53 protein-coding genes and 1 pseudogene (1 of these 54 running past the window's edge) are annotated in these 56733 nt (G+C 66.6%); 12 read left to right on the forward strand and 42 right to left on the reverse strand.

The window, feature by feature from the left end:
* Positions 1-91 precede the first annotated feature (91 nt).
* Entirely contained in the window at positions 92-442 is a 351-nt protein-coding gene (locus tag AMYBE_RS0116160; RefSeq protein ID WP_020660431.1) for a hypothetical protein, read from the forward strand.
* Positions 436-834, forward strand: a complete 399-nt coding sequence (locus tag AMYBE_RS0116165; RefSeq protein ID WP_020660432.1) for a hypothetical protein — start codon at positions 436-438, stop codon at positions 832-834. Before AMYBE_RS0116160 ends, AMYBE_RS0116165 begins: the two co-directional genes overlap by 7 nt.
* A gap of 199 nt (positions 835-1033) precedes the next feature.
* Here AMYBE_RS0116165 and AMYBE_RS0116170 read toward each other — a convergent pair whose 3' ends face one another.
* Entirely contained in the window at positions 1034-2932 is a 1899-nt protein-coding gene (locus tag AMYBE_RS0116170; protein ID WP_020660433.1) for a helix-turn-helix domain-containing protein, read from the reverse strand.
* Positions 2933-3015: 83 nt separating this feature from the next.
* Positions 3016-3672 carry a thiolase C-terminal domain-containing protein gene (locus AMYBE_RS43380; protein WP_084470027.1) on the reverse strand — a complete coding sequence of 219 codons (657 nt, stop codon included), beginning with the start codon at positions 3670-3672 and terminating at the stop codon, positions 3016-3018.
* A 136-nt stretch (positions 3673-3808) separates the two neighbouring features.
* On the opposite strand from AMYBE_RS43380, the gene AMYBE_RS41780 reads away from it, so the two are divergent.
* On the forward strand, positions 3809-4390 hold the full coding sequence (locus tag AMYBE_RS41780; protein ID WP_245573204.1) for a cysteine dioxygenase family protein: 582 nt from the start codon (positions 3809-3811) through the stop codon (positions 4388-4390).
* Here the strand turns inward: AMYBE_RS41780 and AMYBE_RS0116185 are convergent.
* The 16 genes from AMYBE_RS0116185 to AMYBE_RS41790 form a co-directional block, all read right to left on the reverse strand.
* A complete protein-coding gene (locus AMYBE_RS0116185) occupies positions 4387-5160 on the reverse strand; it encodes an SDR family NAD(P)-dependent oxidoreductase (protein WP_020660436.1) in 774 nt (257 codons plus the stop codon). The genes AMYBE_RS41780 and AMYBE_RS0116185 overlap by 4 nt on opposite strands.
* Complete coding sequence (locus tag AMYBE_RS0116190) at positions 5157-5864, reverse strand: ABC transporter ATP-binding protein (protein WP_020660437.1); 708 nt, start codon at positions 5862-5864, stop codon at positions 5157-5159. The genes AMYBE_RS0116185 and AMYBE_RS0116190 overlap by 4 nt, the downstream gene beginning before the upstream one ends.
* Before the next feature lie 26 nt (positions 5865-5890).
* Complete coding sequence (locus tag AMYBE_RS45780; RefSeq protein ID WP_245573205.1) at positions 5891-6679, reverse strand: ABC transporter permease; 789 nt, start codon at positions 6677-6679, stop codon at positions 5891-5893.
* 77 nt (positions 6680-6756) lie between these two features.
* Positions 6757-7764 (reverse strand): PhnD/SsuA/transferrin family substrate-binding protein, encoded by a 1008-nt coding sequence (locus AMYBE_RS0116200; RefSeq protein WP_020660439.1) that lies wholly within the window; start codon positions 7762-7764, stop codon positions 6757-6759.
* Positions 7761-8735 carry an alpha-ketoacid dehydrogenase subunit beta gene (locus AMYBE_RS0116205; protein WP_020660440.1) on the reverse strand — a complete coding sequence of 325 codons (975 nt, stop codon included), beginning with the start codon at positions 8733-8735 and terminating at the stop codon, positions 7761-7763. Before AMYBE_RS0116205 ends, AMYBE_RS0116200 begins: the two co-directional genes overlap by 4 nt.
* Complete coding sequence (locus AMYBE_RS0116210; protein WP_020660441.1) at positions 8723-9742, reverse strand: thiamine pyrophosphate-dependent dehydrogenase E1 component subunit alpha; 1020 nt, start codon at positions 9740-9742, stop codon at positions 8723-8725. The genes AMYBE_RS0116205 and AMYBE_RS0116210 overlap by 13 nt, the downstream gene beginning before the upstream one ends.
* Positions 9743-9820: 78 nt before the next feature.
* Positions 9821-10867: a hypothetical protein gene (locus AMYBE_RS0116215; RefSeq protein WP_020660442.1), complete on the reverse strand. Its 1047-nt coding sequence runs from the start codon at positions 10865-10867 to the stop codon at positions 9821-9823.
* A gap of 106 nt (positions 10868-10973) precedes the next feature.
* Positions 10974-12545, reverse strand: a complete 1572-nt coding sequence (locus AMYBE_RS41785; protein WP_154676223.1) for an acyl-CoA synthetase — start codon at positions 12543-12545, stop codon at positions 10974-10976.
* 11 nt (positions 12546-12556) lie between these two features.
* Positions 12557-12796 (reverse strand): biotin/lipoyl-containing protein, encoded by a 240-nt coding sequence (locus AMYBE_RS0116225; protein WP_020660444.1) that lies wholly within the window; start codon positions 12794-12796, stop codon positions 12557-12559.
* Positions 12797-12806: 10 nt separating this feature from the next.
* Positions 12807-14366, reverse strand: coding sequence for an FAD-dependent oxidoreductase (locus AMYBE_RS0116230; protein WP_020660445.1), 1560 nt, complete (start codon positions 14364-14366; stop codon positions 12807-12809).
* Between the two features lie 151 nt (positions 14367-14517).
* Entirely contained in the window at positions 14518-16044 is a 1527-nt protein-coding gene (locus tag AMYBE_RS0116235; RefSeq protein WP_034287042.1) for an argininosuccinate lyase, read from the reverse strand.
* Positions 16041-17021, reverse strand: a complete 981-nt coding sequence (locus AMYBE_RS0116240) for a 1-aminocyclopropane-1-carboxylate deaminase/D-cysteine desulfhydrase (protein WP_020660447.1) — start codon at positions 17019-17021, stop codon at positions 16041-16043. Before AMYBE_RS0116240 ends, AMYBE_RS0116235 begins: the two co-directional genes overlap by 4 nt.
* Positions 17018-18373, reverse strand: coding sequence for a 3-sulfopropionylcysteine synthase XcbD (gene xcbD / locus AMYBE_RS0116245; RefSeq protein ID WP_027927707.1), 1356 nt, complete (start codon positions 18371-18373; stop codon positions 17018-17020). Before xcbD ends, AMYBE_RS0116240 begins: the two co-directional genes overlap by 4 nt.
* Complete coding sequence (locus AMYBE_RS0116250; protein ID WP_020660449.1) at positions 18370-19269, reverse strand: XcbA family protein; 900 nt, start codon at positions 19267-19269, stop codon at positions 18370-18372. The genes xcbD and AMYBE_RS0116250 overlap by 4 nt, the downstream gene beginning before the upstream one ends.
* Positions 19260-20054: a phosphosulfolactate synthase gene (locus tag AMYBE_RS0116255; protein WP_034288674.1), complete on the reverse strand. Its 795-nt coding sequence runs from the start codon at positions 20052-20054 to the stop codon at positions 19260-19262. Before AMYBE_RS0116255 ends, AMYBE_RS0116250 begins: the two co-directional genes overlap by 10 nt.
* Positions 20055-20299: 245 nt before the next feature.
* Positions 20300-20923 (reverse strand): acetate uptake transporter, encoded by a 624-nt coding sequence (locus AMYBE_RS41790; protein ID WP_020660451.1) that lies wholly within the window; start codon positions 20921-20923, stop codon positions 20300-20302.
* A 212-nt stretch (positions 20924-21135) separates the two neighbouring features.
* Between AMYBE_RS41790 and AMYBE_RS0116265 the strand changes: the two genes are divergently transcribed.
* Together AMYBE_RS0116265 and AMYBE_RS41795 are read left to right on the forward strand one after the other, a co-directional pair.
* Positions 21136-22467: a hypothetical protein gene (locus AMYBE_RS0116265; protein ID WP_169515236.1), complete on the forward strand. Its 1332-nt coding sequence runs from the start codon at positions 21136-21138 to the stop codon at positions 22465-22467.
* The gene (locus AMYBE_RS41795; RefSeq protein WP_020660453.1) at positions 22464-23786 is read left to right on the forward strand and encodes an amidase; all 1323 of its coding nucleotides are present in this window, start codon (positions 22464-22466) and stop codon (positions 23784-23786) included. Before AMYBE_RS0116265 ends, AMYBE_RS41795 begins: the two co-directional genes overlap by 4 nt.
* Positions 23787-23865: 79 nt before the next feature.
* On the opposite strand, the gene AMYBE_RS0116275 is transcribed toward AMYBE_RS41795, so the two are convergent.
* From AMYBE_RS0116275 to AMYBE_RS0116320, 12 genes are all read right to left on the reverse strand, one after another.
* Positions 23866-24939, reverse strand: coding sequence for a hypothetical protein (locus AMYBE_RS0116275; protein ID WP_245573206.1), 1074 nt, complete (start codon positions 24937-24939; stop codon positions 23866-23868).
* Between the two features lie 188 nt (positions 24940-25127).
* The gene (locus AMYBE_RS44025; RefSeq protein ID WP_211226823.1) at positions 25128-25949 is read right to left on the reverse strand and encodes an SDR family NAD(P)-dependent oxidoreductase; all 822 of its coding nucleotides are present in this window, start codon (positions 25947-25949) and stop codon (positions 25128-25130) included.
* Positions 25950-26026: 77 nt separating this feature from the next.
* Positions 26027-27091 (reverse strand): 2-oxoacid:ferredoxin oxidoreductase subunit beta, encoded by a 1065-nt coding sequence (locus AMYBE_RS0116280; RefSeq protein ID WP_020660455.1) that lies wholly within the window; start codon positions 27089-27091, stop codon positions 26027-26029.
* Positions 27092-27623: 532 nt separating this feature from the next.
* Positions 27624-28415, reverse strand: coding sequence for an enoyl-CoA hydratase/isomerase family protein (locus tag AMYBE_RS0116285; RefSeq protein ID WP_020660456.1), 792 nt, complete (start codon positions 28413-28415; stop codon positions 27624-27626).
* Between the two features lie 2 nt (positions 28416-28417).
* Positions 28418-28849: an acyl-CoA thioesterase gene (locus AMYBE_RS0116290; RefSeq protein ID WP_027927708.1), complete on the reverse strand. Its 432-nt coding sequence runs from the start codon at positions 28847-28849 to the stop codon at positions 28418-28420.
* A gap of 20 nt (positions 28850-28869) precedes the next feature.
* Complete coding sequence (locus AMYBE_RS0116295; RefSeq protein ID WP_051124716.1) at positions 28870-29889, reverse strand: beta-ketoacyl-ACP synthase III; 1020 nt, start codon at positions 29887-29889, stop codon at positions 28870-28872.
* Positions 29890-30054: 165 nt separating this feature from the next.
* A complete protein-coding gene (locus AMYBE_RS44030; RefSeq protein ID WP_169515237.1) occupies positions 30055-30561 on the reverse strand; it encodes an iron-sulfur cluster assembly protein in 507 nt (168 codons plus the stop codon).
* Positions 30562-30605: 44 nt separating this feature from the next.
* Entirely contained in the window at positions 30606-31649 is a 1044-nt protein-coding gene (locus tag AMYBE_RS0116300) for a hypothetical protein (RefSeq protein ID WP_020660459.1), read from the reverse strand.
* Positions 31649-32551, reverse strand: a complete 903-nt coding sequence (locus AMYBE_RS0116305) for a Phenylacetic acid catabolic protein (RefSeq protein ID WP_169515240.1) — start codon at positions 32549-32551, stop codon at positions 31649-31651. Before AMYBE_RS0116305 ends, AMYBE_RS0116300 begins: the two co-directional genes overlap by 1 nt.
* Before the next feature lie 125 nt (positions 32552-32676).
* On the reverse strand, positions 32677-33129 hold the full coding sequence (locus tag AMYBE_RS44035; RefSeq protein WP_245573207.1) for a lipocalin-like domain-containing protein: 453 nt from the start codon (positions 33127-33129) through the stop codon (positions 32677-32679).
* Entirely contained in the window at positions 33120-33860 is a 741-nt protein-coding gene (locus AMYBE_RS0116315; RefSeq protein WP_020660462.1) for an SDR family NAD(P)-dependent oxidoreductase, read from the reverse strand. The genes AMYBE_RS44035 and AMYBE_RS0116315 overlap by 10 nt, the downstream gene beginning before the upstream one ends.
* A 59-nt stretch (positions 33861-33919) precedes the next feature.
* The gene (locus tag AMYBE_RS0116320) at positions 33920-34903 is read right to left on the reverse strand and encodes a 3-oxoacyl-ACP synthase III family protein (protein ID WP_027927710.1); all 984 of its coding nucleotides are present in this window, start codon (positions 34901-34903) and stop codon (positions 33920-33922) included.
* A gap of 505 nt (positions 34904-35408) precedes the next feature.
* Between AMYBE_RS0116320 and AMYBE_RS0116325 the strand changes: the two genes are divergently transcribed.
* Positions 35409-36773: an NsdA family TPR-like regulatory protein gene (locus AMYBE_RS0116325; protein WP_020660464.1), complete on the forward strand. Its 1365-nt coding sequence runs from the start codon at positions 35409-35411 to the stop codon at positions 36771-36773.
* Positions 36774-37212: 439 nt separating this feature from the next.
* On the opposite strand, the gene AMYBE_RS46640 is transcribed toward AMYBE_RS0116325, so the two are convergent.
* Positions 37213-37335, reverse strand: a complete 123-nt coding sequence (locus AMYBE_RS46640) for a hypothetical protein (RefSeq protein ID WP_020660465.1) — start codon at positions 37333-37335, stop codon at positions 37213-37215.
* 267 nt (positions 37336-37602) lie between these two features.
* Here AMYBE_RS46640 and AMYBE_RS41800 point away from each other — a divergent pair, with 267 nt between their 5' ends.
* A complete protein-coding gene (locus AMYBE_RS41800; protein WP_020660466.1) occupies positions 37603-39018 on the forward strand; it encodes a tryptophanase in 1416 nt (471 codons plus the stop codon).
* Positions 39019-39264: 246 nt separating this feature from the next.
* Here the strand turns inward: AMYBE_RS41800 and AMYBE_RS46160 are convergent.
* Together AMYBE_RS46160 and AMYBE_RS0116340 are read right to left on the reverse strand one after the other, a co-directional pair.
* Positions 39265-39369 (reverse strand): annotated as a pseudogene (locus AMYBE_RS46160) (hypothetical protein); the annotation flags it as partial.
* 115 nt (positions 39370-39484) lie between these two features.
* Positions 39485-40483 (reverse strand): AraC family transcriptional regulator, encoded by a 999-nt coding sequence (locus AMYBE_RS0116340; RefSeq protein WP_020660467.1) that lies wholly within the window; start codon positions 40481-40483, stop codon positions 39485-39487.
* Between the two features lie 382 nt (positions 40484-40865).
* Here AMYBE_RS0116340 and tsrT point away from each other — a divergent pair, with 382 nt between their 5' ends.
* Complete coding sequence (tsrT, locus tag AMYBE_RS0116345; protein WP_020660468.1) at positions 40866-42518, forward strand: tryptophan 2-C-methyltransferase; 1653 nt, start codon at positions 40866-40868, stop codon at positions 42516-42518.
* Positions 42519-42531: 13 nt separating this feature from the next.
* Here tsrT and AMYBE_RS0116350 read toward each other — a convergent pair whose 3' ends face one another.
* Entirely contained in the window at positions 42532-43599 is a 1068-nt protein-coding gene (locus AMYBE_RS0116350) for a protein-L-isoaspartate O-methyltransferase family protein (RefSeq protein WP_154676226.1), read from the reverse strand.
* A gap of 669 nt (positions 43600-44268) precedes the next feature.
* On the opposite strand from AMYBE_RS0116350, the gene AMYBE_RS45785 reads away from it, so the two are divergent.
* The 3 genes from AMYBE_RS45785 (at position 44269) to AMYBE_RS45795 (ending at position 45183) form a co-directional block, all read left to right on the forward strand.
* On the forward strand, positions 44269-44601 hold the full coding sequence (locus AMYBE_RS45785) for a hypothetical protein (RefSeq protein WP_211226824.1): 333 nt from the start codon (positions 44269-44271) through the stop codon (positions 44599-44601).
* Positions 44602-44618: 17 nt separating this feature from the next.
* Positions 44619-44882, forward strand: a complete 264-nt coding sequence (locus tag AMYBE_RS45790; protein WP_027927711.1) for a hypothetical protein — start codon at positions 44619-44621, stop codon at positions 44880-44882.
* Positions 44883-44943: 61 nt separating this feature from the next.
* Complete coding sequence (locus tag AMYBE_RS45795; protein WP_027927712.1) at positions 44944-45183, forward strand: hypothetical protein; 240 nt, start codon at positions 44944-44946, stop codon at positions 45181-45183.
* 104 nt (positions 45184-45287) lie between these two features.
* Here AMYBE_RS45795 and AMYBE_RS0116370 read toward each other — a convergent pair whose 3' ends face one another.
* On the reverse strand, positions 45288-48041 hold the full coding sequence (locus tag AMYBE_RS0116370) for an AfsR/SARP family transcriptional regulator (protein WP_020660470.1): 2754 nt from the start codon (positions 48039-48041) through the stop codon (positions 45288-45290).
* A 144-nt stretch (positions 48042-48185) separates the two neighbouring features.
* On the opposite strand from AMYBE_RS0116370, the gene AMYBE_RS0116375 reads away from it, so the two are divergent.
* The gene (locus AMYBE_RS0116375) at positions 48186-48659 is read left to right on the forward strand and encodes a hypothetical protein (protein ID WP_020660471.1); all 474 of its coding nucleotides are present in this window, start codon (positions 48186-48188) and stop codon (positions 48657-48659) included.
* Here AMYBE_RS0116375 and AMYBE_RS46870 read toward each other — a convergent pair.
* The 7 genes from AMYBE_RS46870 to rhaI all read right to left on the reverse strand — a co-directional run.
* Positions 48653-49297: a WD40 repeat domain-containing protein gene (locus tag AMYBE_RS46870; protein ID WP_425386905.1), complete on the reverse strand. Its 645-nt coding sequence runs from the start codon at positions 49295-49297 to the stop codon at positions 48653-48655. The genes AMYBE_RS0116375 and AMYBE_RS46870 overlap by 7 nt on opposite strands.
* A complete protein-coding gene (locus tag AMYBE_RS0116380) occupies positions 49227-49718 on the reverse strand; it encodes a winged helix-turn-helix transcriptional regulator (RefSeq protein WP_020660472.1) in 492 nt (163 codons plus the stop codon). The genes AMYBE_RS46870 and AMYBE_RS0116380 overlap by 71 nt, the downstream gene beginning before the upstream one ends.
* Positions 49719-50283: 565 nt before the next feature.
* The gene (locus AMYBE_RS43385; RefSeq protein ID WP_027927713.1) at positions 50284-50529 is read right to left on the reverse strand and encodes a hypothetical protein; all 246 of its coding nucleotides are present in this window, start codon (positions 50527-50529) and stop codon (positions 50284-50286) included.
* 207 nt (positions 50530-50736) lie between these two features.
* Entirely contained in the window at positions 50737-52197 is a 1461-nt protein-coding gene (locus tag AMYBE_RS0116390) for a rhamnulokinase (RefSeq protein WP_020660473.1), read from the reverse strand.
* Positions 52194-53645, reverse strand: a complete 1452-nt coding sequence (locus AMYBE_RS0116395; RefSeq protein ID WP_051124718.1) for an L-fucose/L-arabinose isomerase family protein — start codon at positions 53643-53645, stop codon at positions 52194-52196. Before AMYBE_RS0116395 ends, AMYBE_RS0116390 begins: the two co-directional genes overlap by 4 nt.
* A 13-nt stretch (positions 53646-53658) precedes the next feature.
* Entirely contained in the window at positions 53659-55704 is a 2046-nt protein-coding gene (locus AMYBE_RS0116400; protein WP_020660475.1) for a bifunctional rhamnulose-1-phosphate aldolase/short-chain dehydrogenase, read from the reverse strand.
* Positions 55692-56733: the 3' portion of an L-rhamnose isomerase gene (rhaI, locus tag AMYBE_RS0116405; protein ID WP_211226825.1), read on the reverse strand. It continues 149 nt past the right edge of the window; the window shows 1042 of its 1191 coding nt (coding positions 150-1191); the start codon falls outside the window, past its right edge; its stop codon occupies positions 55692-55694. The genes AMYBE_RS0116400 and rhaI overlap by 13 nt, the downstream gene beginning before the upstream one ends.

Consider the following 56733-nt stretch of genomic DNA (forward strand, 5'->3'; position numbering starts at 1 on the left):
TTCGACAGAGGTACAAGTTCGAGGCGCTGGTCAACCCCGTCATCTCGGCCCCTGTCGTGCAGATTCTCCTCGACGAAGAAGAGCCTGGTGCGTGTCGAAGGAGTCGTTTGAGCTGCTCGCGGACTGGTTGCAGGCCCTGTCCTTGTCGGACGAACCAGCAGGAAACGAGCTGCGCATCAGGCTGCGGAGCCGCCTTCTGGCCTACTGGGCGTCGTTCCCTACACCCGACACCAGCGGCGACCGTGTGCCGCTCCGGATATCCCAGCAGCGTCGACGTCGACGCGAGCTGGATTACCAGCTCACCAAGGAAGAGTTCGTCGAAACCTTGGCGCTGCTCGGACCGGACATCGACGAAACCACTGAATCCTGCCTACGGGCGATCGCCGATAAGGCGCCCGCGTTCCTGGCCCCGGCTGCATCATTGCCGCCGCGGTCTTGCTGACCACCGCGGCCTCGCTGGCCGTGACCGCGATGGTGTTCGACGCCCGCCAATGGGGCGTGTTCATCGCAGCAAACCTGCTGCTGGCCGCCACCTACGCCCTGCTCGGCGTCTGCCTCGGCCCGATCTTCGGCCAGGTCGGCGGCGTGTTCATCGCCTTCCTCGTCCCGTTCCTCGACCTCGGCATCGGCCAGAGCCCGATGCTGCGCGCCGAACCCCCGGCCTGGGCACAGGCGCTACCCGGCTACGGCGCCTACCGCGTCCTGCTCGACGGCGGCCTCACCGACCACTTCGACGAAACCGGCCCACTGCTGCTCGGCCTGGCCTGGCTGGTCGTGCTCGGTGTCCTCGCGACCGTGTTGTTCCGCCGCACATCCTCTCGGAGGTCGGCATGAAACATCGACTCGCCCTAGGCGCGGCGCCGGCCGCGCTGCGCTGGCGCTGGTTCCGGAGGTGGCGTGGGCACGACGATTCTTCGCCCGACTCGCCGCGGCGGGTCCGCAGGTCGAGATTTCCGACCCAGCCTCATGATGACAAGACCAACGTCCCCGCGATCACGACGTCTCGGCAGCGCAGCCTCGCGCTACGACTGCGTCACGACTTGGGTTCCGCAGGAATCTCGCCACAGTGCCTGCTATTGGGCGCCATGTCGAGCGTCCACATGATGTGGAGTGCCAGCTGCAGGTCGAAGCAGTCGTGCTGCACCGCGAGATCGCGTTTGGCCAATTCCTGAATGCGATCCAATCGATAACGCACTGTCTTGGCGTGGATGTACAAATGCTCCGCCGTGCGCCCGAGGTTGCGGTCTTCGGCGAAATACGCTTCCAGTGTTTCCAGTAATTGGGTGGAGTGTTCCTGGTCGTAGCGGATCACGGCCCCGAGCATGCGACGGACGAAGTCGGCGAGATCCCCGCGGTCCCCAGGTGCCAGGAGGAATCGCAGGATGCCGAGGTCGTCGAAGAGAGCGATAGGCGCCGACGTCCCCGGCGTGACCGACGCGAGTGCAGTGCGAGCTTGGCCCAACGGGCCGCTCAGGTCGCCGCTGAGATCGTGACACGCGCTGACCCCGATGCTGAAGCGCAGGTCCGGCTCCAACGCGACCAGACCGCGCAGCAGCACGGACGCGAACTTGCGCGCCTCGTCGACGTCTTCCAACCAGGGGACGACCAGCGCCAGCGCCGAGGCGCGTCGTGCCGAGAGCACGCGCGAACTTCCGGTCTCCGCGGCCAGTCGCTCGAACTTGCCGAGCAGAACCGAGCGCCGCTGATCCACCGCGTCGGCGTCGATCCCGTTGGCCTGCGCCCATTCGTCGAGACCGGCGACGCTGATCTGCATCACGCGGAGCTTGCGGGGCAAGGTGTAGCCAAGATAGCGGGCTCGCACATTCGCCTCGGCTACATCGCCGATCTTGCCCTCCAGCAGCTCCCACAGGAAGTCGCTGCGGACTCGCACTCGTGCGTCGAGGATCGCGCGCTGCTTGGTCAGTTCGAGGGCACACGCCACGGCTGCTTGTTCGACGATCAACGGGATCAGCTTGGTGCACGCGGCGACCAGGCCAACGCACAGGTAGCCCATCCGCTGTCCGCCCGACGATACCTCCCGTACCAGCAGGTGCCCTTCGTCCAGGTCGGCGGCGGTCCCGGTTTCGTCAGCGGCCTGGTGCCGCCGCGAGCGGACGCAACCGCGTGCCTGCTCGGCGACCTGGTCGCCGTCGGCAGTGACCGCGAGCAGTTCGAGCTCCGGATCGAGCACAGCGACCTCGCCTGCGGTATAGCGAGCGACCATGTCCACCAGCGCAGACAGCCCCTCGCCCCGCAGCATGAGATCGGTCAGTTCGGCCTGCGCGCTCGCCGCGCCGTTGAGCAGGTCGCACTGCTCCTCCAACCGCCTGTTCACCGCTTCGAGGTTCGCGGCCGCTTCCCGCGTCGTCTCGTACAAGCTCGCGTTCTTGATGGCGATCACCGCCAGGTTGGCCAGCCCTTCCAGCACCTCCTGGTCCTCGTCGTCGAACGCGAACGGTGTTCGGGACCAGGCGAGAACCACCCCGGTGACCTCGCCGTCGGCCAGCATCGGGGCGCCTTGCGAACAGCGGACGCCCTCGTTGTCCGCGTACCGCTTGATCTCTGCGGAGATGGTGGCGGCTTCGTGGAAGTCGTCGATGCGATGCGGGCGTCCGGTCTGCAGGACGATGCCTGCGACGCCTTCGCCCTTCTGCGCATGGAAGCGGACGGCATCGATATTGCGATGGCCAACGCACGACTGCATTTTCAGCACACCGCTCTCTACGGACATGATTCCCACCGCGTCGGCGGCCAGCAAGGCTTGGGCCGCGTTGCTGATGGCGAGCAGAGTCGCGTCCAGGTCCAGGCTGCGCACGATCGTCGTTGTCACCGACTGCAGCGTCCGAAGCCGGTCGCGCGCGGTCGGCCGGGCGTCGCGTCTGTCCACCCCGATGATCGTGTCTTCTCGCAGATCTGCCGACGAACGGTTCATCACCTCGGACCTCCTTTGGCCCGGACCACGGCGCGCGACCGCAGCGGAGCGTACGCAGGGAGTATAAGCACGGAATCGCGCTGCTACCCGGCCTGCGGAATCGTGATCGCGCAGGCAGCGGGGCCATTGCCGAGTTCGCCGCCGGCGTTCTCGGCGAGCGCGATCCGCGCACGGTCCACCTGCCGATGCCCAGCTCGGCCGCGTAATTGGTCAAAAAGCTCGACCAGCTGCGCCACTCCGGTCGCCCCGATGGCATGCCCGCGGGCAAGCCGGCCGCCGGACGGGTTGATCGGGCATTTCCCGTATAGCTTCCCGTATAGCTCCGACACCCCGGTACGGAGCAGCTTTGCCCCATCACGCTCAGCGACCAGACCGAGTTCCTGAGCAACGATCAGTTCGGCCGATGCGGCCGCGTCGTGCAGCTCCACCGCATCGAGGTCCTGCGGCGCAACACCGGCCTGCTCGTAGGCCCGCATTGCCGCGCGCTGGACCAGCTCTTGCCCGGTCAGCAGGTCACCCGCCGCGTTCCCGAACACGACCAGGCCGACATCGTCGCCGGTCAAGCGCGCTTGTTCGAGCGCCTGGTCAGCGACGGCCGGGGCCAGCGCACGCAAACTGGTTTCGATGAACATCCCGAACCGGGTGCTCGTCGCAGCGACGATCGCAGCATCCACAGCACTCATCCCGTTCGTCGTGGCCAGCTCGGACAACAGTAAAGAGGCACAGGCGGGCCGGGCCATCTCTCCTCGGAGGCAAGAACCTCAGCCGGATTGTCTGCGCAGGACAATCACAGAACGGTCCGGCCAACGCGACAATTGATGCGCAAGCTCGCCTGCCCGGCGCGAGGCCGGGCCGACGCACAGGGAGCTGACGACCGTGCCGAGCTACCGCATGCAGCGCCTGGCTAACCAGCTCACCAACGCTGCGGATCATGCCCTCGACGCGGAGGCCCTGCGGATCGAGGCGTGCCGTCTCCTCGAAGCCGCCGTCGGCCTCGAGCGGTTGCTCGGCCCGGCCGAACACGAGCCCGATCCGCACCGATACCGCCAGCACATCCTCCACGTGGACCCGGCGGGCCGGTTCTCCGTCGTCGCCCTGGTGTGGCTGCCTGGCCAGGCCACCCCGATCCACGACCACATCGCCTGGTGCGTGACCGGAGTGCACGCCGGGTGCGAGGTAGAGCAGCGATACGAGCCCCTCTCCCCGTCCGGTAACCGCCCTCGAATGCTGCGCCCCACCGTCGTCGCGCTCAACGCGCCAGGAACCGTCTCCAGCCTTCCGCCTCTCGGCCGCGACATTCACCGCGTCCGCTGCGCGGGCGACGAGCGAGCGATCTCGCTGCACATCTACGGTGCTGACATCACACGCCTGGGTACCAGCATCAACGTCGTCTATGACGAGAACTGCGCCGCCGGAGTCACGGGGAACGACGCTGGTCCAGGCCACGAAAACGGCTAAGCGGTCAGGCCGCCGTCGACGGGCACGACCGTGCCAGTGACGAAGGACGAGTCGTCTCCCGCCAGGAACAGGGCAGCCCGGGCGATCTCGCTGGGGATTCCCAGCCGACGAAGGGGGTATTTGGTCATGGTCGCCTGAATCCCCGCCTGCGGATCACCGCAACCGCGGTCGAGAAGCATCCGCTCCGTCATCGCGGTGGGAACCGTGCCAGGACAGATGACGTTCGCGCGAACACCTTGCGCTCCAAAGTCAACCGCGATCGACCGCGTAAGAGAGACGACGGCACCCTTGGACGCGCTGTACGCCGCGAATCCGGGCATGCCCGCGAGTGCTGCAACCGAGGCGAGGTTGACGATCGCGCCACCACCTATGGCGACCATGTGGGGTATGGCTGCCCGGCAGCACAGAAAGGTTCCCTTGGCGTTGACCGCGAAGCACCGGTCCCAATCATCAACCGATGTGCTCGCTAGGGTCCCGCTCGCGAGTACTCCGGCACTGTTGCACAGCACGTCGATTCGACCGAGGCTCGTGAGCACCTGGTCGATCGCCGCGTCGACTTCCGCGACTGACGAAACGTCGACTCGGATATCCAGCGCGCTCGCTCCGTTCGCGCGGAGCTTCGCCGCCGCCTCGGCGGCAGCCGCGCCGTCCCGGTCCAGGAGAGCGACTTCGGCGCCTTCCTCGGCGAATGTCTCCGCGATGGCTCGCCCAAGGCCGGAAGCCGCTCCGGTCACGACGGCGACTTGTCCGTTCAGCTTCGTGGTAGTCACGATCCATCCCTTTCCACACTTGTCCCACGTCCGGATACCCCCAGGCGCAGCAGCAACTTGGCTCGTACCGCCGCCAACTCCGGGTCGTCGGGCACACGCGGTCGCGACGCGAACACGGAGAACTCGTCCGTAATGGTTCCGTTCGCCATCACAAGAACGCGGTCGGCCAGCGCTGTCGCTTCGACGATGTCGTGGGTCACCAGCAGGACTGCCGGCCGATGCCGTTGCCACAACTCGGCAACGAGCAGCTGCGCTTTCAACCGGGTAAGAGCGTCCAGCGAGGCAAATGGCTCGTCCAGCAGCAGGAGATCCGGCTCCCGGACAAGGGCACGGGCCAGCGAAACGCGCTGGGCCTGGCCGCCGGACAGCGTCATGGGCCACGCATCGGCGTGCTCCCCCAGGCCCACCTCCGCCAACGCGGCCTCCGCCAGGTGCCGGTCCGGCCGACCGACGAGGCCGAGGACCACGTTTCGCCAGACCTTCTTCCACGGCAGCAGCCGCGGCGTTTGGAAGGCGATCGCACGCCGCTCCGCGATCGCGACGTTGCCGTCGATCTCTGCGTCGAGACCTGCCAGAATCCGCAGCAGCGTGCTCTTGCCGCAGCCGCTGGAGCCGAGGAGCGCCACGAACTCGCCCGGCTCAAGGTCGAGGTCTAGTCCGTTGATCACCGTTCTGCCGCCGAACCTCCGGGTCAGCGAACGCACTACGACTGCACGGTCTCCCACCGCCCTCAGCTCCCGGCGAACGCGGGCCGCCAGCGCAGCAGCCACTGTTCCAGCCCCCGCACGAGCAGGTCGGCACTGAGCCCGAGCAATGCGTACACCACGAGGGCGACGACGATCACGTCTGTCCGGTAGACCTCCCGCGCATGCATGAGCAGATACCCGATGCCCGACTGCGCATTCACGGTCTCCCCGAATACGAGCGCGAGCCATGCCGACCCGATCGCCCACCGCAGCCCCACCAGGGCATTCGGCAGCGAACCAGGCAGGATCACATGCGCGACCAGTCCCGCCCGGCCTACCCCGAGTGCGCGAGCCGCGTCCACCAGGCCTTTGTCGACGCTCCGAATGCCTGCGTAAAGGTTCACATAGAGCGGGAAGACCACTGCGAAAGCAACCAGTGCGACCTTCGGTGCTTCGTCGATGCCGAACCAGATGATGAACAGCGGAATCAGCCCGGGCCACGGCACGGTCCGCAACATCTGCATGGGCGCATCGATCAGGTCCTCGCCCAGCCGGAAAAATCCCGACACCAGCGCGAGGATCCCGCCCAGGACCACTCCGATCGCCAGGCCGCTGCCGACCCGCTGCAGCGAAATGACCAGTGCATCGATCAGCGAGCGATCAGCGATGAGTTGCGCGGCCGCCCGGGCCACCGCGGCCGGCGACGGGAGCACGGTTTCCGGCACTGCGCCTGTTGCGGTCACGAGCCACCAGGCCAGCAACACTGCGCAGACCCCTGCCAGTTTGCGCACCGGCCGCGGCACCACGGCCGGACGGGCCGCGGCGGGCACCACGACCTGCAGGCCGTCGGCTGGTTCGAAGGTCCTGCTGTCCAGAGATCCGCCGGAGCAGCGGGCCGCCTTGGCTGCCATCAGCCCGGCCCTTTCGCCAGCTTCGCCCGTTCGTCGGCTACCAGCGCTCCGAAACCAGGAGCAACGGTGTCACGAACCGCGAACGGCAGCTTGATCTGACCGATGCCGTGGAAGTAGTCGACTTCCTGCTGCCAGCCCCCGACCACGTGGTCGTCAATCGGCGCGAGCTGCCATTTGTCCCTGGCCGCTGCCAACCGCGCGGCACCTGGAGAAATTCCGGTCCGCTGCACCATCTGCTGAGCCCACTCGATCTCGTGGCTGTCCACCCAGGCCATCGCGCGAACAACGCGACGCGTCAGATCCCCTAGCGCGGCCTTCTTCGCCGGGTCGCTCAGCGTCGCGGTACCTGCCGCATAGGTCTGGTCCGGATTGGCCACCTGACCGAGTGCCTGCAACGTACGTCCCCCGTGGTCGGTCTCGACAGTCGCTGCGTTCGCGTCCCAAATCGCAAACGCGTCGACCTGGCCGGAGTTGAACGCCGCCAGCCCGTCGGTGGTGCTCAGGTTGACCATCTGCACGTCATTCCAGCCCAACCCGGCCTTCTCGAACGCCTTGACCAGCGGATACTGGGTCACGGTGTAGAACGGCATCGCGACCCTCTTGCCTTTCAGGTCGGCGACCGTGCGCAGGGCGGAGTCCTGCTTGACCAGAATCCGGCTCGCAGCTTCGGGCGGGCCTTGGCTCGCCGCCAGCAGCTTCACCTTCGCGCCGTGAGAAATGCCGAAGAGGGCGGGGACTTCTCCCATCCAGGCAACGTCGACCCGGCCGGCGTTCATCGCCTCGATCAAGGGAGGAGCGGAGTCGAAGTCAGCCCATTCGATGCGGTACGAAGTGTTCTTGTCCTCGCCTGCTGCGGTGAGCATAGTGCGCAGACAGACTTTGCACGGCGAGCCGACGATCAGGGTCGGTTCCTGCGCCCCTGCGTTCCCGCCGCACGCGCCGAGGACGAACAGAAGAACTGACGCCACGGCAATCCGCACGGAGCGGGCGCGTTCGAACCGCGTCATCGACGCACCGACTTGCGCGCAGCGTCAACAACGGCGTCGACCGACACCTGGGCCGCGGACTCGAGCGCTCCGGCATACGGCGTCGGCACATTCGCGCTGCACAATCGACGTACCGGTGCGCGCAAGTGGTCAAATGCCTCGTCCGCCAGGATGGACGCAACAGTCGTCCCCCAGCCCAGTTGTTCGGGCCCTTCCTCCACGATGACCGCACGCCCCGTCGTGGCGACCTCCCCCAGCACCGTCGCCGCATCCAGCGGAACGAGGCAGCGCAGGTCGATGACGGTGGCGGCAATCGCTTCCTCCTCCAGCTTCTCGGCCGCCTCCACGCACGTGCGCACCGTCGAACCGAGCGCAATCAGCGTCACGTCGGCGCCTCGTTGCACCACTGAAGCCTGCCCCAGCGGGATCACGTACTCCCCGTCCGGAACTTCGCCCTTGACCGGATACTGGGCCTTGAGATCAAGCACTATCACCGGGTCCGGGTCCCGGATCGCCGCTGTCATCAGGCCCTTGTATTCGCCGGGACCGGACGGAACGGCGATCTTGATGCCGGGGACGGCCATGACCCAGCTTTCCACCGCGTGACTGTGATGGGAAGCGAATCCGATGCCTGCTCCGGTGGAGCTCTTGATGACGAGCGGGACCGCGAGTTGTCCGCCGGTCGAGTACCGCAGTGCGGGGATCTGATTGGCGATGAAGTCCCAGCACACTCCGAGGAAGTCGCCGAACATGATCTCCGCGACCGGTCGCATGCCGGTCATCGCCGCGCCGACCGCGGCACCGAGGATCGCTTGTTCGGAGATCGGCGTGTTCCGGACCCGTTCGACGCCGAACCGGTCCGCCAAGCCGGCTGTCGTTTTGAACGCGCCGCTGGGCGCGATGTCCTCGCCGAGGACGAATACCCGGTCGTCGCGCGCCATTTCCTCGGCCAAGGTGGCCGCGATGGCGTCACGGTAGGTCATGACCGCCATGCCGCACCTCCATCTGCCCACAAATCCCGCAACAGCTCGTCGGCTGCAACATGAGGATCGGCTTTCGCTTCCTCGACAGCATTGGCCATCTCGTCGCTGACCCGTTGCTCGAGCCGGTCGAGGTCGCCGGGCGATACGCCGCGCGCCTCGAGGCGGGCTCGTTGCGCTTTCAGCGGGTCGCGGGCTTTCCACTCTTCGACTTCGGACTTCGGCCGGTACTTCGCGGGGTCGAACAGGCTGTGCCCGTTGATCCGGTACGTCACGGCCTCCACCAGCGAGGGCCCGCCGCCCGCTCGCGCTTGGGCTGCCAGGTCCGCGGCAAGGCGGTACACCTCTTCGACGTCGTTCCCGTCGACGATTCGGCTCGGCAGCCCGTACGCCGCAGCACGGTCGGCCGCGGGGTTCTTCACCGACGTCAGCACGTCGCCGCGGGTCTGTTCCATGTACTGGTTGTTCTCGCAGATGAACAGGACGGGCAGCTTCCACAGGGCAGCCAGGTTCAGCGCCTCGTGGAAGCCGCCGATGTTGGTGCCACCGTCGCCGAAGAACGCGACCGCGATCTGATCGGACTTCGTCAGCTGGGCGCCCAGCGCGATGCCGTTGGCGATCAGCAGCTGTGCGCCGATGATGCCGGAACAGCCGAAGTGCCCGTGTTCGACGGAGGTCAAGTGCATCGATCCGCCTTTGCCGCCGCACAGACCGGTGGACCGACCCAAGATTTCCGCGAAAGCCGCCTTGAGCGGGGCGCCTTTGGCGATCACCTGGCCATGGCCGCGATGGCTGCTGACCACCGGGTCGTCGGGACGCAATGCGGCAACGACTCCGGCGCTGACCGCCTCTTGCCCGATGCCGTCGTGGAGCGCGCCGCGGAAACCCTCCGCTCCTTGCAGGAAGATCCGTCGGGCGTACTCGTCGAATTGCCGCACGCGCACCATGGACTCGTACAGTTGCAGTGCTGTCGGTCCGTCGATCGGGGCGGTGCCCGTTGAGGTCACAACCGAGGTCACGGCTCGATACTCCGTTCGAGAATTCGTGGAATGACAGTGGGACCGGCGCAGCCGTACGCCGGCCCCACCGCCAAGCTTCTACAATTCGGCGCGAACGATCCGCGCCCCTTCGCCGAGCGCGTTGAGCTTCGCCCTGGAGACCGTCCGAGGGAACAGCGCGAGGCCGCAGTCCGGAGCCACCATCAGGCGATCGGCAGGAATCACCTCGAGCACCCGGCGGATGCCGTCGGCCACCTTCTCCGGGCTCTCGACGATGATGTTGTGGTCGTCGATCACCCCGGCGCACAGGATCCGGTCGGACGGGAAATTCTTGAAGCTCGCGACTTCCGAGTAGTCGCGGTTCGCCAGTTCGTGGGACAGCACGTCGAAGTTGCAGTCGGCGAAGTAGCTGATCACATCGGCGACCCGGTTCTCGGCTACATCCGGCTGGCCCTCCACGCTCCCGTAGCAGACGTGCCAGAACTTGAGCATGTCGTCGAGCCCTTCGAGCGCACGGTTCGTCGCCTCGGTGAGCCACTGGTCGCTCTGGTAGTGCACGGCGACGTCGACGATCTGGACGGCTTCGAGCCCGAAGGTATCGCGGAGGTACTTGATTTCCTCGTTCATGGCGGCGGCGAGGTCCATCGCGACCGCTTTCTGGTCGTTGTAGTGGAGGTCGCGGGTGAGGATGCTCAGCTGGGTGGGGCCGAGGAAACCGATCTTGAACGGTTTGTCCGTCGCGCGCTTCACTGCGTCGACCACGCCCTGGTACGCGGGCCGGACCCATTTGATCGGGCCGGTGCACTCCTGCACGTAGTAGTTGGAGTACTTGTGGTACTCGTTGGGCGCACCCCATCGGGAGTAGCCGCCGAGCATCTCCGTGAACAGGTGCCACAGTGCGTCGTACTGGTAGCCCTCCGCTTCCCAGTCTTCGTACTGCAGCCCGTCGGTGAGCACGTCGAGGCCGGCCTCGATCTGGTCGTAGCAGCACAGCCGGACGGCGTCCTCGTAGGCGACACGCGTCGACATGCTGGTGTAGAGCGGCGTCTCGCGTGAGCCGAAGATCCGTCCCTGAAGCCAGGACGGACGCGGATAGGCGCCCACCATCGTGGCGGCGATTGGGATTTCCTGTCCTCGAATCTGCATCGGATGTACCTCCTTGTACAACTGACCTGGACCAACGCGGCTGTAGGTTTACCGCTTCGGTGAGCGGGCGCGCATCGGCTGACGCCGCGCAACTGCTCCAGCCGAGTTATCCCGCGACGCTAACCGCGGTGCCGGCTTCTCCCGCGAATCTCTCGCGCAGCTGCCGTTTGAGCACCTTGCCGTAGGCGTTCTTGGGCAAGGCAACGCACACGAAGATCCGCTTTGGACACTTGTAGTCCGCCATTGCCTTCCGGCAGTACGCGATCACCTCCTGCGGATCGAGCCCCTCCCCCACAACGGCCGCCGTCACAGCTTCTCCCCACAACCGGTCCGGGACGCCGAAGACCGCGGCTTCGACGATCGCCGGGTGTTCCAGCAAGACGTCCTCCACCTCGCGGGCGTACACATTGGACCCGCCGGAGATGATGAAGTCCTTTTTCCGGTCGAGCACGTAGAGGTAGCCGTGCTCGTCGAGCTTCCCGAGGTCGCCGGTGTGCAGCCAGCCGCCCTTGAGGGCCTCTGCGGTCTCTTCCGGACGCTCCCAATAGCCGGCCATGACAGCAGGCCCGCGCACCAGGATCTCGCCCGCTTCCCCAGCCGACATCTCCTTGCCGTCCGTTCCGGCGATGGCGACCTCCATCCCGGTTCGAACGACGCCTGCGGACGCGAGCACCTCAGTGTCCGACCGTTCGAGCCGATGCTCCTCACGCCTGAGATAGCTGATGGTCATAGGCGATTCGCCCTGGCCGAACAATTGGCAGAACACCGGGCCGATCCGGGTGATCGCCTCCTTCAGATCCTCCACGTACATCGGAGAGCCTCCGTAGACGACGCATTTGAGGCTCGACAAGTCCGCGCCTGCCAGAGCCGGCGAATCCAGCAGCATCCGGATCTGTGTCGGCACCAGCCAGGAGACGGTCACGCCGCGCCGCTGGACGTCGGCGGAGAACACTGCCGGATCCCACTTGCCGTGCACGATGTTCTCGGCGCCCCTGGCGAGACCGACGAGTGCGTGGAAGCCCGCCCCGTGGCTCAGCGGAGCGCAATGCAGCACGACGTCTTCCGGCTGCATCTGGTAGAGATCCGCGCACCAGGACACGACGACGAACGCAAGGTTGCGGTGAGTCAGCACTGCGCCTTTGGGTTTGCCGGTCGTCCCGGAGGTGTAGAAGATCCACGCTGGCGTCTCCTCGGGGAAATCCCGGACCGGTTCGTCTGCGGCGGGGCTGTCGGCGAGTGTTTCGTAGCCGATGTCTTCGTCGCTGCCGATGCCGATCCGGTGTTCGACCTCTATCTCGCGCGCACCCTCCCCGAAGCCTGCGCCGTACACCAACGCGCGCGCGGCGCAGTCCCGGACGTGAAAGTTCACCTCGTCCGGAGTGAGCCGCGCGTTCATCGGCACGACGGCCAAGCCGGTCTTCCAGCAGGCGAACATGGTTTCGAGGAATTCCGGGCAATTGTGAGACCAGATGACGACCCGGTCGCCCACCGCCAGGCCGATTTCGGACAGCCCGCGAGCCAGAGAATCGACCCGTTGGTTGAACTCGCCGTAGGTGATCGTGCGATCGCCGGACCGGATCGCTGTCCGGCCTGGGAACTGGCGGGCGATGCCTGTCAGGAGCCGGCCGACGTTCACCGAATTCGCGGCGGAGGCGACCGGGGCGTCATGCAGTTGCATGGTCTTCTCCGTCACCGTTGTTCGATCTCGGCAAGGAGCGTGCCGACCGGAACTGTTGTCTGCACGGGTACGTGAATCTTCGCGATCACGCCGCTCACCGGTGCCGGGATCTCGTTCTCGATCTTGTCAGTGGCGATCTCGAGGAGGATTTCGTCCATGTCGACCTCGTCGCCTTCTTCTTTGAACCATTGCGTCACCTCGGCTTCCTCGACGGTGTCGCCCAGGTTCGGCATCGTGAGCTCGTATGCCATCGCTGCGCCCTTACAGGTCGACCAGGTTCGGGCTTCCCGCGCGCAGGCGGGAAAGCTGGATGAAGTGCTCCGGGTTGAGGAACAGTTCGTTCATCTCGGCCATGTCGTCGACGGTGAGCCCTTCGGGCCTGCTCATCAGGTAGTCCAGGTACTGGAAGGCGTCCTTGGCGCCGTAGCCGACGTGGTGCACCCCGACGATCCGCCGGGTGTCGCCGTCGATGACCGCCTTCTGGAAGCCGGAGTCCTCCGGACGCAGGAACGCGTACAGCATCGTGCCGTCGGAGGCGGGCAGGCAGATCGTCGACGGGTCGATGCCCTTCGGGGGCATCTGCAGCGTGACCACGTTCGGGTACTTCTCCCGCGCCTCGTCCTCGGTGAGGCCGACCCAGGTCACCTCGAAGGTGGTGTGCAGGAAGTCGGGGTATTCGCTGAAGTCGAACTCGTAGTCCTGGCCCATGATGTTGCGGGCAGCGGTCATGCCGCATTTGCGCGCCTTGAACATCTCCATCGGGCCGCCGATGAGGTCGCCGATCGCGTAGACGTTGTCGACGCTGGTGCGCATCCTGCTGTCGACGACGACCTCGTCCCTCGCGCCGACCTTGACGCCCAGCCACTGGCTGGCCAGGTCGGACAACGGCTTCTCGCCGGTGCCGTTGTAAACGAAGTCGCACGGGATGCGAACCGTGTCGCCTTCGGCGGTCTTGACCACCACCTCTTCCACCTTGCCGTCGCCGTTGATCGCGATCGGAGTGGACCCTTCGAGAATCTGGATGCCGCTGGTGCGCATGTTGTCGACGACGTAGCGGCGGAGGTCCTCGTCCACGTGGTGCAGGCTCTTCGTCGTGAGCAGCGGGGACCGGGTCAGGATCGTAGTCTGCACGCCGGCCGCCTGGAAGAAGCTGCCGTATTCGACTGCGACTTTGCTGCCGCCGATGATGACGCAGCGGGTCGGTTCGTAGTCCAGATCCTCGACCAGAGTGGCGTAGTCGTACACGCCGGGCAGGTCGCCGCCCGGCAGGTGTAGCGGACGCTGGTGCGCGCCCATGCCCAGCACCACGTTGCGGGTGTGGAAGGTGCGCCCGGCGACTTCCACGGTGTACGGGTCGATGACGGTCGCTTTCGCGTTGAGCACGTAGTCCACGCCGAGCTGCGACTTCGTCTGGAAATTCATGACTGCGTGCGCTGAGTTCCGCAAGTTGCGGAACGCCTCGATCAGCTCCAGCATGCTGACCTTCAGCTCGCCGGGCTGGCGGAACCACAGCTTGCCGGCGAGCCGGCGCTCGCGCTCGAGCAGCGCGGCCGCTTCCGAGAACAGGTGGTGCGGCACGCACGCCTGGTGCGGGCAGCTCCCGCCGAGGAACGGCCACGCGTCGATGATCAGGGCCTTGCCGCCCATGGCGGTCAGGTACGAGCCGCCGAACCGTCCTCCGGCGCCACCGCCGACGAAGATCGCGTCGTAGGTGACGCCGTCCTCCTTGATGTTGATGATCGGAATGTCGTTGTGCTCGTATTCCGCGATCAGCTCGACCCATTCGGTCAGCGATACATCCCGCTCGGTGACGTCCAGCACCGTTTCCTCCTCGAGATCTCTTGCCCCAATGCCTTCATCAGTATGGATATCGGCGGCCTGAGTATTCATTGGCGAAACGGGAGAACGCGTGCCCGCTGCTACTCCCGGCGGGAGCATCGCAATAGCCGAGCGAAACCCGGGAGCAAAGCCGTCACGACGGAAGCGGCTGTCCGTTGTTCCGCGAAGCGACAACTCGAGCCGCGGCAAGCAGCCGCTGTTCGGTCTCGCCGATGCGATCGCGCTGCCGTTCCCGCCACTGCTCCGCAGCCTGGGTCCGCTCGCGAAGGCGCCGCGCGTGTTCCCGGACCCGGTCCGGCGCGCTCCCTCCCGGCACGGTGCGCGTGGAGACAATCCGCGACGGGTCGAGCGCATCGCGCACCAGGTCCTCGCCCACCTCCAGCGGCTTGCCCGCGATCTCTTCTGCCGCGCGATTGAGATCGTCGGCCGTGATGGTGGTGCGGCCGACGGCGATGGCGCGAGCGACGGCACGTCCGACCGCGCGGTAGGCGGTGCGGTAGTCGAGGCCGCAGCGGAGGACCAGCTCCTCGGCGAGATCGGCGGCACCGGTGAAGTGCGCGCCGGCCACCCGGGCCATGGCCTGCCGGTCGACCTGCACGGTACGCACGGTTTCCGCGGCCAGCGCGACGAGCTGGCGGGATTGCTCGACGGCCTCGGTCACCTCCCGGTAGGTGTGCAGCCAGTTGTCGGTGCGCGCGGACGGTGTCCGGCCGGTCGCCAGCAACCCAGTCGCACGCCCGATCAAAGTGTTCGCCCCGGACCGGATGACCGCCAATGCGTACGGGTTGCGTTTCTGCGGCATCAGCACCGAAGCCCGGCACAGCGACGGATGCACCGTCACGTAGCCGAAACCGGGGCTGGTGAAGATTTCCAGATCTTCGGCGAGCCGGTCCGCGGTGGTCGCTGCCATGACGGCGGCGAGCACCGCATCGGTGAAGCTGTCGACCGACCACATGATGTCGCGGGTGTGCGCCCCCACCTCGGCGAACCCGAGCAGCTCGGCCAGGTGATCGCGGTCCAGCGGAACACGCGGGCCGCCGACTCCGCCCACGCCCGCGGGAGACCGGTCTGCCAGCGTGAAGGCGGTCTCGACGCGGTCCAAATGCCGGATTGCCTCCTCGCCGAACCCGCCGAGGTAATGGCCGAAGGTCGACGGTTGCGCCGGCTGCAGGTAGGTGTTGTCCGCCCAGACCGTGTTGGCGTGCGCCAACGCCTGGCGGGCGAGCGCGCCGACGAATCGTTCGACCACCTCGTGCAGCCCGAGCAACCGATCGCGCAGCGCGAGGCGGAACGCGATCCGTCCTGCTTCCCGGCGAGTCCGCCCGGTGTGCAGCCAGCCCGCGGTGGGCCCGAGCCGCCGCTCCAGCTCGTGTTCGCGGCTGTTGTACGCATCTCCGTAGACCGGGTCGTACGGGAATTCTGCGGCAGGGATGTCCAGGATCGTCAGCAGCTCGGCGGCGAGCCGGGCCGCTGCCTGCTCGGGTACGACACCGGCTTTGTGCAACGCGATCACGTGCGCGAGGTCGGCCAGGCCGAGCCCGCGGTGCAGCAGCGGAGCGTCGGCGACTTCGCGCGCATATCCGGCCGCGACCATTTCAGGGGCTGGGCCGCTGGTGATCCGGCCCTCGGCGCCCAGGTATCCGTCCGGGGTTGCACTCATAACCGACCTCCGCCGGACGCGGTGAACAAGGTTGGGGCGCCCCCGGTGACCAGGAAGACGACCGGGCCGGCGACCTGTCCGTTGTGGACGGCGTCGAGGAGGCCCGCCATGGCCTTGGCGCCGAAGACCGGATCGAGGAAGATCCCTTCGGTCCGGGCGACCAGCGCAGCCGCCCGGCTGCCGGCGTCGGACGCCGTGCCGTATCCCGGGCCCAGGTATCCCTCGACCACCGCGACATCGCCGGGGCGAGCTGTCGCGTCTGTGCCCAGCAATCGGCTTGCGCCGTTGGCGAGTTCGTCGACCCTCTCGCGACACTCGTCGGCCGTCCGGCTGACAGTGACTCCCACCACCGCGTAGGGGTGGCCGAGCCAGCGGGCCGCCGCGAGCAGACCGGCCTGCGTGCCGCACGACCCCGTGGCCAGCCATACGGCGCGGGGCACCACGCCGGCGGCTGCCAGCTGGTCGCGGAGCTCGATGCTGGCGCGGAAGTAGCCGCAGGCTCCGAGCGCCGTAGCCCCGCCACGAGGCAGCGGGTACGGGTTCCGGCCCTGCGCGCGCAATTTGCTGGTGAGTTCCACGATGGCGGCGTCGACCGACACGCGGCTGGCGTCTCCGGTGAAGCGGATGTCGGCCCCGACGAGTTCGGCCAGCGCGTGGTTGCCCGCTGGCCGGCACAGCTCGCCGTAATAGACCAGGTAGGGATCGAGGCCGTGCCGCCGCGCCGCCAGTGCCGCGAGCATCGCCCAGTTCGACTGCGGGCCCGCACCGGTGACCAGGCTGTCGCACTGTGCGGCAACGGCATCGCCGATCAAGTACTCGAGCATGCGCAGCTTGTTTCCGCCCAGGCCGAGCCCCGTGAGATCCTCCCGCTTGAACCACACCTCGACGCCCAGCACGCTCGTCAGCCGCTCCGCGTACTGCAACGGAGTCGGCTCGGCGGCGAGCAGGACCCGCGGCAGTTCGGCCGGCCGGTTCATCGTCGCGGTCCTGCCTGTGCCAATGCCCGCTCGATGAACGAACGGACGGGGCCGAGCGCGTGCTCCGGATCGAGGCACCGGTCGATCTCCTCCGCGGTCAGCTGGCCGGCGACCCGCTCGTCCGCGAGCAAAGCCTCCCGCAGGTGCTGCCCCCGCCGGCGGCCGTCGACGGAGGCCTCGTAGACCACCTCGTGGGCGGTGTGCTTGCCCAGCTTGGCCGCGAGCACCCGCATCACCGGCTCGGACATCAGGTAGCCGCGGGTCGAGTCCACATTGGCACGCATCCCGTCCACATCCACCTCCAAGCCGCGGACGAGCTCACCGGCCACGGACAGTGCCGTGCCGGCGAGCAGGCACGCCTCGGGCAGCACGACCCACTCGGACTTCCAGGCACGGCCGTCGCGTTCGTGTTCATGCACCATTGCTTCCACCGCGACCGCCGCGTCGGCCCGCACGATCCTCGCAAGCGTGACCAGGTGCTCCGACAGTTCCGGATTGCGTTTGTGCGGCATCGTGATGCTGCCGACCTGGCCGGCAGTGAACGGTTCGCGCACCTCGCCGATCTCGGGACGCTGCAGTTCGTAGATCTCCTGGCCGATCTTGCCGAGCGTCGCGGTCACCATCGCCAGCAAGCCGAGGAACTCGGCGACCCGATCCCGCGCCGTGATCCACGCGATGTCCGGTGCGCCGAGTCCCAGCCGCCGCGCGAAGGCTTCCAACAGGGGCACGGCCTGCTGGCCCCAGAACTCCATCGTGCCCAGCGCGCCGCCGAGCTGGACGACTTCGAGGCGCGGCCGGGCTTCGGCGATGCGGACCCGATGCCGCGACAGTTCCGACAACCACACCGCCGCTTTGAAGCCGAAGGTAATCGGCAGCCCCGGCTGGCCGTGGGTACGGCCGCACATGACCGTGTCGCGGTGCTCGCGCGCCAGGGCGGCGCACGCGTCGACAAGCGTCGCGAGATCGCGTTCCATGACATCGGCGACCTTGCGCATCACGACCGCGGTCCACGTGTCGGACAAGTCCTGCACGGTAGCCCCGTAGTAGACCCACTCCCGAGCGGATTTCGGCAGGATCTCCCGCAGGCACTGGATCAGCCCCAGCGTCGAGTGTCCGGTCGCGCGGGTCCGCTCGCCCACCTTGGCCACATCGAGCCGGTCCACCTGCGCGTACGAGGCAATCTCCTGTGCGACCTGGGCTGGGACCAGCCCCACCTCGGCTTGCGCATCAGCGAGGACGGACAGGATGTCCAGCCACGACTGCAGGCGCGCCTCGTCGTCGAAGATGCCGTGCATCTCCGGTGTGCTCCACAAATGTCCGTAAACGGCCGAATCGGCCAGGTGCGCACTCACGGCGTCGCTCCGACCGGCGGCAGACCGCTCAGCCAGCGCAGCGCCTCGCGCACTTCGTCCAGATTGGCGCCCCAGGGCACGACCGCCGTGTTCCGGTCGTAGTCGACTCCGCGCTCCAGCAGGCAGCATTTGGTCAGGGTCGGCCGGCCCTGGTCGACATCCGCTCGGCGGCGCGGGCAGATGTCCACCCGCGAAGGCTCGTCGCCGTAGAACCGGCGGTGGAACTGGACGGATCGCTCGCAGCCGATCAGCAGCCAGTCACGGCGGTCCTTCGGCCGGGTGTCCAGGAATTCGACCGGCTTCGGCAGTTGCGCGCCGCTGCCCCGGCAGGGCAGCAGGTAGCAGGATGCGGGGTTGTCATTGGCAAGCTCGCCGATGTCGACGGTGTCGGCGACCAGGTCGATCGGCGGCAAGTCCTCGTCGAACGCCACCGCCTGCTGCGCCATGGCCAACAGTTTGGGCGGGTCAGGCGGCACGACCTCGGTCACCCGGACCTGCAGCGGGGTCGGCGTCCAGATGAAGTTGACATGCTCGTAGCGACCCCGGACCACATACGCCCTGGCACTCGGGGTCAGATACGGCGTCACAGCGTGCGCCAGCGCGGTGGCATTGCCGGCATCGGTGTCCGGCGAGTCCACCCAGACCAGCTCGCCAGGTTCGGCCAGGACCAGGACCTCCGTCACCGGCGCAAACAGATCGACCGAGTTCTCCTTGGCCACCTGCACCAGCGCGGCGGCGTCGCCGCGGCGCAGGACGAGGTACTCGGTGCGCCGGTAGACCTCGCGACCGAGCAGGTAAGCCTCGATGTCCCGACTGGTCAGCGGTATGTCGACGTGCTGCACCGACAGACCGCGGTAAGGCCGGGTGATGGTGTTCGGGGCCGGTTCTACGAGCACACCGACACCCCCGTGCGAGCCACCCGAGGCCAGCGGAGCGCCGTGTCCGCCCGCAGCCCGAGCCGCAGGGTCTCCAGCGGAAGCACCTCGTCGGACGCGATGTTGCCGACGTTGACACCGGCCCCCAGCCGGCCGACCAGCCAGGCTTGCTGGGCCTTGCGAGGGGCCTCGAAAATGACCCGCTCGATCGGCAGCCGCGCCGAGATCGCGTCGACCAGATTCGCCCGCGGGGCGCCCGACGCGTCATACAGGCCGACGGTGCCGCTTTCCCGGCCCTCCGTGACCAGCCACGTCGCGCCGGATTCCAGGTCGGATTCGAGCTCGGCAAGCCACTCCGAGACGACGACCGGAACGTCGGCCGACTTCGCGCCGGTCTCCGCCAGCACGGTGAACTCCTGCGACAGCTGCCGGATGAGGCGCGCTTTGCGGGCCGAAGTCAACATGCCCAGGCCGTTGGAGACCTCCACGCAGTCCACGCCGATGTCCGTCGCCCACCGGCGCAGCTCGCTCACCCGCCCCTGGGTCGCGCACACCTCGAGGAGAGTCCCGCCGAGCGAGACCTTCACGCCTGCCTCCTGGCACCGCGCGATCCGGTCCTTGACCGTCGGGTCGACGTAGGCGATGCCCCAGCCGATCTTGACGATGTCGATCAGGTGGCCGCACTGTTCGAGCAATGCCTCGAGACTTGGCATCGTCATGCCCTTGTCGAGCACGTGGGTGAGGCCGCGGGTTCGTGGCTTCACCTCGCGCTCAGGCAGCGTCAGAAAGTCCGGACAGTCCCACATGACCATCACCTCCGGGTTACGCGCCGTTGCGCCCCCCGAGACCCGAAACGAGCCTCACTGATGAAACGTAAGTACGCCGCTGGCGCAAGGTCAACTGCCGCACAGGAAGTCCCGCCGCCGCACACTTATCCACACGGGATAAACGGGCGATGAAACCGCTGGTCAGCGCGCCGGAGCGCGCTGACTGCCCAGGCTTCGACCAGATACGGCCGACGGCGCGCCTGGATCGCCGCCGGCCGCATGCCTCAGAGCGGCAGCACCGTGCGCCCGAGGACCGTGTTCATCAGCACAGCGGCGGAGGCGTACAGGCACAGCGCCGCCGTGGCCAGCCCGATCCACGCACCGGCCGTGAGGGCTGCAGCAGAGCCGGCGAACCCGATCACGAGCAGCACCAGCGTGAACCACACCAAGACGAAGATCGCGCGGAACAAGACCGGATATTTGAAGGTCAACACGAGCAGGTAGGTGATGATCACTGCCCAGCCGGCGGCGAACACCGCGAACGCAGTGCCTTGGCCGCCTGCTTGGACCGCAGTCACCTTCGTGGCGAGGAGGAGCTGAATCGCGGCGAAGGACAGAAAGAAGGCGGCGAATGACGTGTAGGCGAACGCCCCGAACACGTCGCCCTTCTTGAACGCGACGGACCCGGATATGAACAGCCCGATCGTCCCGTAGGCCAGCGCCAGCGGCAGCACGATAATGGCGAGATCGGGCGTCAGGCTGCCGGTGAGGTTGAGGCAGATGACGCCGAACGGGAGACCCACCGCGCCGAAGGCGAGCGGAGTCGGATCCGCCAGCTCGACGGATGGCGCGGACGCAGCCGGTCGCACGGCGGCGTCGAGTTCGGCACTGATCGCTTCAGCGGACATGTCACTCCTGCTTACATCGTTGGGAACAGAAGGCCAAGACACAGCAGAGCCATGGCACGCCGATGGTCCGCGATCGCTCATGCCGGCCGCATTGCACCGCCGAGGCAAGTTCCGCCGTCGCTCTTGTCCGACGGAGACAAGACCATGCAGTGAAACCGCACGATGCGGACCGCACGCGACAACCGGACGCACGATTTTGGCGTGCTGGGCAGATGCGGATCGTGCGCCCGCCGAGTGCGATGGTGCGGGACGGACGCAAGCCATGCGAGAAGGCGATGACATTGTCCACACGCCGCGAAGCACTTAGTCAGAAGCTGCGCCACCTGGCCGGGGTCGTGTACCTCAACCCGCTCATGCGCTGGGTGCCATCACTGCCAGCACGGTTCCGCCGCGCCTACGCCTCACCGCGCACCGCGTGGCCGATAAATCCACCCAAAATACCGGATTCGCTTCGCACCTGCCCCGGCGTGCAACGGGTCCCGGAGCACGAGGAACGCGCATTTCGCGAAGCGCCGCTCAAGGACTTCGCGCAAGCCAACGCTAAAGCCATGCTCTGGCTGCGCGGCACAATGTGGCGGTCCATGCTCCCCGTTGCACCGCGGATGTGGCGGGCTCGTCTCGCCGCACGTTCGCGCAACCGACTCAACTCCCCCGTCGCACCAGCGTCTGCGGGCTCTTCGGCCGAGCTGACCAGCTTGCTGAAGAGCACCGCCGCATCCGTCGGGCTGAGCGCGATCGGCATCGCCCGCTACGACGAACGCTACACATTCGACCAATGGCAGGGCACCGAATGCGGCGACCGGATGGTCGTCTGCATACTCGAGCAGAACTACGACTCCACACAGGCCATCCCCAGCAGCAAATCCGAGCAGACGGCGCTCAGCACCTATGCCGAACTCATGCAACTGGCCTGCCAACTGGCCGACGTCCTGCACGCGCACGGATACCGCGCCGAAGTCCACGACCCGCTCGGCCGCGGCGTCGCGATCCACTACGCCGTCGACGCGGGGCTCGGACAGCTGGGGCTCAACGGCCAGTTGCTGACCCCGGACGCCGGATCGCGCTGCCGCATCATCCTGGTCAACACCAACGCCCCGCTCGACTTCGACCGACCGGCCGACTACGGCATCCCGAAGCTGTGCGACCAGTGCCAGATCTGCGTCCGGCGGTGCCCGCCGGGCGCGATCCCCCTCAACCGGGCAGACCACCGCGGCGTGATCAAATCGAAGATCAACACCAAACGGTGCTTCCCGGTCGTGGCACAAGCACACGGATGCGCCGTGTGCATGAAGGTCTGCCCGATTCAGCGTTACGGGCTTCAGGCCGTGCTGGACGAGTACGAACGCAGCGGCAAGATTCTCGGCAAGGGAACCGATGAGCTCGAAGGCTTCCACTGGCCTGTCGACGGACGCCACTACGGCCCAGGAGAGAAGCCGCGCATCACCCACGAACTCATGTTCCCGACCGGCTTCGAACTCGGCGTCGGCGGCAAGGGAGGCTCGATCGACAGCCCCGACACCGCCAAGGGCCGGACATGGGCATGATTCTCGCCCGCTCAGCGGCCGAACACATCGCCAACGGCACCGTACGAGCGAGGGATTTGACGGCGGCGTGCCTCGCCGCGATCGACGCCGTCGAAGCGTCCGTGTCGGCATTCGCGCACACGGACCGGGAAGGAGCGCTTCGCCAGGCAACGGCATTGGACGGCGAGCTTGCGCGCGGCGGACCCCGGTCAGCCCTCCATGGGATCCCGATCGCGGTCAAGGACAACATCGACGTCGCCGGAATGCCGACCGCAGCGGGCTCTGCCCTCCTCGGCGGCGCGGCACCGAGTTCGACGGACGCCGCCATCGTCCGTGCCTTGCGCGCCGCGGGCGCGGTCATCCTCGGCAAGACCCGGCTGCCGGAGTTCGCGGTCGGCGCGGTCACGCCGTCGACGCGCAACCCCTGGGACACGGACCGGATCGCCGGCGGCTCCAGCGGCGGGTCTGCCGCAGCGGTTGCAGCCGGCGAATGCTACGGCGCACCCGGCACCGACACCGGTGGATCCGTCCGCATCCCAGCCGCTCTGTGCGGAGTCGTCGGTCTCATGCCGCGGCGCCACTCCGTGCCGCGAAGCGGGATCATTCCCGTTTCGCCCCGGCTCGACGCGTGCGGCCCAATCGCCAGAACCGTCGCCGACACAGCGCTGCTGTGGAATCGCATGCTCCCCAGCGACGCTCCGCCGCGCGACAGGCCGTTGTGTGTCGGTCGCGTGGCCAACAACCTGCTCGGCGCAGTCGAACCGGACGTGCTGCGCGCAGTTGCCGCCTCCGTCGACGCCCTTGGCTCAGTCCCCAACGTCCGGATCGTCGACGTACGCCCGCCGCGATTCGACGACTCGCACCCGCATCGTCGCGTTCCGCTGCTCGTCGATGCCGCCGATATGCACCGCGCACGCGGTTGGTTCCCCCAGTACCGAGAGAAGTACAGCGACCGCTTGCGGGCATTCCTCGAACACGGGTCCCGCCTCGCACGCGATCACCTCTATGACGCGCTCGACGAGCTCCGGCCGCTCGTAGGAGCATTCATGCATTGCTTCGACGACTGCGACGTGATCGCACTCCCCACCGTCCCGGTCGTCGCACCGCGTATTGCCGCTCTTGCCGACGACCGGGCGAACCTCGACCAGCCGCCCGTCGACCGAACCCTGACCCGGCTGTGTGCACCGATGAACTTCTGCCCGGTGGCTGCTCTGACAATGCCCTGCGGTATCTCGATCGAAGGGCTTCCGATCGGGCTGCAGCTCGTCGCACCCGAGGAAGCGGCCGTGTTCCAGTGCGCGCACCTGATCGAGCATCCGCCCGGCCCGAGATATCCCTGATTCCAGCGGCCAGGACACGCGACGGCTGCGTCCTCCCCTCGCAGGGGCGCAGCCGCCGCTTTGTGCCGCTCAGAGAGGTTTACAGCTCCGAGCGGACGGTTCGCGCCGCGTCGCACATCACCTGCAGTTTGGCAGCGGCAATGTGCCGGGGGACCCAGCGCAGTCCGCAGTCCTGCGCAAGCATCAGCCGTTCCGGTGGGATGACCTCCAGCAGCTGCCGAATGCCGTGCGCCACCTCGTCGTGCGTCTCGATCTGCATCTCGTGGTCGTTGATCACGCCCGCGCAGAGGATCTTGTCTTCAGGGAACCGTTTGAAGCTTGCGATCTCGGCATAGTCGCGCCCGGCCATCTCGTGCATCAACACGTCGATGTTCGTCTCCGCGAACACTCGCAGGACGTTCGCCACCTTGTTCTCGAACACGGCGACTTGGCCTTCGGTGCGGCCGTAACACACGTGCCACACCTTCAGCACGTCGTCCAGTCCCTCGAACATGCGGCAGTTCGCTTCGCTCTGCCAGGACTGCTTGTCGATGTAATGCGGCGAAATATCGACGATCTGGACCGAATCGAGCCCGTAGATCTGATGCAGCCGCTTCAGCTCATGGTTCAGCGCTGCCGCAAGGTCGAGCGCGACCGCGCGCTGGTCGTTGTAGTGGAGATCCTTCAACATGATCGCGAGCTGAGCCGGCCCCACGATGCTCAGTTTGAACGGGTCGCCGGTCACGCGTTTCATGCCGTCGACGACACCTTGGAAGATCGGACGCTTCCAGGTGATCTTGTCCACGACTTCCGACACGTAGTATGCGGACCATTGCGGCATCGGGTTGGGATCCCCGAAGTTCGAGATTCCCCCGAGCATCTCGGGAATAAGGTGAAAAATCACGTCGATCTGGTAACCGTGTGCCTCGCTGTCCTCGAACTGCATTCCGTCCGAGAGCAGATCGAGGCCTGCCTTCGCCTGATCGTGGACGCACACCTTGAGCGCGTCTTCGTAGGCGACCCGCTGCTCCATACTGGTGTACTGCGGCCCGTCTCCCCAGCCGAACACTCTCCCGTGCAGCCAGTGTGGTCGCGGGTACCCGCCGACCATCGTGGTCGCCAAAGGAATCTCGCGCCCGCGAATTTTGACCATACTTGCCTCCGTCTGCAGCATCCTGCCGGTCTGCGCATAATGGTGCCCGTCATTTCCGGGACGCATCGGCGCTGAGGAGAAACCGACATCGCTCCCTTACTCCCCCGCAGACAACGCCGAACGCACGCCGGGAAGCGAGAGAGACACTGGCTGGACGGAGACTGGCCGGCACACGCAACCGGCTCGCCGGTCAAATCGGCTGCGATTGATCACACTGCGACTCGCCCCTTCGACAGCAGGTCGAGGGTCGTCGGACCTCCGGTATAACACGTCAGACCGCCATCGACTACCAGCGAACTGCCGGTGACAAGCCGGGATGCATCGCTTGCCAAGAAGATCGCAGCTCCAACCAAGTCTTCGGGCTTGCCCCACCTCCGCACAGGGACCGCGTGGAGCAATCCGTCAGCTGCGGCCGGGTCCTTGACGAACGAGGCAGTCAGGTCGGTACTCACCCATCCTGGAACGAGAGCGTTCGCCCGCACGCCCGACGCCGCCCATTCCGCCCCTAGCGACCTAGTGAGCGCGATCGTTCCGGCTTTGGCAGCCGAGTACGGGGACGCCATTGGAAACCCTGCTGTCCCCGCGATCGACGCTACATTGACCACCGCTCCCGTACCCCGCGAGACCATATGTGCGCCAACAGCACGACAAAAGTATATCGCCGAATACAGGTTCGCTTGAATAATTCCGGACCAGTCTTCTTCCCGAAGATCCAAGAGAGGCCCCAGATGCGCAAACCCTCCGGCGTTGTGCACCGAGATATCGAGATGGCCAAGGCCGGCCACAGCGTCCGATACTGCCAAATCAACCTGCGAACGATCAGTGACATCACAAGTCAGCACCATGCTCTCACGCCCAACCGAACGTATCTCAGCAGCGACCTCCTCGAGAGCTTCCGTCGTGCGGGCAAGGACCGCGACATTCGCACCGGCCCTCGCGAGCCCCAGCGCCACTGCACGCCCGATCCCGCGCGATGCCCCCGTGACGAGTGCGGTCTTTCCCTCCAGGCTGAATAGACCTTCCAACGACACTTTTACTCCCTGATCTAAGACTTAGTCAGACAGACGATGACGTTCTTCTCACCCTCAACCGTCACGAATCCGTGCCATCACCCGACAGTCCAGGTGTCGGTGCCGCGCAATAGGCCCTGCAGGTCCGGCGTCCGCGCTTCACGGGCCTGTTCGACCTGTGCCCGGGCGGCGTCGTCGTAGGTGGTCCGTTCCACCTGGCGCAGGATGCCGGTGGGCACATGGTTGAGGTTCTGGTCGCCGAGCCTGGTCAGCGCGAACGCATACGACGTGTCCGCGATCGTCGGGTCGTGGACCACCAGGTTCTCCTCGCCGATATCGGCGACCTTGCCGACGTCCAGCCCGCCCCAGTCGCTGCGGCGGACGCCGTACTCGCCTTCCGGGCCGAACCGGATCGGCTCGCCGGCCCGCAGCGGGATGAGCCGGGAGGCGGCCTCGTCCTTGTCCTTGAGCACGTCGAACGCGCCGTCGTTGAAGATCGGGCAGTTCTGGTAGATCTCCACCAGCGCCGAACCGCGGTGGCGGGCCGCCGCTTCCAGCACCTCGGTGAGGCCCTTGCGGTCGGAGTCCAGGGCGCGGCCGACGAACGACGCTTCCGCGCCGATCGCCAGCGACAGCGGGTTGAACGGGGTGTCCAGCGAACCCATCGGCGTGGACTTGGTGACCATGCCCTGCCCGGAGGTGGGCGAGTACTGGCCCTTGGTGAGCCCGTAGATCCGGTTGTTGAACAGCAGGATCTTGATGTTCACGTTGCGCCGCAGCGCGTGGATCAGGTGGTTGCCGCCGATGGAGAGCGCGTCGCCGTCACCGGTGACGACCCACACCGACAGGTCCGGACGGGTGGTGGCCAGCCCGGTCGCGATCGACGGCGCACGGCCGTGGATCGAGTGCATCCCGTAGGTGTTGAGGTAGTACGGGAACCGCGACGAGCAGCCGATGCCGGAGATGAAGACGATGTTCTCGCGCTTGAGGCCGAGCGTCGGCAGGAACGACTGCACGGCGTTGAGCACCACGTAGTCGCCGCAGCCGGGACACCAGCGGACTTCCTGATCGGACTTGTAGTCCTTGGCCTTCTGCGGTTCGTCGGCGGTCGGCACCAGGTCGATGCCGCCCAGCTGCGGCAACCCGAGATCGATGGCGGTCATGTCGCTGGCCCTTTTCGCTCTGTCTCCGCTAGCGCGGGTCGCGAGCGCTGCGAGTTTCGATCGCTGATCGTGCACCAGCGGTGGCGATGCCGCACTCTCACCGATGGGATGAAGGCCAGCGCGGGCAGACCGCAGTGCCCGCACGGCAGGTTGCCCAGGCGGATTTCGCCAGGTCGGAATGCGTTGAACACCAACTCTCCTTCCAATCACGCCGGGGAACACGGTCTGCAGCTCTTCGCCTTGAACCGCAGACCAGCGTCCTTCTTACCGAAGCCGGTGTCGGCGAAGTGCACCTTGAATGACCAACCACCCGGGCACCACCCTGCAATGCCTGCGTCGACGCCGGAAAGGGCGGCATCATGGAGTGGTCTTGCCGAATGCCGCCGCTTCCGACGTGAACCGGCCGCCGCCATCACCTCCGCTCGTAGCGTCCCCGGTGCAGACAGTCCTCACCATGGGCATCCCATCTCCCCGCGAGCCCGCTGGGCGCAGCCTGGACCCGCTGACCTTCCGTCCAACCGCCTTCGTCCGTCTAATCGAACCGGGCCTTGCCCGGGCCGTTCGAACAGAAGCTGCGAAGGCCAACCGATGCGTCATCGGTGGCGAACAATCCCGCGAACAGGGCGCGCTCGATCTCCAAACCAGCACTGAGATTCGTCTCGAGACCGCGATCGATGGCTTCCTTCGCGGCGCGAAGTGCATACCGCGGACCGGCGGCCAGCCGGACGGCCCAGTCCATCGCGGCGCGGAACACCTCGCCTGTATCGGCGACCTTATCGACGAGACCGATCGACAGCGCCTCGTCGGCTTCCACAGCGCGACCGGTCATGATGAGTTCCTTGGCCCTCGATGGTCCCACGAGCCGTGCCAGCCGCTGTGTTCCGCCCGCGCCTGGAATCAGCCCGAGCAGGATCTCGGGCAAGCCGACCTGGCTGTCTCTGGCGCAGATACGGAAGTCGGCGCACAACGCGAGTTCACAGCCACCCCCAAGAGCTGGCCCTTCGACCGCGGCGATGACCGGCTTCGGGATCTCCGCGACCGCATTGAATGCCCGTTGGAGGCGACGTGCGCGCTGGATCATCTCCGGGTGGCCGGACGCCGCCATCTCCTTGATGTCAGCGCCGGCCGAGAACATTCTCTCGCCCCCGTGCAGCACAACGACACGGACGTCGTCATCATGAGCTACCGTCTCGGCGACGGACGACAACTGCCCTTGAAGGGCGAAGCTCATCGCGTTGACGGGCGGACGCGTGAGGCGGATGACAGCTACGCCGCCGGCCAGTGTTAAGCCGAGCAATTCGTTTTCCGGCACAACGCTGGTCATTGTCAATCCTTAGCTTCCGCGAGCCCAGGCTTCTCGAGGTAGAACTCGAAGAATTCACGTTCTTTGGGGGTGATCCGCCGAGGACGGCCGGTCTGCAGATCGTACGGAGTCAGAACCGTTGACCCGTGTGCGTAAACCTCATCGCTATCGCGAATTACGGAGGCGAAGGTGAGTGCCGCCGCCTTGATGTCGACTACCCATGTCTCCACGACGACCGGCGCTTCCCTGTATTCCATCGGTCGCAGGTATCGGATCTCTTGCCGACTGACAACGCTGCCCCGGGAGAGTTCCTGTCCTTCATGTTGTGGTGCGAGCCGAAACACCAGATCGACCCGAGATTCCTCGAGGTAGCGAAAGTAGGCAACGTTGTTGACGTGCCCGAAGGCGTCCATGTCAGACCAGCGCAACGGACATCGGTAAGAATGCTTCAACACCAGGTTGCTCCCTTCTGAGTTTAAGGCAGCCGGGCGACAACGCCAGCGTACGAAAGTCCGGCGCCGAAGCCGATCATCAAGGCGGTAGCACCGCTGGAGACCTGCCCAGAGGACAGCAGCTTCTCCATTGCCAACGGAATCGATGCCGCGCTGGTGTTGCCGGTATCCGAGACGTCTCGGGCGACGACAACACGTTCCGGCAGTTTCAATTCCTTGACCAGGGAATCAGTTATTCGCATGTTTGCTTGATGGGGAATAAATGCGTCCAGCTCGGCGACCGATACGCCGGCCGTGTCAAGTGCCTCGCGCGCAACGTCGGCCATCTGCCATACTGCCCAGCGAAACACCTCTCGCCCCTGCATGCGGAGCGACGGCCATGGCTGCTCGGGCTTCCCTTTTTCGTACGATTCGCGGAGTTCATCCCAGGCTACGGATTGCTGCAGCAGATCCGAGCGACTCCCGTCAGAACCCCAGATCACGGGCCCTATTGCGGGGGCGTCGGAGACGCCTACGACGACCGCACCAGCCCCATCGCCCATGAGGAACGCAGTACCCCGATCCGTTGGATCAGTGACGTCCAACAGTCTCTCTACTCCGATGACGAGCACATTCCGCGCGGAACCGGAAGTGACCGAAGAATGCGCGATATTGAGACCGTAGACGAAACCCGCACAGCCCGCTGAAACGTCGAATGCCGCCGTGGTTCCGGCACCGATCTTAAAGGCGATTTCAGGAGAGACATGCGGTATCTGGCGCATCCGCGTCGCCGTCGCAACGATGATCAGGTCGACGTCGTCCGCCGTGATGCCCGCACTCTTCAGCGCACCCTTGCCCGCCTCCACCGCCATGTAGGCGAGTGTTTCCTGCCGGTCCGCTCGATGCCGTGTCACGACCCCTGACCGTCGTCGAATCCACTCGTCACTGGAATCTAGATGCTTCAATATGTCCGCGTTCGTCAGGGCCGTACGGGGACGATAGGCGCCCACACCGAGAATCCGTGTGTTCCTACGGCCGGCCCAGGCCTTAATGGCTCCCGTCATCCGAGTACTCCTCACTCACGTGTTTCTTCCAAGGCGAAGCAGAAGACCGTCCCGATTCGGCCGGACTCGGCGGAGCCGCGGACTTGCTCGGCGATCGGGTTGCGGCGGTTACCAACTGTGTTAAACCTCAAACCGGATCCCCTTGCCACACAGCAGAACTGCGGACTACCGCGGAGGGGAAGCAATCTGGAGGATGTCTCGCGGCCCCCTGCAGGACACGCATTGATCGGCACCCAGCAGGTCGAATGTTGATCCACACGCACGACAGCTAAAGGGGGTTTTGCATACGCTGCCGCCGAAGTCACCATCCCGTCGCACCTTGACGGACGAACAATAGGGACACGTCAGCGGTCGGGAAACTCCTTCTTCCGCCACGATGTACCCGGCAGATTGAAGAACCTTGCGTCCCCGATCCGAAACACACGACGGATTCCAGATCCCGATCTTCCATTTTATCTCCACGTTCGCGTCGGGCACAGCACGGTGCACCGCCTCGATGACGCGGCGCTTCATTTCGTGCACACCAGGACATGCTGTTCGCGTCGGCGCCATCACTATCGTGATGGACTGTCCGTCGATTTCGATGCTCCTTATGACGCCCAGGTCGAGCAGCGAGATGTCGATCTCCGGGTCGAGGACAGTCGCGAGTTCGGACCACACGATGGCCGTCACGCCTTCCCTGCAACCTTCACTCGAACTGAATGATCTCGCGGTAGTCATATGATGACTCCCTGGGCGTACTCAGCGCGAATGTACCGCAGGTCGCTCAGAACTGACTCAAGCACCTTGCTCTCTGTTCCGACGTTCCGCTGCTGCGGATAGTCTGGCCACATTGAGCACCATTCTTTCCGGAGACCTGCGTGCTCAAAGGCGATCGGAACCAGGCGGTGCCCGCGAATGTCGCCGGCTGAGTCTCCCGGTGTTCCGAAGAGATCTCCGCCGCTTGCGATGACGGCACCTAACGTGTGGAGGAAATCAAGGTTGAGCTCAGGGCTTGCTGTCAGCCGGTGCGCCGCAGCGCTCCAATGGTCGAGGTGCCGCTGTTGCTCGTCGGCAACGACGACGAGCAGTGACCGCCATTCGTCATCAACTTCTCCCAGGCAGGAGGACGCCAGTGTGGAGATCGACGAGGCGATCAGGATGCCTCGCGCGACGATGAAAGGCCAACCGTTGTCGGTACTCCGCCAGAGCTTGCTGGGCCACCAGGATTCGGCTGGACGGTCGAAGAAGTACGCGTCGATGTCAGGCGTTGCAACACCGCACTGTTGGGCTAGGGCCTTGGCGTGGGCGAGGTCCTCCTGAGCTATCGATCCAGAGGCCAGCGACGTCTCGAGCTCGACGAAGTCGTAAAGGCCGGCAGAGAGGAAATGAGCGTGCAGGAAAAGATCATCGGCGAGCACAGCCCACAGTCGCCGGTCCGGCGAGACTCCGTCGCCGACCATCGCTTCAGCCGCTGCGGGAGAACTCGGCACGCGGTCCCGGGTCTCCCGGCGTTCCAGCGCAAAGGCGGCTTGGCGATGCGGCATCCGGGTCTTCGCGGCCAAGACCCGCAGGTCGTCGGGCGTGGAGACCACCATGTCCGCGCGGCTGGCCACCCAGAGTTGACGGAGGTCGTCCCTCCGGCCATAAGCGTCTTTCGCCAGCCGCCAGGCCGTCATGCGGTCGCCGGCAAGGACTGAGCCGACATGCGTTACCTCACCTTCCGCCCCGGACTGGATGAAGGCCTCGAAGATTCCGTCCTCGTTGAGCGCGCGAGGCATCAGGCAGCCGCCTTGCAGGTGCGCCGGTAGTCGGCGTTGCGCTCGAGCACAGTTCGTGCGTGTTCCAGACGGGCCGTCGACGAGGGGCCCTCGTTGCGAATGATCCGCTTGGTCTCGGCCCAGTCGGGTTGCGCGTAGGTCCACTGCCCTGCGGACGTCTCGCAGACCAGGTCCGGATCTGTGTGGATCCCCAGCTTCCGGAACACCGGGATTGTCTTGTTCAGCCACTGCTGCCGTACCTCGTCGTTGCTGTGCGGCTTGAGGCCCGCCTTCCACATGGCGTTCTCATGGATCGTCTCGGCGTCAGGCGGCCCGAGGAAGGCGAGAACCCGGGGCAGCCATGTCTCGAATGCGGCTTGGATCCGACTTCGCTGCCTATCGTTCCCGTATTCCATGACTTCCCAAGTAATGTCGATCGAATGCTGGAAGTGAAACGACTCCTCGCGAGCGACGCGCTTCAAAGCGCGGGCATACGGCAGATACACGCCTTGAAGAAGCGATCGGAACTGGACAATAGCCGCTGAGTTCATCAGCAATCCGCCAGCCCCGAATTCCTCCCATGACTCGAACTCGTAGTGGAATATGTTGTGCAGGAATGCGCGTCCCTCGAGGTAGTCGACCAGGATCTCCTCCCACGGTTTGCCGAGATCGGCAGCGACGCGCGCCGACATGTGGCCATGTCCGATCTCGTCCTGCACTTTCGCGATCATCATCTGCTTGCGGGCGTAGCTGGGTGCACGCGTGATCCACGGCACATAGATCATCGAACCGATCATTTCGTTGAGCGCTTGAATCGCCGCGAACCTGCGGGCGCCGTTGCGAACTACGTCGGGCACGTCGTCGTGCAACTCGTATCGCTGGCGCTGCACTGGCTTTGCGCTTTGTGAATCCTGTACGGACATCGTCATCTCCTCCGACTGTCTGCAACGCCTTCTGATGAGTCATATGGCGTATCGAGAATTCAGCGAGCGCGTCCGGGCGGGCTTCGAGCACGGAGCGATCGCTGGCGGGCGTTGATATGCGGCATCTATGTGGCGGTGGCGGCAAGGAGAGTCTCTCTGACGCGCCGCCAGGTCAGGACGACCTCGTCCCATTCGCGTACCGCCGATGGCGCGCGCAGGATGAGCGTGTCGCCTTTCACCTCGACGGTGCGGGTGACGTCCGCTCTGTCCACTTCGGGCAGGCTGCCAAGGACGGTCCGGTGGATGACTTGGTCACCGTGCTGTTCGTAGATTCCCCCATAGCCGACGTAGAGTGGCCGATCGAGGCTCGTGCCCGGTTCGGCAGGGTCCTTCAGACCCGTGCGACTGCCGACACCGGCTACTTGCGCGGACATGTGCCCGTCCGCCGTGTAGATCAGCAGACCGCGGGGCGCAGCGCCCAGCGGGTGGGCTACGCATTGTTGGCTTGTGTCGGTTGCTATGTAGGAGACTAGCCGCCACGTGCCGACCAAGATCGCTTCTCCGGCGGCTACGCCCACAATAGGCCCCCGTTGACCTCGAGGACGTGGCCGTTGATGTACGTGCTCTCCCCTCCGGCGAGGAAGACCGCCGCATCGGCCAGTTCTGAGGCCTGGCCTGCGCGCCCGAGCGCAAGCCGTCGCCGATAGGTCTGCCACAACTTGTCGTTGCTTGCCACAGCCTGCCCCATGCCCTCGTCGATGAACCCGGGCGACAAGCAGTTAACCAAGATTCCCTTGGGGCCCAGTTCGATTGCGCTGACGCGGGTGAGCATTTCGACGGCAGCCTTCGTGGCGCAGTACCCCGCCGCGCCAACCGCTACCCTGCCGGCCATCAACGAGGAGACGTTGATGATGCGGCCCCCGCCAGATTGGCGCAAGTGTGGCACCGCGGCCCGGGTACACAAGTACACTCCAGTGAGATTGGTGCCGACCATTTCGTTCCAGTGCGCGGGGTCGAGCCGTTCCACCTTGGCGTCGCGGTGCACACCGGCGTTGGCGACGACTATGTCCAGACGTCCGAAGGTGTCGACGGCGAAACGCATCAGTCCGTCTACCGACGCCGGATCCGCGACCTCCACTTCGTGGTAGACGACGCGATCAGGAACCTCGTCGACCAGCTCCTTCACCTCGTGCGGCGAGCGAGAGGCGCACACCACGCTCGCACCCTCCACGAGGTACCGCTCGGCGATCGCACGCCCGAGCCCGCGGGTTCCGCCTGTTATGACGGCGGTCTTTCCTTTCAGACGCATGTCTGGCGTTCCTCTCACGTCCTGACAAGTGCGGCAGATTCTTGGAGCCGTGGTGCGCGTCAGTACCAAGTGACCAGGGCGGCGCCTGCGGTCATGCCGCCGCCGACCGCCGCCAGCACGAGATGCTCTCCGCGCCGGAACGGACGCCGCTGGTGCTCCCAATGCAGGGCCAGCGGAATGGAAGCCGCTGCGGTGTTGCCCACTTCTGGTGCCGTCAGGGGGACCCGGTCCGGATCCAGGCCCATCTGGCGACCGCACTCTTCGACCAAGCGCGTGTTGGCCTGGTGGAAGATGAACCGCCCGACGTCCGCGGCATCCAGGCCGCCGTCAGCAAGAACCTCTTTGATCACCTTGGGGAACGTCGCGAGCGCGTAATCGCGCACAGGGCGGCCCTGCATGTGGAACAGATGACGGCCGGCTTCCCGTGCTGCCGCGTCGATGGGCTGCCGCGTCCCGCCTGCGGGCACCTCTACATAGTCGCGGTACTGCCCATCTGCACTGATCCGGCACGAACGGATGCCGTATCCGTCCGGAACCGGGCCTAACAGTGCCGCACCGGCGCCGTCCCCGAACAGGCTCACGGTTTTCGGATCCGTCCGGTTCATGATGCGCGAATACATCTCCGCACCCACCACCAGGGCCGTTCGCCCGTCATCGCGGTTCGAAAGCATCGCGTTGGCCACCGTGAGGCTGTAGACGAACCCGCTGCACACCGCGTTCACGTCGAACGCCGCGATGCCCGGCAAACCGAGCTTGCCCTGCACGATCGCCGCCGTACTGGGCTGCGGCTGATCCGGCGTCGAGGTGGCCACGATGATCATCTCCAGGTCCCCCGACTCGGCCGGCGCCTGGTTGATCACCTGCTTGGCAGCGAGTACCGCTAGATCGGACGTCGTCGTCCCTTCATCAGCGTAGCGGCGTTGCTGCACTCCTGTCCGGGTGTCGATCCACTCTGTCGACACCCCGGTCCACTCGGCAATGTCGTCATTGGACACGACCTTCGGCGGGACATAGGAGCCAAGACTATGGAAACCGACAGCCATCGCTCACTCCCCTTTCAAAGTAAAATCAGGAAACGTGCGGCGAAGGCGCCGCTCCATAAAACTGGTCACCGTCGACCGACAACACGAGTACTCCGGACCACCTCGGCATTTACGCGGCGGGCACCGCCCGCCCGGCGTCGTGGGGGACCATCCGTGCTGTTGTGGCCGAGCCGCGCACACTCGGTCCGGCCGAAGGAAAAGAGGCACGCCACGGCCACGTACGGCAGGAGGTTCAACGCTGAAAACTCACCACACGTCGTTGTCGTGGCGTGTAATTCCATACAACCGAGTCAGTCCGGAGCGCGCCAGGACTATCCGGGTAGGAAGTTGTTGAACGTTGCGCCCTTCGCTCGAATACGCAACAACAGATCAGCGCCGCAATGCACTTGGCCCCTGCCGTCGCGGCTAACGCCTGCGTTAGAAACGTGCCGACAGGCTTCACGAGCGGGCATGATCCCTGGCTCGCCCCCGACCAGTTGCCAAGTCTGATCAACGAATGAGAGTCATGTCACGCCCTCCCAACGAAGAACTTCGGTCCCTCGTAGCGCAGGCGCAGTGGACCTACGACAATCTGGCGCGCGCGGTGAACGCGGTCGCAGCCGAAGCTGGGGTAGCGCTGACCTACGACCGCTCCGCTGTCGCGCATTGGCTGGCCGGCAGGCGCCCGCGCGGCGAGGTGCCGGCTTACGTCGCGGAGGCCCTGGCACGTCGGCTACATCGACCCGTGAATCCCGCCGACGCCGGATTCACGGACACTCCAGCGAGTAGTGTCGACGGGCCGGCCAGCGGCGACCCTGTGGCCGAGCTGGCCGTCGTCGCGCGCCACGACCTCGATGCCGCACAGGTCCGTGCGCCTCGTCGCCTGGTGTACCGAGTCACGGACCTCGATGTGCCGGCACGGCCGACCACTATCGGACAGAGCGAAGCAGTGCGCCCCGCACACAGCGAAGACCGGCTCAGCCGCCACGTCGCGGCGATCACTTCGATGACCTCGTCGATGGCCGACATAGACGCGAGCTTCGGCGGTGCCCACGCGCGAACCTCGCTGGTCACCTACGTCCTCACCGACGTTGCGATCCCGTCTCGCGCGAGCAGCGGTCGCGGCGTCGCCCCGGCGTGGTTCGCTGCCGCTTCGGCGTGCGTCCAGCTGGTTGGATTCATGTGCTTCGACAGCCATCAGCATGGACTTGCGCTTGCCTACTTTCGGCTGGCTCTTCGGCTGGCCAATGCGGGCGGGCACGCCGAGACCTATGCCGCCGCGCTTCGCGACATGAGCGTTCAGGCGTGGTCGCTCGGCCACCACCAACACGCCGCCCGTCTCGCCTACGCGTCCGCGGATTGCGCAGACTCCGAACAGCTACGAGCCCTGGCATCGGGTCAGGCGGCAGTCGCGGCCGCCGCCGCGGGCGATCAGGAGGCCGCACAGATGATGCTATTGCGGGCGCGTCGCTCACTGGAAGAAGACACAGAGACGAAGCACAGTTCCGGCACCTATCGCGACGGACTTGCCGACATCGAGTTCCACACCGCGCGGGTGCTGGAGTACGCGGGCGATCTCCGGGGTGCGATAGCGGCGCTGGATGCCTCGCTTCGCCACCGGCCGGAAACCAAACGTCGTTCCAGGGCACTCACGACCGCGCACCTTGCGGCTCTGCTGCTGAACACCGGTCAGCTGGGGGCCGCCAGCGGCGCGATCGACCGGTTGCTCGGTGACCACGCACAACTCCATTCGGCTCGGGTCGATGCCGCTCTCAGCCACTTGCATCACCAGCTGATGCGCCATCGCCAGCATCCCGAAGTTGCCCGGGTGCTGCGCAGGACAGCAAGTCGAGCTGCCAACGTCACAGCCTCTGGCCACGGCGTTACGTGACAAATGCTGCCGTCAGAGAAGATCCGTGCCGCGCTCGACTTGATCAAACCTGATTCGCAGACGCACTCCGCCAAGCCCCAACCCATCCGCCGTCTGACCCGGCAGATCCGGTGGGTGCAATTCCGGGCATGCCAGCAACTCGCGTTCCGGCCGCAGGGAAGCCTCAAAGCCCCGCTACGGGCCCTGTCTCATCTCGGTAGTCGAAGAGTTTCATCGCATAGCAAGAGGAAGTCCGTCGATTCCCCGCACGTTCGCGATCAGCAGGAAACCTACCGGCATTCAAGGATGCGAAACCTATGTCGCTGTTCTCTTTTGGCTGCATCGCCGACATCATGCTCACCGACGACGATCGAGCCCGGCTCGTACGACTGTCCAAAGCAGTTGAGGAACCGGCGCGCCTTCTCTCTTGCGAGCTCGAACCCGGGCACCGCGGCGACCACTACGCTCGTGGTTCCGCCGCCGCGTCCCCGCCGATGTGGGTTCGCTGGGCCTCCGCCGGCAGCGTCGTGATCGTGCCGCGCCCGTTGTGCGGCACGCCGCGGCCCGGCTCGCCGAGGGGCACATGCAAGCTCCCTGTTGGCCACGACGGTGGCTGCGATGCCGGCCGATGAGAAGGCTACGCCGCGCGGCGCGGAACAAGGCGATCTCTGCGCCGGACGTCGCCGACGGCCCTCCGCTTTCTCTGCCTGAACCTGCGGGCAGCGACGACTGCCGGTCCCCGGCACTGCCCGGCCGGTCGGCGCTGGCCCCTACCCCCGTCAGCGCCGATGTGGACAGACTCACCATGGCGAACCAACATTCACGGAGGGAGCCGCACGTGCCGGCGTTTATGGAACCGTTTCGTATCAAGGCCGTCGAACCGATCCCGTTCCCCGGCCCAGTGCAGCGGCAAGCTGCGCTCGACGCGGCGGGTTACAACCTTTTTCGGGTGCCGTCGCGGCTGATCACAGTGGATCTGTTGACAGATTCGGGGACGAGCGCAATGTCGGCCGCGCAGTGGTCAGCGTTGATGTCTGCCGACGAGTCCTACGCCGGGGCACGCTCGTTCGAGCGTTTCGAGGCGGTGGTGCGCGAACTGACCGGGTTCGACGAGGTGATCCCCGTCCATCAGGGGCGGGCTGCGGAGCGGATTCTGCTCGGTGCAGTACTGCAACCGGGCGAGGTGTCGATCAGCAACACCCATTTCGACACCACTCGCGCCGCGGTAGAGGCTGCACGTGCGGTCGCGGTCGATCTGCCGGCCGCAGCACCCGTTTCCGCACCCGTACCCTTCGGCGGAGACATCGACCTGGATGCCCTCCGACGCGCTCTGACCGGCGATGGCGGTTCGGATGTGCGCTGCGTAGTGCTGACCGTGACCAACAACGCAGGCGGCGGACAGCCCGTGTCGCTGGGAAACATCGCCGCAGTCCGTCAGCTGTGCAGAGATCACGGAGTGCAGCTGCTGCTGGACGCGTCCCGATTCGCCGAGAACGCCTATTTGATCACCGAACGGGACCTCGAGCACGCCGGTCAGCACCCGCGAGAAGTGGCGAAAGCGATGTTCGCACTGGCCGACGGTTGCTGGGCGAGCCTGAAGAAGGACGGAATCGGCAACATAGGCGGCTTGATCGCACTCCGGAACGGCGAGCTGGCTCGGCGTTGCCGCGAACACCTCATTGCAGTCGAAGGCTTCCCGACGTACGGCGGTCTGGCTGGCCGCGACCTCGAAGCCCTCGCCCAGGGACTGACCGAGGTCACCGATCCGGATTACCTGCGCTACCGCGCCGATGCCGCCCGTTGGTTCGGCCAGCGGTTGATGGAAGCCGGGCTGCCTGTACTCCAACCGACCGGCTGTCACGCAGTCTACGTCGACGCAGCCCAGCTCCTGCCACACATTCCGCCGCACGAGTTGCCTGCCACCGCGTTGGCCAATGAGCTCTACCTCGCCGGGGCAGTGCGGACCTCGTGGCTCGGCACGCTCGTGTTCGGACGGCCGAATCCGGAGGGCGGTCCCGACATTCCCGCGCCGCAGGAACTCGTGCGGTTCGCGCTCCCGCGCCGCGTCTACACCCAGACCCACCTGCAATACGTCGCAGAGGCCGCCGCAGAGGTCGTAGCCAAGGCAGACTCAGTGCGCGGCTACCGGATCGTTGAGCAGGCCGCGGCCCTTCGGCACTTCACCGCGGCGTTGCAGCCGCTGAACGCCACCGCTCCGAGTCTTCCCCGCCCACGGCAGCGCACCGCCGTAAAACACCGGCAGTGACCACCACCGCGCGCCACGCGTCCTGGCAAGCATGCAGGCCGGCGGCGTATTCTGCCGTTTGCGGGCCAGCAGATCCAGCCAGTTTGGTGCCGCCGAGCGCGCGACGGCGCGCAGGGCACGGGCATAGCGAGCCGCGGCGTCCAGGCTGCAGGGGGACACGCCCAGGGCGGCAGCCAGCCACCGCCGCCAGTAGGGGCCGGGGACGCGTTTGCCCCGCTCCCAGCGGGATACTTGCTCGCGTGTGACCGCGGTGTTGCCGGACATTGCGACGAGTTCATCGGCCAGCCGGTACTGGCTGTACCCCAGCTGCTCGCGGGTGGCGCGTATCACTGTGGCGATCGCCGCTTCCATTGCGCTCTCCCCCTGTCGCGGATCGGTTGTTTCCCCTCACCGTCCACGGTAGAAATCCGGAAGAGCAGAAGGAATCCGCTACCCGACAGGGTTGCATCCATTTCCCGACAGCCGATCAGGCGCGCATCCGCCCTCGGCGCTTGGTGTCGGCGAGCGACTCGCCGTGGCGAGCGCGATAGTACTGGGAGAATCGGCCGAAGTGCGTGACTCCAGCATTCGCTGCAATCTCGCCGACGGACATGGAAGCGTCTGGGTCGGTGTCCACCAATACCTGGTGGACACGTTCCAAACGCACTGCAAGGAGGAACTGCTTCGGGGACACATTCAGGTGCTTGCGGAAGGCTCGTTGGAGCGCGCGTTCGCTGACTCTCGCGTAGGCGACGAGATCAGCCACGGATGCGGGCACTTGCGGGCTGTCCTTGACGAACGCGACCACAGACCGCACCATCCGTTCCCCGGCGGAGGGATCGTCACTGCGCAGCGAGTCGCTGTAGTTGTGCGAGTGAGCATAGAGCAGCGCGGTGGCGAGGCCTTGCCCGATCGACCCGAGGATCGGCTCGTGCTGCAGCAGAGACAGGCCGGCGTCGATGTTGCTGACGTTGTGGCGGACCATGCTGGCCCACTCGCGCCCGGGCCCTCTGGTCAGATCCATGCCGAGCTCGAATCGCACTGCGCTCGTGAGCGGCTTGTGAAGCAACAGCTCCAGGCGGTCGTGGAACCAGCGGCTCGGGACTTTCACCATGAGCTGGCCGGCCCCGCCCTGCCACAGCATCGACAGGCTGTCCTCCGGAGAAACGACCGCGGCATTCTCCCCTGCGGTGACGATGCGCCGTCCGGCCGAGGTGACGGTGCAGCGACCGTATTGCGGCAGCAACACGACATAGAAGGTCTCCAAGGGGCCTGGCTGCACCAGTGTCTCCCCGGGTCCGTAGGCGACGTAGTGAAGCGACGCCTCCCCGAGAGGCGCGACGTGGTGGCGCGCACGGAACCCGGTGGCCCGACGATCCAGCGGCGAAAGCCGGTGCGATCGCATCAGCCGTCCGGTCTTCTCCCGGGATTCGTCCACGCTCGTAGTGTCGTAGACCTGGAAGCGTTTCAGGAGCGGCTCGTTCATGGGCAGAGTTCCTCGGGGCACAGCGGCGGTCGGCCCCCGCTCGCGAATCCAGCCCCGGGATTCGAGGGGGGAGAGCATGCGGATCCCCGACGATCCCCTCTCACTCGCCCCAGCCTACTTGCGCACCCAGCGGCCGTTGAATATTCCGCATTCTCACTGCACCGTTCAGGTGACCAAGGCGCGAAAAACCACCTGTCTGGCGCAGGCAGATGCGGCAATTGGCCCCTGCCTCGCAAACGCATCGCCTTGTCACGCTGAGGGCGGCCTTGTCAGGAAAGCCTCTTTGGACAGCGGCCAATACGGCCGGGTCATGGCACTGGCAAATGCTGATTGTCGAGAGGCATCTCGCTCATATGAGCGCACGAGCGGATAAGGGGATTCGATGAGCAGAGCGCTGGTCACATTGGTCAATCCCAACCTGGTCCACCCTCCGATCACCCCGTACGCGCTGGACATCCTGACTACCTCGCTGGAGGAAGCCGGCTTCGACGTGGAGGTGCTCGATCTGACGCTGGCACGGGACCGCTGGCACGACGTCGTCCGCGACTACTTCCGGCGGGCAGATCCCGTCCTGGTTGGGGTAACGATCCGCAACACAGACACGATCTATCCGCAGGAACAACGGGTGTTCCTCGATTCCCACAAGAACATCATCAGCGCTATACAGCGATACACCAGCGCGCCGATCGTCGCCGGCGGGGTTGGGTTCTCCTCGATGCCGTTCGCGCTGGTCGACTACTTCGGCATCGACTACGGCGTCAAGGGCCCCGGCGAGGTGACGCTGGTGCGGCTGGCCAAGGCGCTGCTCGCGGCACGGTCAGTGGAGACGACGCCCGGGCTGATCATCAATTCCGGGAACGGGGTCGTGCGCCAGGTGCCCTACGACGATCCCCTCGTCGCCGCGGGTCGGGTGCACTTGACCAACCGGGCCACCCCGTACCGGCGGCACTCCGGACGCCGCGACCGGGTGGACAACCTGGCCTACTACCGGCGCGGCGGACTAGGCAACATCCTGACCAAGAACGGCTGCACCTTCGCCTGTACCCACTGCGTCGAACCGGATGCCAAAGGCACTCGGTTCGCCCGCCGCACCGAGACCGCGGTCGTCGACGAGATGGAGCTTCTGTGCGAGCAAGGCGTGCACGATCTGCACACCACCGACAGCGAGTTCAACCTCAACATCTCCCACAGCAAGAAAGTGCTGCGCGAGATCATCCGCCGCAAACGCGCCGACCAGGCATCAGCACTGCACCGGCTACGGCTGTGGATCTACGTCCAGCCCGCGCCGTTCGACGCCGAATACGCCGAACTGCTCGCCGAAGCCGGGTGCGCAGGCATCAACCTCGCCCCCGACCACGTTCGCGACGACATCCTCAACGGCTGGAAAGTCTCTGGCAAAGGCCGGCGGTTCTACACCTTCGAGGACGTCCACGAGCTGTGCCGGCTGGCCCGCAAGCACGGGATGGCGACCATGGTCGAGGCCCTGTTGGGCATGCCGGGCGAAACCGAGCACACAATGCGCGAATGCGTGGACGCGTTCCAGTCGCTGGACGCCACCGTCGTCGGCTACACCCTCGGCATCCGCGCCTTCCCCTACTCGCCGCTCGGCCGGCAGCTGGCCGCGGCCAGCGCCGGCACCCGGGCCGTGCCCGGCGTCCAGTCCAACACAGCAACCGCGCCGATCTTGCTCACGCCCCTCGAGAAATGCCGCAGCACCCTGGCCTACGAACGGCAGTTCATGTTCGACGAGGCAGGCGGGTTCCGCCCGGTCTACTACTTCTCTCCCGACCTGCCCGAAGGCCACGACGGCGACCCCGCACAACGCTGGCACCGCTCCCTGGAGCTGCTCTGGGACTGGGTTCCCCAGCACGACCGGCACCGCGTGATGCTCCCCACCGTCCCCGGACTAAGCCCTGAAGACAACAACTACGCCGACAACCCGTTCCTGCTGCGCCTCACCGACCTCGGCTACACCGGTGCCTACTGGTCGCACTGGCCCCAACGGCACACCATCATGCAGACCGCACCGGCCTAGCACCGGCGAAGGGTCAGGCGAGGGCCGCCTGCAAGCGCCACCCGTCGTGGACCTCGACCAGACGCGCGCCCAACTGCGCGGCACCGGGACGCCCCGCGTCCCGCCAGTCCTGGACCCATCCGGTCAACACTTCGATCGCACGCGGCGAACCAGCCGCCAACGACCGAGCCCCGCAACTACTGTCGACAACGGCAACCCCCTCCGGGTCGGACCAGCCGATGCCCCACGGTTCAGTGCCGCACGTAGTGATGCCCTCGGCCCCGGTCGCCAGCAACCACGCCCGGAAGTCCGCAACCGACTCATCCGCACCCAGCGGACCGGCAACGTGCTCGCGATTCCGGATCAAGCAATGGAGCAGTCCACGCCCGGCCTGGTAGCCGTCCGGCGTGCGCATCCAAGCGCTGGACAGCCACCACGGCCGGGCGGACTCGTCGTAGTCGAGCACATCGACGCCCCACTGGGGAGGTGCACCGCGCACGCGACCAGGCGCCTCGCGGGGAGGCAGGCAGGCCTCGAAAACCTCCCGCACGCGCGGAACCCCTTTTTCGCCGACAGAGATGTGGATGAGGAGCCCAGCCGCCGCAAGCGGCGCCGGTGCCAAGGGCACCACGATCGACCCCTTCGGGTGGAGCTGGGCGCACCACGCACGCGGCACGACCCGCATCGGATACCAGCCCACAATGCGGTCGAACGGCCCGTGCTCCGGTGCGCCGCAAGCGTCCGCCAGACGCAGCTCAACCACGTTTCCGTCCAGACGGTCGGCAAGCATGGCATCGGCACACCCCGCCAGCTGCGGGACCGGCTCCACGGTGATCACCCAGCCCGCACGGCCCACCAGCCTCGCTAGCACAGCAGTCGAGAACCCCGCGCCGGTCCCGACCTCCAGCACCACCATCGTCGACCGGACATCGAGTCGGCGCAGAACCTCGCACAACCCGGCCGATACGGCACCGGGTGCATCCGGACCGAGTATCGAAGCGATCACATCTGCTCCGAGGGCAGAACTGGCGGCCGAGGCATCAAAACTCATCGTAACCCTTTCAGCCAGGCGGCCCTGCAGCGGTTGATCATCCCAGTCCACACTTCACACTCGACTGCTTGGCCCAGTCCCACGTAAATCTTGAGACTAGCGGCAACGTTTGACGAGCCTGCATTCCGAAAATTGTACTTCATCGACCAACTCGACGCGAGTGTCCCGAGCAGGCCACCAGGCGTCGAGACTCGCCGCATGCACAATCCACGAACTAGAGGTGATGCATATTGCAATATGCATCACCTCTCATCAGGACTAACGCAATAAAGACCGAGTAACAATGTCGATCCTATTGCGCCTACGATCCAGGAAAGGCGAACCGGAGCATCTGAATCCCAAAAAAAGATTCGACAGCGGCAGCTCCTATCCTCGCGCCAGCAGGCTATGCCCTCTTGGCCGCCACGACGGTGACCCAGGGGCGCGCGGACCAGACCGTCGTTCGCGCGCTCGCCACGGAATGCCCGGCAGTCCGGGCGAGCGGCGGCACGCCGGCTCGATTCACGACGCTTCCAAACCATAAAGTCGACCTGAATCAAATTCGCGCCGTCCAGCTGACGACCGCTTAAAGCGCAGAAGTATTGCCATGCCGACCTGCGTCGCTCAGGTAGACGCGTGCACGGTGACCGCATATGCGTCGGCCACGAACTCCGCCGCCATCAGCGCGAATAAAAAAGCTCCGTTGCTCTATAGCTGAATCGCCGAAGCGCTCAAGTCAGGATGAATCCGCGCCTACCTCTCAGTGATTTTTCGGACCAGATCAATACAATTCTTGTTGCTCCCCTGAATCGTCAGGATGCAGGCGAAACCGAGACCAACCCCTACGTCGTCATCCACCTCGCCACCAAACTCGCCCAGGCCGGGATCTATACCGCAGAGCAGGTGCGCGATGTCGCTGGACTGCGGGTCGCCGGGGAGGGAAACAATGCGCTATCGGCCGCGGTCAGCCTGGCCAAGAACGACTTCGCCCGCCGCTACGCGGCCGCGATTGAAGCCGACGGCAATGTCACTCTCAACACCCTCGACCTGTTCCGCAAGGACGTCTCCACCTAGTCCGGCTCTACGACTTCATGAGCCAGATCGTCAACTACGGCGACCCCTACCTGGAAATTCTGTCATTCCTGCGACTGCTGGAGAAGGTCATCGCAGACTCGTCCTGGACCGCGGAAGTCGACCTCTCCGGCATAGTCCTGGCCGGGGTCGAGCACAGCAAGGAGACAGCGGTCAACATCTCGCTGACCGGCGACGGCGAACTGAAAGGGATCAGCGCCGCGGGGTCCGGGCACGGAAGGAGCCGGAGTACAGCGCACTCCAGATCGTCATCGACAAGATAACGACCTCTTCGGAGCCGAGTCGTTCTCCGAATCCCAGGTCCGCGAGTTCGTCCAGGGGCTCGTGCAGCGGCTGCTCGCCTACCCGAATCTGGTCAACCAGACCAAGGTGAACTCGGAGAAGCAGTTCATCAAGTCACAGGACTTCCAAGCGGCAGTCGCCGAGGCTGTCGATGACAACCAGGAGGCCCACAACACCATGGCTGACTACTTCGTCAGCGACAGGCCCGGAATCAACGCTGTCATCGCGGGACTCGCAGACGCCTTCGACGAGGCGGCCATCGATCAGCCTATGGATGAGTGAGCAGCTCATCTGATGCATGGCGCGTCTGTTCCCTGAGCAGTCGTGACAACGGCTGGTACCCAGCCACCTCGTAGCCACCTTCACCACCCTCGTCGGCGCCATGCTCAGCCGTCATCACGGAAGCCCGTAGCGGCGAGTCGCTCCTGCAACCGGGCGTGCCGGAATTGGTACACCGCACCGACCTGCCGCAGCACGCCGCGGCGGTGCGCGTCGTCGAGGAAAGCCATGAATCGCAACGGAATGTGGCCACGAGCTGCCAGCCACAACCGTGTGCAGGCAAATGCGCCCCAGGCCCGGGACAGGCAGACGCTGAGCCCGACGGCCAGCCCGAACAGACCGCCGGCCGCCACCGCGTGGACTACGCTGGGTATTTCCCGGATCACCCGGCCGCCGATCAGCGCACCGGCGATGCCGTACGCGACAGTGCCGGGCTTCGGCGCGAAGTACCGGCCGAGCAGGGCGGCGGCGACGCCGCCAGCCACGCTCAGTACCAGGTCGAAGCTGCTGTCCAAGATCTGGACGGTCGGCTCGTCCTGGGTGAAGCGCAGCGCGAGGCTGTAGAACAGGCCCAGCGACATCGTGAACGCCAACGTGAACGACAAGGCGGCGGCGCGATCCTGACGCAAGACAGTGCCAGGGTTGGAGACCCGGTTGGCGTCCAGTGGAGTGCCGAGCCAGACGTGCACGCCGACGGCCAGGCCGACCACCACCACCACGAGACCGATGACCCCGATCGGCAGCGCCCAGCCGAAGCCGAGGCAGGTCCCGGTCGCCGCGCCGATCGCGAACCGGCGCGCGAACCGGCCGGAGATCCCGGTGAAGGTCGCCTCAACCCGCTGCGGGCCTGGTCGGCGGCCGATGCTGTGCGTGACGAGGCCGGCGGCGCCGCCGGAGACCCCGTAGATCGCCGCGGTGACCGGGTCGGCGGCCAGCAAACCGGTGAGCACGAACAGCAGCGCGGGCGGCAGACCGAGGTAGAGGCCAACGACGAAACGCGGCACCGCCTGGTCTAGCCGCCACCAGGCAAGGTCGCGGGTGCGTTCGCGTTCGAGCCGCCGGGCGAGGAAGGACAACCATCGCTCGACGTGTTTCGGGTCGTACTCGCGCGGAAGGCCGAGCCGGGCAGGCGGGGATGGTCGGCGCGCGTACACCGACGGCAGGTACGCATCGAGCAGGTGCCGTTCGATCGTCGCACGGTCCGGAAACCGTGCAGTGTCACAGAGTTCGCCGGGGTCAGTGGCGGGGCTGGCGTAGGCGCTCCGGGCCAGGTCGACCATCAACGGCGTGCGCAGCGCCTGGGCCAGCGCCCCGGTCGGCTCCCGTTTCAGCCATGTGACCAGCGGCTGCCACCGGGTCTCGCCGGGACGTCGACGTGCGGTCAGGAACTCGACTGCGTCTTCGATCTCCACCGGTTCGATCTCCACTACGGCGGCCCTGACCAGGAACGAGCCCGCCGCCCGCACCGCGAGCTCGTACTCGGTCCCTCGACAGGTCACCACCAGTGGCCGGCCGGCGCTTACGGCCTGGTCGAGTGCGTCGATCGCGGCCGTATGCAGGCCGGGCGGAGTCTCATCCAGCCCGTCCAACACGGGGATGACCCGGCCGTCGAGCACCAGACGCAGCCCAGCGTCCGGGCCGTAGATGGCGGTGTTGGCCAGCCACGGGTAGTCCTCGACCAGCCGCCGGGCCAGCCAGGCGTCCAAGTGCTCGTGATGCGGATTCCACGACGCAAGCGTCAGCAGTACCGGCACCGGCTCGCCCGGTGGGAGGTCAGCGAGCAGGCCGAGCGTGAGAAGAACGGCCAGCACCGACTTGCCGGCGCCGGGCTCGCCCAGCACCACCAGCTGCCGCGACGGGACCTGACGGAACTTGGCCACCACATCGGTCAGGTCGCCGCTGAGGACTAATCGCTCCGAGCCGTAGCCGGGAGAGTCACCCAGCACCGCCGACGCCGCGGCCGCCACCTCTCGTTCGGTGCTCGACCAGCGCAGCGGAACAGGCTTCGGTCGATGCAGCGACCGCATCTCGGCCTCGGCCGTCCACTGCCGGGCGATTGCTGCCGCGAGCTCCTTAGCCGCGCGGTCCAGGCCGTCGGTAGGAGCTGGTTTCGCGCGCCGCGGCCGGTTCTCCCCGCGGAGGATACGTTCGTGCAGTTCACAGACGTCTGCTCCGGGGTCAACGCCCAGCTCCTCGGCCAGTCCGGCGCGCAGCTGCTGGAAAGTCTTGAGTGCATCGGCCTGCCGCCCGGCGCGGTCGAGCGCGAGCATGAGCTGTGCGTGCGGCCGTTCTCGCAGCGGGTTGTCGGCAACGACCGCGGCGAGTTCGTCGATGACCTCGCGGTGCTGCCCCAAAGCGAGCTGCCAGTCCACGCACGACTCGAACGCGTCCAGGCGCTGCTCGTCTAGCCGCGCCGCGCGTCCGGCCAGCGCGCCGGTGCCGAGGCCGTCAAGGGCCGGACCGCGCCACAGCTTCAGCGCCGTCCGGATCTCGCGCACTCCGTCGCGCAGCGCGCCCTTGTCGACCTGCCGTCGCGCCTCGGCGACATGTTTGGTGAACCGCAGCAGGTCGAGCTGCTCGTCGGTGACCACGAGCCGGTAGCCCGGGCCGTCTGTGACGATGAGCTGCTGCTCGGTGTCGCCCAGCCGGTCCCGCAACGCCGACACGCAGTTCTGCACCTGTTTGGTCGCGGTCGCCGGCGGCTCCTCGTCCCACGTCGACTCGATCAGCCGCGCCATCGGCACGACCATGCCCGGGGCCAGCAGCAGCGTCGCCAGCACCCGTTGATGCCGGGTGCTCGGCAGCGCGAGCCGACCCTGAACCGTCCAGATCTCCAGCGGCCCCAGCACACAGAAATCCATAGGCCCCCCTCCTCCGGTTCATGATATTAGCCCGTTTGACCTGCGGGAGGACCGCGCGATGACGAGGCGAGGACGGATCTTCGTAGCGTGGCGCTCGTCCGGTCACCCGCCCCGGTGGTGATCGAATCGAGGGGAGAACGTCACATGTCCAAGTTCCGCTCCGTGGTGGCTCTCGCGGCCACCGCCGCTGGTGTCGCCACCGGCACCGTGCTCGCGCCGACGCCGGCTTCCGCGGCCAACGCGCAGTGGAAGGTCAACGCCTACAGCGGCAGCACGCTGCACGCCAAGGCCTATGGGGATTTCGCCAACAACGGCGGCGTATATGCCACGGTCGGCATCAACTACGTCGACATGCTCAATAATGGGAACCCTGTCTACGTTGAAGTGCACTGGTCTTTTTGGCGAACCCCGGTCGGCAGCTCCACTCCGGTATGGTATCCCGAGAAGGTATACAAGCAGACTGACCGCACTGAACGCATGAAATACGTACCCACGAGTTTGTCGAAAGGGCTGCGGGGCGATTCAAATAAGGTGCGTGCGACAATCAAGGTGTGTGAAGACAGGCCTCACAATTTTGACATTTGCTCCGATCCTGCGATCGTGGCGTTCGACTACTGACTTAAGTCGTGACACCGCCTGCCGAGCCGTCGGTACGCGGAAACTGTGGCCCGCTGGGAACCAACAGCTCGGCAGTGGTGTTCGTTAGGCACTAATTTGACCCGGTCAATTCGGCCGATGCGTTTTGTGCGTTGGGTGTGGCCCGAGTCAGGCTGGTGGTGAAGGCAGGACCGCGCGGCGTGGTCGTGGAGATCGAGCATCACGGTGCTATCCCGGTCGTGGCGTGCCACACCCGGGGCGGTCTCGTCGCGGGAACCGGTGGCGACGAGCCGCCCGTCCGGCGACCACACAACCACCCGTACCCGACCTGTGTGCCCGCGCAGCCCGAGCCGTTTCCGGTGACGGCGCGGCGTCCCGGATCCGGATCGTGCTGTCGCGCGGCGCGCTCGCGACCAGGGTGCCTTCGGGCGACCAGGTGCCCCCTTCGACCCAGTCGGCGTGTCCGCGGAGCACGGCCGTCTCCTCGCCTTCGCCGGAGTCCCACAGGCCCTGACGGGAGCGCGTTTCCGACAAGGTTGGTGGCCACCGAGCGCGGCGACGCGACCGCTCAACCACCGAGCGGACGCGTCAAGACAGCGGCCGGGCGCCCGGGCCGGGCGACGCGACGATCTCGCGCGCTGCGTGGTTCTCGTGGCCATGTCCGCACTTGAGGGCGGCCTCGACGGGGGCACCGCAGCCGCTGTGGCGCAGGGACATCGTCGGCCCGCGGTCACCGGTCAGCCAGCGGTCGGCCCAGCCGATCATGGCGATCATGGTCGGCACGAGATCCCGACCCTGGTCGGTGAGCCGGTATTCCGCGCGCTCCCGCGCCCCCGGCTCCTTGTAGGGCACCTTCACGAGGAGTCCCTGCGCGACGAGATCGCGCAGCCGCGCCGAGAGCACTCCCGGGCTCATCCCGGTGCGGCGGAGGAAGTCGTCGAACCGGCGGGTGCCGTAGAACGCCTCGCGCATGATCACGCCCGACGAGTGCGGAGTCAGGGCCGCCAGCGTCAGGGCCACCGAGTCCGGAACGATGTCCCACGCGACGCGATCCCACGACTGGTCCGCTTCGTGCGTCATCTCACCTCGCCGGGCCACACCAGTGCGAACGGCTCAACCGGGCCATCTCCCCCAATGCGGTCGCCTGAGTTCGCCCCAGTTGCACAAGCTGGCGGCACCAGCGGGTTCGCGTACCCAGCGGGATCGTGGCCGGGCTCGCCCACCGGCGATCCGACATCGCCGGGCTGAAACCCTTTGGTTCGTAGCATAGTTCCAAGTTCAGCGCCCGGTACAGGCGGCTCATGCCAGCCGTGGTTGCGTCGGCCAGTGTCCCGCAGCCATCGCCGAGGGCATCGATCGTCGGCGAAGAGCGCCAGCAGCGCGGTGTCTTCGCGTTCGAGAACAGCGTTCACCCGCCCACCGCCTCGTTCACTCCTGCGTCGCGCGGTCATGCGTGCTTCCGCTGCAGCCCCGTCCCCATCGTTGGGCGGATAGAGCTGCAGCGGCTGGGTTTCGCGGACGAGCGCGCACATCCCGGCGAGATCGGGAGGAGCGACGCCGAACGCCAATGCATGGGCTCAGACGTTGCCCAATGCCGAGAATTCGACCGTGGCGGCGAGCACCGGTACACCGCGCGTGTCGGCGGTCAACTGGCGCAGCAGCCGGTTGCGGCTTCCCTCCGGCCGACGACGCGCGCGACGTCGACGGCGCGACCGGCGCTGCCCGCGGCCCGGCGGACCGCGCGGCGGTAGCTCGGCGCAAGACTGTCCACGACGCAGCGGACGACCTCGCCCCGGGTGCGCGGCGCCGCCCGGCCGAGCCGTCGGCAAGCCTCCGCGATCCGCCCAAGCATGTCGCCGAGGGGCAGGAGTTCACGTGCGTCGAGGTCCATTACGGACGCGACAAGAGGTGCGGCGGCCGCTTGCTTCAGCGCGGCTGCGAGGTCTGGGTTCCTGGTAGATCACCACGATCCCGGCCGCCTTCGCGTCAGCCGGCGAAACTCCACCTCAATTCCCAGCCGGCGCAACAGTCGGACGCCGGCTTTCCCGGCTTCCGGGAACACCGGCATCGTTGATGCAGGTGACCAGCAGTGCGACCCTCACAGCGGACTCACGCCTTCCCAGGACTGCACCTGTGCGGAGGGGGTGTAGCGGCGAACAGACTGGGTCCGTCCGACCAGCGCGCGCATCGCGGCCAGATCCGGAAGATCCTCGCCTAGAGTGCGGGCCTGGACCAGCACATTGCCCAAAGCGGTCGCTTCCACCGGGCCTGCCACGACGGGAATTCCGCACGCGTCGGCCGTGAGCTGGCACAGTAGCTCGTTGCGAGCCCCGCCGCCGACGATGTGCACGACATCGATCGTCCGTCCGCTCAGGCCCGCGGCTTCGCGGACCGTACGCCGGTAGGCCAGCGCCAAGCTGTCGAGGATGCACCGGACGACCTCGGCTCGGGTCTCCGGCGGTTCCTGCCCGGACGCCCGGCACGCCGCGACGATCCGGGCAGGCATGTCGCCCGGCGGAAGGAACTCCGGCGCGTCCACGTCGACGACCGCGCGCAGGGGACGCACGGCGGCAGCCTCGGCCAGGAGCCGCCCGAGTCCGACCCTGTCACCGCGAGCGCGCCACGTTCGCAGCGTCTCGGACAGCACCCACAGCCCCATCACATTGCGAAGAAACCGGATGGTGCCGTCGACACCGGCTTCGTTGGTGAAGTTCGCCGCCATGGCGGCGTCGGACAGCACCGGCGCGTCGAGCTCGACTCCCACCAGCGACCAGGTTCCCGAGGAGATGTAGGCGAAGGTGGCTCCCGGCTCGGCCGGGACGCCGACCACAGCCGATGCGGTGTCGTGCGATCCCACCGCAACCAGAGGCAGCGTGGGCATTCCCGCCTCTTCAGCGACCGCGGGGAGCAACGGACCGATCAAGTCGCCGGCTGACCGCAAGGGCGGGAACAGCCCGGGCCGAAGACCAGCCTTGGCGGCGATGCCGATGGCCCAGTCGCCGGCGCGCACGTCGTAGAGCTGGGTGGTCGAGGCGTTCGTGCGTTCTGCACCGATCTGCCCGGTGAGCCAGTACGCCAGCAGGTCGGGAATCATCAGCAACGTGGCGGCTTCGCGCACGCGCGCGCCGTCCCGCTCGGACATCAGCTGGTACAAGGTGTTGAACGGAAGCTGCTGGAGGCCCGTGACGGCGTAGAGTTCGCGGTCGGGCAGCAGGCCGCGCAGCTGTTCCGGGACGCCCTCGGTCCGGGTGTCCCGATAGTGCACGGGATTGCCGAGCAGCGTCCCGGACGGGTCGAGCAGACCGTAGTCGACGGCCCAGGAATCGATGCCCACGGCGTCGAGCGGCGCCTTCGCCTGGGCGGCCCGAATGCCCGCCAGTACTTCGGTGTAGATCGCGAGGATGTCCCAGTACAGGGTCGACTTGCCCCGTCCGGCCAGGCGCACCGGCCCGTTCGGGAACCGGTGCGCCTCCGCGAGAGCCAGTCGGCCGGGCTCGACCTCGCCCGTCATCACGCGGCCGCTCGAAGCGCCCAAATCGACCGCAGCGACCCTGATCACCCGTGCACCACTGTCAACTCGAGGCCGAGGAGGTCGGCGACCGCGGCCAAGTCCGCGGTTCGGCGCCCGACCCCGAGCGCCCAATGGTGGTTCACCCCGCTGGCCGACCACGCGTCGACCCACTCCCCCGGGTCCGTCCCGAAGTCCACTCGCGACGTCGTGTTTCCGATCGACAGGACCGGCCCCGGAACGACTTCGCCCTCGGCTGCCACAAGCCGGAACGCGCCGTCCCGCAACTGCGCCAGCCCAAGAAGCGTGACCGGGCCCGGCCGTACGTCGAACTCCACCGACACGCCCCAGCCTCGTTTGCCGTGGTAGACACCGAGACCACGCAGCAACGGGCGGCGCGCGCTGATCGCCAGATGCGCCGGTCCGTCGTGGCCCATTTCGACCACATTGTCCCGGAAGTTCAGTGCCTGCAGCTCAGTGAACGAACCACCGGCACCGAGCCGGTCCAGAATCAGCATCGCGAGGGAATTGCGCAGCTCGTACTCCCCGGCGGCCGGTATGCCTCGAGCGGTCAGCAACGATGCGCCCAAGATCAGCCCAGCACCGACCCGCTCGTGCGTTTCGCCGTCGAGGCCCCGATGGTAATAAGCCAGCGAATCGAGCGCGAAGTCCTCGACGAGCCGGTCGAGCGCGACCGAAACCCGCGCGCCCCAGGCGAAGTCCTCGTCCGCCACGGACTCGTCCAGGGTGAACACCTCGCGCACGAGCGCCATCCGCGCCGCAGTCTCGGCTTCCGTGACGGCCTCGGCTCGCACTCGCACATCGTCGATCTCCAGGATCTCGACGTGCCCGCCCAGCTGGGCCGGCACCAGAGTCGGATCAGTTGCCACGTCCAGCATGCCGGGGTACAGGTGCCCGAGCAGGCCGTGGCGGCCGTTGCGCAGCGCCGCCCGCACGCCGGCCGCACGGATCCACCGGCTGATCCGCGTCCAGGCCCGCTCGTCCTCGAGATAACCGGACACGGACCGGAACTCCACGCCTGCCCGGCGGAACGCGTTCGCCATCTCCGGCAACGGGCACGCCCCGCAGTAAGCGAGCCAGGCCCCGGTGTCGAAAGTCGCGTGGTCCATCGCCTCCGTCGGCTGGAGGTTCAGCAACAGCACCGGCGCGCCGCTGCGCTGCGCGACCGGCACGAGCATGCTCGAGGTGAGATAGGTGGCGAGGAATCCGATGATCAAGTCGCAGCCGGCCACGCGCAGCCGCTCCGCAGCTTGCGCGCCTTCCCGTTCGTCGGAGACGAACCCGGCATCCACGACCTCGCAGTCCATTCCGGACAGCCGCTCGGCCACCCGGCGTGCCGAAGCCTGCAGCTGCGGCAACAGGGCCGGGAACTGCGGCCAATAGGCACCGAGCCCACCGGATATCAAGCCGACTCGGGTCCGCCTCGGGCTGATTCGCGCCAGCCCCTCAACCTCAGACCATGGCAGCGCTGCTGTCATCGCGTCCTCCTTCTCATCGCAAGAACGCCGCGGCGACGCCCGCGTCGACCGGCACGTGCAGGCCGGTGGTGTGGGTGAGATCGCCGCCGGTCAGCGCGAACACCGCGGCCGCGACGTGCTCTGGCAGGACTTCGCGCTTGAGGATGGTGCGCTGCGCGTAGAACTCGCCCAGCTTCTCCTCCGGCACTCCGTACACCGCGGCCCGTTGCGCACCCCATCCGCCTGCGAAGATCCCGGACCCGCGCACGACGCCGTCCGGGTTCACGCCGTTGACCCGGATCCCGTGCTCGCCCAGCTCCGCCGCGAGCAGCCGGACCTGATGCGCCTGATCCGCCTTCGCCGCGCCGTAGGCCACGTTGTTCGGCCCGGCGAACACCGAGTTCTTGGAAGAGATATAGACGATGTCGCCGCCCATTCCCTGCTCGATCATCGCCCGCGCGGCCGCCTGGGAAACCAGGAACGATCCCTTCGCCATCACGTCGTGCTGCAGGTCCCAGTCGCGTTCGGTGGTCTCCAGCAACGGCTTCGAGATCGACAGCCCGGCGTTGTTCACGACCAGGTCCACCCCGCCGAACGCGAGCGCCGTCTCCGCGATCGAGGCCGCCACCGCCTCCCCGTCGGTGACGTCCGCGGCCACTGCGACCGCCCGGTCCGGGCCGCCGATCCCTTCGGCGACCGCCTGCGCCGCCTCGGCGTCCCGGTCTGCGACCGCAACGCACGCACCTTCGGCCGCGAGCCGTTCCGCGATGGCCTCGCCGATGCCGGAACCGGCTCCGGTGACCAGCGCGATCCGCCCGGCCAGCGGCTTGGGCTCCGGCATCCGCCGCAGCTTCGCCTCTTCCAGCGCCCAGTACTCGATCCGGAACTTCTCGCCCTCCGGGATCGGTGCGTAGGTCGACACCGCCTCGGCACCGCGCATCACGTTGATCGCGTTGACGTAGAACTCGCCCGCCACCCGCGCGGTCTGCTTGTCCTTGCCGAACGAGAACATCCCGACCCCGGGAACCAGGACAATCGCCGGGTCCGCACCGCGCATCGCCGGGCTGTCCGGCGATGCGTACCTGCCGTAGTAAGCCGCGTAGTCAGCGCGGTAGGCGTTGTGCAGCTCCTTCAGTCGAGCCACCGCCTCGTCCAGCGGCGCGGTGCCGGGCAGGTCGAGCACTAGCGGACGGACCTTGGTGCGCAGGAAGTGGTCCGGGCACGATGTTCCGAGCGCGGCCAGCTGTCCCAGCTTCTCCCGTGCCAGGAAATCGAGCACTGTTCCGTTGTCGGTGAAATGGCCGACCTGCCGCTGATCCGTGGACGCGAGGCCGCGCACCACCGGGGCGAGCGCTGCGGCCCGAGCCCGGCGTTCTTCTTCCGGCAACGGCTCGTACCCGGCCACCACGGCACCGAAAGGTTCCGGCGCGCCACGCTCTGCCAGGAACTTCTCGGCGATGCGGATGATCTCCAGGGAATTGCGCTCGCACTCCTCAGAAGTCGTTCCCCAGGCGGTGATGCCGTGCCCGCCGAGGATGACGCCGATCGCCTGCGGGTTCGCCGCTTTGACCGCCGCGATGTCCAAGCCCAGCTGGAAACCCGGCCGCCGCCAATCGACCCATGCGACCCGGTCGCCGAAGCATTCCTTCGTCAGCGCCGCGCCGTCGGCCGCGGTCGCCAGCGCGATGCCGGAATCGGGGTGCAGGTGGTCGACGTGCGCGGCGTCGACCAAGCCGTGCATCGCCGTGTCGATCGACGGCGCCGCACCGCTCCGGCCGTGCAGGCAGTAGTCGAACGCGGCGACCATCTCGTCCTCGCGCTCGACGCCCGGGTACACATCCACGAGCGACCGCAGACGGTCGAGCCGCAGCACGGCGAGCCCGTCCTGGGTCAAGGTGCCCAAGTCGCCGCCCGAACCCTTGACCCACAACAGCTCCGCAGGCGATCCGGTGACCGGATCCACAATGGACCCTTTGGCGGAGGTATTGCCGCCGGCGTAGTTGGTGTTGCGCGGATCGCCGCCCAGCCTGTTGCTGCGCGCGACCAGTTCCTCCGGCACAGTCACGGTCACGCTCCCCATCCGGCCTGCTGCCCGTCGGCACGCTCGGCCTCGATCCTCTCCTGGTAGCCGCTGCGGTGGTAGGCCGCGACCGGGTCCGGGTCCAGCCCGGCCTCTTCGCGCACCTCCGCGAGCAGCGGCCGGACGTCGGTGTTGTACGCGTCCATCAGGATCGCGTTCGCGCCCAGCACATCTCCGCTCTGCTGGGCGGCGCGCAGCGCGGGCCGGTCGACCAGCAGCGCCTTCGCCGTGGCCTCCTGGACGTTCATCACCGACCGGATGATCGCCGGGATCTTCGCCTCGATGTTGTGACACTGATCCAGCATGAAGTTGATGCCGTAGGACGGGTCGAGCGCGTCGCCGCGGACGATCTCGTACATGATCCGGAACAACTGGAACGGATCCGCCGCACCGGCCATCAGGTCGTCGTCGGCGTAGAACCGGGAGTTGAAGTCGAAAGCGCCCAGCTTCCCCGCGCGCAACAGGAACGCGACGATGAACTCGATGTTCGTGCCGGGCGCGTGGTGTCCGGTGTCGATGCACACCGTCGCCTTCTCCCCCAGCTCCAGGCAGTGCGCGTAGGACGTGCCCCAGTCTGGCACGTCGGTAGCGTAGAACGCCGGCTCGAACAGCTTGTACTCCAACAGCATCCGCTGGCCGGCACCAAGCCGGTCGTATGCCTCGCGAAGTGCCGCGGCGAGCCGGTCCTGCCGGTCTCGCAGGTCGTCCTGGCCCGGATAGTTGAGGCCGTCGGAGAACCACAGCTTCAGATCGCGGGAACCGGTCGCGTCCATCACGGCGACCGCCTCGAGCAGGTGGTCGGTCGCCTTGCGCCGGATCCCGGCGTCCGGGTTGGTGACCGAGCCGAGCTTGTAGTCCTCGTCCTGGAACACGTTCGTGTTGATCGCACCGATCTCGACGCCGAGGTCCTCCGCGTAGCGGCGCAACGCACCGAAATCCTCGACGTGGTCCCACGGGATGTGCAGCGCCACGCTCGGCGCCGCGCCGGTGAGCCGGTGCACGACCGCTGCGTCCGCGATCTTCTCCTCC

Origin of the sequence: Amycolatopsis benzoatilytica AK 16/65 (genome assembly GCF_000383915.1) — a bacterium.
GTDB lineage: Bacteria > Actinomycetota > Actinomycetes > Mycobacteriales > Pseudonocardiaceae > Amycolatopsis > Amycolatopsis benzoatilytica.

Excerpts from the sequence above, each read along its gene's own strand:
- AMYBE_RS0116170 (WP_020660433.1), bottom strand. The coding sequence starts at position 2,932 with ATGAACCGTTCGTCGGCAGATCTGCGAGAAGACACGATCATCGGGGTG.
- AMYBE_RS43380 (WP_084470027.1), bottom strand. The coding sequence starts at position 3,672 with ATGGCCCGGCCCGCCTGTGCCTCTTTACTGTTGTCCGAGCTGGCCACG.
- AMYBE_RS0116200 (WP_020660439.1), bottom strand. The coding sequence starts at position 7,764 with ATGACGCGGTTCGAACGCGCCCGCTCCGTGCGGATTGCCGTGGCGTCA.
- AMYBE_RS0116205 (WP_020660440.1), bottom strand. The coding sequence starts at position 8,735 with ATGGCGGTCATGACCTACCGTGACGCCATCGCGGCCACCTTGGCCGAG.
- AMYBE_RS0116215 (WP_020660442.1), bottom strand. The coding sequence starts at position 10,867 with ATGCAGATTCGAGGACAGGAAATCCCAATCGCCGCCACGATGGTGGGC.
- AMYBE_RS41785 (WP_154676223.1), bottom strand. The coding sequence starts at position 12,545 with ATGCAACTGCATGACGCCCCGGTCGCCTCCGCCGCGAATTCGGTGAAC.
- AMYBE_RS0116225 (WP_020660444.1), bottom strand. The coding sequence starts at position 12,796 with ATGGCATACGAGCTCACGATGCCGAACCTGGGCGACACCGTCGAGGAA.
- AMYBE_RS0116235 (WP_034287042.1), bottom strand. The coding sequence starts at position 16,044 with ATGAGTGCAACCCCGGACGGATACCTGGGCGCCGAGGGCCGGATCACC.
- AMYBE_RS0116240 (WP_020660447.1), bottom strand. The coding sequence starts at position 17,021 with ATGAACCGGCCGGCCGAACTGCCGCGGGTCCTGCTCGCCGCCGAGCCG.
- AMYBE_RS0116255 (WP_034288674.1), bottom strand. The coding sequence starts at position 20,054 with ATGTGGGACTGTCCGGACTTTCTGACGCTGCCTGAGCGCGAGGTGAAG.
- AMYBE_RS41790 (WP_020660451.1), bottom strand. The coding sequence starts at position 20,923 with ATGTCCGCTGAAGCGATCAGTGCCGAACTCGACGCCGCCGTGCGACCG.
- AMYBE_RS0116265 (WP_169515236.1), top strand. The coding sequence starts at position 21,136 with ATGCGGATCGTGCGCCCGCCGAGTGCGATGGTGCGGGACGGACGCAAG.
- AMYBE_RS41795 (WP_020660453.1), top strand. The coding sequence starts at position 22,464 with ATGATTCTCGCCCGCTCAGCGGCCGAACACATCGCCAACGGCACCGTA.
- AMYBE_RS0116275 (WP_245573206.1), bottom strand. The coding sequence starts at position 24,939 with ATGCTGCAGACGGAGGCAAGTATGGTCAAAATTCGCGGGCGCGAGATT.
- AMYBE_RS0116280 (WP_020660455.1), bottom strand. The coding sequence starts at position 27,091 with ATGACCGCCATCGATCTCGGGTTGCCGCAGCTGGGCGGCATCGACCTG.
- AMYBE_RS0116285 (WP_020660456.1), bottom strand. The coding sequence starts at position 28,415 with ATGACCAGCGTTGTGCCGGAAAACGAATTGCTCGGCTTAACACTGGCC.
- AMYBE_RS0116295 (WP_051124716.1), bottom strand. The coding sequence starts at position 29,889 with ATGACGGGAGCCATTAAGGCCTGGGCCGGCCGTAGGAACACACGGATT.
- AMYBE_RS0116300 (WP_020660459.1), bottom strand. The coding sequence starts at position 31,649 with ATGCCTCGCGCGCTCAACGAGGACGGAATCTTCGAGGCCTTCATCCAG.
- AMYBE_RS0116305 (WP_169515240.1), bottom strand. The coding sequence starts at position 32,551 with ATGTCCGTACAGGATTCACAAAGCGCAAAGCCAGTGCAGCGCCAGCGA.
- AMYBE_RS0116315 (WP_020660462.1), bottom strand. The coding sequence starts at position 33,860 with ATGCGTCTGAAAGGAAAGACCGCCGTCATAACAGGCGGAACCCGCGGG.
- AMYBE_RS0116320 (WP_027927710.1), bottom strand. The coding sequence starts at position 34,903 with ATGGCTGTCGGTTTCCATAGTCTTGGCTCCTATGTCCCGCCGAAGGTC.
- AMYBE_RS0116325 (WP_020660464.1), top strand. The coding sequence starts at position 35,409 with ATGTCACGCCCTCCCAACGAAGAACTTCGGTCCCTCGTAGCGCAGGCG.
- AMYBE_RS41800 (WP_020660466.1), top strand. The coding sequence starts at position 37,603 with ATGGAACCGTTTCGTATCAAGGCCGTCGAACCGATCCCGTTCCCCGGC.
- AMYBE_RS0116340 (WP_020660467.1), bottom strand. The coding sequence starts at position 40,483 with ATGAACGAGCCGCTCCTGAAACGCTTCCAGGTCTACGACACTACGAGC.
- tsrT (WP_020660468.1), top strand. The coding sequence starts at position 40,866 with ATGAGCAGAGCGCTGGTCACATTGGTCAATCCCAACCTGGTCCACCCT.
- AMYBE_RS45785 (WP_211226824.1), top strand. The coding sequence starts at position 44,269 with ATGAATCCGCGCCTACCTCTCAGTGATTTTTCGGACCAGATCAATACA.
- AMYBE_RS45790 (WP_027927711.1), top strand. The coding sequence starts at position 44,619 with ATGAGCCAGATCGTCAACTACGGCGACCCCTACCTGGAAATTCTGTCA.
- AMYBE_RS0116370 (WP_020660470.1), bottom strand. The coding sequence starts at position 48,041 with ATGGATTTCTGTGTGCTGGGGCCGCTGGAGATCTGGACGGTTCAGGGT.
- AMYBE_RS0116375 (WP_020660471.1), top strand. The coding sequence starts at position 48,186 with ATGTCCAAGTTCCGCTCCGTGGTGGCTCTCGCGGCCACCGCCGCTGGT.
- AMYBE_RS46870 (WP_425386905.1), bottom strand. The coding sequence starts at position 49,297 with ATGGCCACGAGAACCACGCAGCGCGCGAGATCGTCGCGTCGCCCGGCC.
- AMYBE_RS0116380 (WP_020660472.1), bottom strand. The coding sequence starts at position 49,718 with ATGACGCACGAAGCGGACCAGTCGTGGGATCGCGTCGCGTGGGACATC.
- AMYBE_RS43385 (WP_027927713.1), bottom strand. The coding sequence starts at position 50,529 with ATGGACCTCGACGCACGTGAACTCCTGCCCCTCGGCGACATGCTTGGG.
- AMYBE_RS0116395 (WP_051124718.1), bottom strand. The coding sequence starts at position 53,645 with ATGACAGCAGCGCTGCCATGGTCTGAGGTTGAGGGGCTGGCGCGAATC.
- AMYBE_RS0116400 (WP_020660475.1), bottom strand. The coding sequence starts at position 55,704 with ATGGGGAGCGTGACCGTGACTGTGCCGGAGGAACTGGTCGCGCGCAGC.